General features: G+C 70.0%; 51 protein-coding genes (2 of these 51 only partly in view). 35 read left to right on the top strand and 16 right to left on the bottom strand.

The genetic code is table 11. The features are described 5' to 3' along the window. Both ACM26Y_RS02975 and ACM26Y_RS02980 read right to left on the bottom strand, forming a co-directional pair. On the bottom strand, positions 1 to 1,995 hold the 5' portion of the coding sequence (locus tag ACM26Y_RS02975) for an ATP-binding protein (RefSeq protein ID WP_416062599.1). 852 nt of this gene lie to the left of the window's left edge; the window shows 1,995 of its 2,847 coding nt (coding positions 1-1,995); the start codon lies at positions 1,993 to 1,995; its stop codon lies off the left edge, out of view. 47 nt (positions 1,996 to 2,042) lie between these two features. Continuing rightward, positions 2,043 to 2,660, bottom strand: coding sequence for a YrhK family protein (locus tag ACM26Y_RS02980; protein WP_054371506.1), 618 nt, complete (start codon positions 2,658 to 2,660; stop codon positions 2,043 to 2,045). A 179-nt stretch (positions 2,661 to 2,839) separates the two neighbouring features. Between ACM26Y_RS02980 and ACM26Y_RS02985 the strand changes: the two genes are divergently transcribed. Then, a complete protein-coding gene (locus tag ACM26Y_RS02985) occupies positions 2,840 to 3,280 on the top strand; it encodes an OsmC family protein (RefSeq protein ID WP_003935986.1) in 441 nt (146 codons plus the stop codon). A gap of 63 nt (positions 3,281 to 3,343) precedes the next feature. Here the strand turns inward: ACM26Y_RS02985 and ACM26Y_RS02990 are convergent, their stop codons facing one another. Then, positions 3,344 to 3,847, bottom strand: coding sequence for a DUF1990 family protein (locus ACM26Y_RS02990; protein ID WP_416062600.1), 504 nt, complete (start codon positions 3,845 to 3,847; stop codon positions 3,344 to 3,346). A 10-nt stretch (positions 3,848 to 3,857) separates the two neighbouring features. Further along, positions 3,858 to 4,184 carry an antibiotic biosynthesis monooxygenase family protein gene (locus ACM26Y_RS02995; protein ID WP_003935984.1) on the bottom strand — a complete coding sequence of 109 codons (327 nt, stop codon included), beginning with the start codon at positions 4,182 to 4,184 and terminating at the stop codon, positions 3,858 to 3,860. Positions 4,185 to 4,216: 32 nt separating this feature from the next. Between ACM26Y_RS02995 and ACM26Y_RS03000 the strand changes: the two genes are divergently transcribed. Further along, a complete protein-coding gene (locus ACM26Y_RS03000; RefSeq protein ID WP_371384121.1) occupies positions 4,217 to 4,960 on the top strand; it encodes an alpha/beta fold hydrolase in 744 nt (247 codons plus the stop codon). A gap of 7 nt (positions 4,961 to 4,967) precedes the next feature. Here ACM26Y_RS03000 and ACM26Y_RS03005 read toward each other — a convergent pair whose 3' ends face one another. Further along, a complete protein-coding gene (locus ACM26Y_RS03005) occupies positions 4,968 to 5,843 on the bottom strand; it encodes an A/G-specific adenine glycosylase (RefSeq protein ID WP_003935982.1) in 876 nt (291 codons plus the stop codon). 95 nt (positions 5,844 to 5,938) lie between these two features. On the opposite strand from ACM26Y_RS03005, the gene ACM26Y_RS03010 reads away from it, so the two are divergent. Then, on the top strand, positions 5,939 to 6,565 hold the full coding sequence (locus tag ACM26Y_RS03010; protein ID WP_003935981.1) for a carbonic anhydrase: 627 nt from the start codon (positions 5,939 to 5,941) through the stop codon (positions 6,563 to 6,565). Positions 6,566 to 6,623: 58 nt separating this feature from the next. Then, positions 6,624 to 7,397: a hypothetical protein gene (locus ACM26Y_RS03015; protein ID WP_040781906.1), complete on the top strand. Its 774-nt coding sequence runs from the start codon at positions 6,624 to 6,626 to the stop codon at positions 7,395 to 7,397. Between the two features lie 39 nt (positions 7,398 to 7,436). On the opposite strand, the gene disA is transcribed toward ACM26Y_RS03015, so the two are convergent. Beyond that, positions 7,437 to 8,522 (bottom strand): DNA integrity scanning diadenylate cyclase DisA, encoded by a 1,086-nt coding sequence (disA, locus tag ACM26Y_RS03020; RefSeq protein WP_003935979.1) that lies wholly within the window; start codon positions 8,520 to 8,522, stop codon positions 7,437 to 7,439. A 97-nt stretch (positions 8,523 to 8,619) separates the two neighbouring features. Between disA and ACM26Y_RS03025 the strand changes: the two genes are divergently transcribed. Then, positions 8,620 to 9,180: a PaaI family thioesterase gene (locus ACM26Y_RS03025; protein ID WP_416062601.1), complete on the top strand. Its 561-nt coding sequence runs from the start codon at positions 8,620 to 8,622 to the stop codon at positions 9,178 to 9,180. 8 nt (positions 9,181 to 9,188) lie between these two features. Here ACM26Y_RS03025 and dinB read toward each other — a convergent pair whose 3' ends face one another. The 3 genes from dinB to ACM26Y_RS03040 all read right to left on the bottom strand — a co-directional run bounded on the left by dinB (position 9,189) and on the right by ACM26Y_RS03040 (position 12,620). Beyond that, complete coding sequence (gene dinB / locus ACM26Y_RS03030; RefSeq protein ID WP_416062602.1) at positions 9,189 to 10,436, bottom strand: DNA polymerase IV; 1,248 nt, start codon at positions 10,434 to 10,436, stop codon at positions 9,189 to 9,191. A 25-nt stretch (positions 10,437 to 10,461) separates the two neighbouring features. After that, positions 10,462 to 11,874, bottom strand: a complete 1,413-nt coding sequence (gene radA, locus ACM26Y_RS03035) for a DNA repair protein RadA (RefSeq protein ID WP_040781902.1) — start codon at positions 11,872 to 11,874, stop codon at positions 10,462 to 10,464. A gap of 107 nt (positions 11,875 to 11,981) precedes the next feature. Beyond that, complete coding sequence (locus ACM26Y_RS03040; protein WP_003935975.1) at positions 11,982 to 12,620, bottom strand: lipoprotein; 639 nt, start codon at positions 12,618 to 12,620, stop codon at positions 11,982 to 11,984. A gap of 286 nt (positions 12,621 to 12,906) precedes the next feature. Between ACM26Y_RS03040 and carD the strand changes: the two genes are divergently transcribed. From carD to ACM26Y_RS03070, 6 genes are all read left to right on the top strand, one after another. Further along, a complete protein-coding gene (gene carD / locus ACM26Y_RS03045) occupies positions 12,907 to 13,395 on the top strand; it encodes an RNA polymerase-binding transcription factor CarD (protein WP_003935974.1) in 489 nt (162 codons plus the stop codon). Between the two features lie 27 nt (positions 13,396 to 13,422). Beyond that, positions 13,423 to 14,115: a 2-C-methyl-D-erythritol 4-phosphate cytidylyltransferase gene (gene ispD / locus ACM26Y_RS03050; RefSeq protein ID WP_003935973.1), complete on the top strand. Its 693-nt coding sequence runs from the start codon at positions 13,423 to 13,425 to the stop codon at positions 14,113 to 14,115. Beyond that, entirely contained in the window at positions 14,116 to 14,592 is a 477-nt protein-coding gene (ispF, locus tag ACM26Y_RS03055; RefSeq protein ID WP_003935972.1) for a 2-C-methyl-D-erythritol 2,4-cyclodiphosphate synthase, read from the top strand. 11 nt (positions 14,593 to 14,603) lie between these two features. Then, a complete protein-coding gene (cysS, locus tag ACM26Y_RS03060; protein WP_416062603.1) occupies positions 14,604 to 15,998 on the top strand; it encodes a cysteine--tRNA ligase in 1,395 nt (464 codons plus the stop codon). Then, entirely contained in the window at positions 15,998 to 16,960 is a 963-nt protein-coding gene (gene rlmB / locus ACM26Y_RS03065) for a 23S rRNA (guanosine(2251)-2'-O)-methyltransferase RlmB (RefSeq protein WP_416062604.1), read from the top strand. The genes cysS and rlmB overlap by 1 nt, the downstream gene beginning before the upstream one ends. A 118-nt stretch (positions 16,961 to 17,078) precedes the next feature. Next, positions 17,079 to 17,549, top strand: coding sequence for a hypothetical protein (locus ACM26Y_RS03070; protein WP_416062605.1), 471 nt, complete (start codon positions 17,079 to 17,081; stop codon positions 17,547 to 17,549). Between the two features lie 12 nt (positions 17,550 to 17,561). On the opposite strand, the gene ACM26Y_RS03075 is transcribed toward ACM26Y_RS03070, so the two are convergent. Then, positions 17,562 to 18,431: a biotin-dependent carboxyltransferase family protein gene (locus ACM26Y_RS03075; protein ID WP_371384114.1), complete on the bottom strand. Its 870-nt coding sequence runs from the start codon at positions 18,429 to 18,431 to the stop codon at positions 17,562 to 17,564. A 173-nt stretch (positions 18,432 to 18,604) separates the two neighbouring features. Here ACM26Y_RS03075 and ACM26Y_RS03080 point away from each other — a divergent pair, with 173 nt between their 5' ends. The 20 genes from ACM26Y_RS03080 to ACM26Y_RS03175 all read left to right on the top strand — a co-directional run bounded on the left by ACM26Y_RS03080 (position 18,605) and on the right by ACM26Y_RS03175 (position 42,442). Then, complete coding sequence (locus tag ACM26Y_RS03080; RefSeq protein ID WP_003935967.1) at positions 18,605 to 19,285, top strand: SGNH/GDSL hydrolase family protein; 681 nt, start codon at positions 18,605 to 18,607, stop codon at positions 19,283 to 19,285. A 59-nt stretch (positions 19,286 to 19,344) separates the two neighbouring features. Beyond that, positions 19,345 to 19,995 (top strand): TetR/AcrR family transcriptional regulator, encoded by a 651-nt coding sequence (locus ACM26Y_RS03085; RefSeq protein ID WP_371384113.1) that lies wholly within the window; start codon positions 19,345 to 19,347, stop codon positions 19,993 to 19,995. A gap of 409 nt (positions 19,996 to 20,404) precedes the next feature. Further along, a complete protein-coding gene (locus ACM26Y_RS03090; RefSeq protein WP_416062606.1) occupies positions 20,405 to 22,651 on the top strand; it encodes an MMPL family transporter in 2,247 nt (748 codons plus the stop codon). Positions 22,652 to 22,719: 68 nt separating this feature from the next. Further along, positions 22,720 to 23,142 (top strand): hypothetical protein, encoded by a 423-nt coding sequence (locus ACM26Y_RS03095; RefSeq protein WP_238586228.1) that lies wholly within the window; start codon positions 22,720 to 22,722, stop codon positions 23,140 to 23,142. Beyond that, the gene (locus tag ACM26Y_RS03100; protein ID WP_003935963.1) at positions 23,123 to 24,253 is read left to right on the top strand and encodes an acyl-CoA dehydrogenase family protein; all 1,131 of its coding nucleotides are present in this window, start codon (positions 23,123 to 23,125) and stop codon (positions 24,251 to 24,253) included. The genes ACM26Y_RS03095 and ACM26Y_RS03100 overlap by 20 nt, the downstream gene beginning before the upstream one ends. A gap of 10 nt (positions 24,254 to 24,263) precedes the next feature. Then, complete coding sequence (locus ACM26Y_RS03105; RefSeq protein WP_416062607.1) at positions 24,264 to 25,304, top strand: SDR family oxidoreductase; 1,041 nt, start codon at positions 24,264 to 24,266, stop codon at positions 25,302 to 25,304. Next, positions 25,301 to 26,542: an aspartate aminotransferase family protein gene (locus tag ACM26Y_RS03110; RefSeq protein ID WP_416062608.1), complete on the top strand. Its 1,242-nt coding sequence runs from the start codon at positions 25,301 to 25,303 to the stop codon at positions 26,540 to 26,542. The genes ACM26Y_RS03105 and ACM26Y_RS03110 overlap by 4 nt, the downstream gene beginning before the upstream one ends. 23 nt (positions 26,543 to 26,565) lie before the next feature. Then, complete coding sequence (locus ACM26Y_RS03115; protein WP_003935960.1) at positions 26,566 to 27,024, top strand: type II toxin-antitoxin system RatA family toxin; 459 nt, start codon at positions 26,566 to 26,568, stop codon at positions 27,022 to 27,024. After that, on the top strand, positions 27,021 to 28,046 hold the full coding sequence (locus tag ACM26Y_RS03120; RefSeq protein WP_003935959.1) for a bifunctional lysylphosphatidylglycerol flippase/synthetase MprF: 1,026 nt from the start codon (positions 27,021 to 27,023) through the stop codon (positions 28,044 to 28,046). The genes ACM26Y_RS03115 and ACM26Y_RS03120 overlap by 4 nt, the downstream gene beginning before the upstream one ends. Positions 28,047 to 28,057: 11 nt before the next feature. Continuing rightward, the gene (locus ACM26Y_RS03125) at positions 28,058 to 29,458 is read left to right on the top strand and encodes an NAD(P)/FAD-dependent oxidoreductase (RefSeq protein ID WP_416062609.1); all 1,401 of its coding nucleotides are present in this window, start codon (positions 28,058 to 28,060) and stop codon (positions 29,456 to 29,458) included. Further along, positions 29,455 to 30,870 carry an NAD(P)/FAD-dependent oxidoreductase gene (locus ACM26Y_RS03130; protein ID WP_416062610.1) on the top strand — a complete coding sequence of 472 codons (1,416 nt, stop codon included), beginning with the start codon at positions 29,455 to 29,457 and terminating at the stop codon, positions 30,868 to 30,870. The genes ACM26Y_RS03125 and ACM26Y_RS03130 overlap by 4 nt, the downstream gene beginning before the upstream one ends. 1 nt (position 30,871) lies before the next feature. Beyond that, positions 30,872 to 31,777 (top strand): alpha/beta fold hydrolase, encoded by a 906-nt coding sequence (locus tag ACM26Y_RS03135; protein ID WP_054371521.1) that lies wholly within the window; start codon positions 30,872 to 30,874, stop codon positions 31,775 to 31,777. Beyond that, on the top strand, positions 31,767 to 32,687 hold the full coding sequence (locus ACM26Y_RS03140) for an alpha/beta fold hydrolase (RefSeq protein ID WP_416062611.1): 921 nt from the start codon (positions 31,767 to 31,769) through the stop codon (positions 32,685 to 32,687). Before ACM26Y_RS03135 ends, ACM26Y_RS03140 begins: the two co-directional genes overlap by 11 nt. Before the next feature lie 4 nt (positions 32,688 to 32,691). Next, complete coding sequence (locus tag ACM26Y_RS03145) at positions 32,692 to 34,482, top strand: NAD(P)/FAD-dependent oxidoreductase (RefSeq protein ID WP_200863132.1); 1,791 nt, start codon at positions 32,692 to 32,694, stop codon at positions 34,480 to 34,482. A gap of 9 nt (positions 34,483 to 34,491) precedes the next feature. Then, positions 34,492 to 35,835 (top strand): cation:proton antiporter, encoded by a 1,344-nt coding sequence (locus ACM26Y_RS03150; protein ID WP_416062612.1) that lies wholly within the window; start codon positions 34,492 to 34,494, stop codon positions 35,833 to 35,835. Then, on the top strand, positions 35,832 to 37,184 hold the full coding sequence (locus tag ACM26Y_RS03155; RefSeq protein ID WP_416062613.1) for a cytochrome P450: 1,353 nt from the start codon (positions 35,832 to 35,834) through the stop codon (positions 37,182 to 37,184). The genes ACM26Y_RS03150 and ACM26Y_RS03155 overlap by 4 nt, the downstream gene beginning before the upstream one ends. Continuing rightward, positions 37,181 to 38,026 (top strand): SDR family NAD(P)-dependent oxidoreductase, encoded by an 846-nt coding sequence (locus ACM26Y_RS03160; RefSeq protein WP_416062614.1) that lies wholly within the window; start codon positions 37,181 to 37,183, stop codon positions 38,024 to 38,026. The genes ACM26Y_RS03155 and ACM26Y_RS03160 overlap by 4 nt, the downstream gene beginning before the upstream one ends. Beyond that, entirely contained in the window at positions 38,023 to 39,549 is a 1,527-nt protein-coding gene (locus ACM26Y_RS03165) for a flavin-containing monooxygenase (protein ID WP_416062615.1), read from the top strand. Before ACM26Y_RS03160 ends, ACM26Y_RS03165 begins: the two co-directional genes overlap by 4 nt. A 49-nt stretch (positions 39,550 to 39,598) precedes the next feature. Next, positions 39,599 to 41,011: a DHA2 family efflux MFS transporter permease subunit gene (locus ACM26Y_RS03170; RefSeq protein WP_003935949.1), complete on the top strand. Its 1,413-nt coding sequence runs from the start codon at positions 39,599 to 39,601 to the stop codon at positions 41,009 to 41,011. Between the two features lie 165 nt (positions 41,012 to 41,176). Continuing rightward, a complete protein-coding gene (locus tag ACM26Y_RS03175) occupies positions 41,177 to 42,442 on the top strand; it encodes an MFS transporter (RefSeq protein ID WP_289377133.1) in 1,266 nt (421 codons plus the stop codon). On the opposite strand, the gene ACM26Y_RS03180 is transcribed toward ACM26Y_RS03175, so the two are convergent. From ACM26Y_RS03180 to ACM26Y_RS03195, 4 genes are all read right to left on the bottom strand, one after another. Beyond that, the gene (locus ACM26Y_RS03180) at positions 42,430 to 46,065 is read right to left on the bottom strand and encodes a hydantoinase B/oxoprolinase family protein (RefSeq protein WP_416062616.1); all 3,636 of its coding nucleotides are present in this window, start codon (positions 46,063 to 46,065) and stop codon (positions 42,430 to 42,432) included. The two genes, ACM26Y_RS03175 and ACM26Y_RS03180, sit on opposite strands and share 13 nt — an antisense overlap. A gap of 47 nt (positions 46,066 to 46,112) precedes the next feature. Beyond that, on the bottom strand, positions 46,113 to 47,027 hold the full coding sequence (locus ACM26Y_RS03185; protein ID WP_416062617.1) for a metal ABC transporter permease: 915 nt from the start codon (positions 47,025 to 47,027) through the stop codon (positions 46,113 to 46,115). After that, a complete protein-coding gene (locus ACM26Y_RS03190) occupies positions 47,024 to 47,836 on the bottom strand; it encodes a metal ABC transporter ATP-binding protein (RefSeq protein ID WP_052033949.1) in 813 nt (270 codons plus the stop codon). The genes ACM26Y_RS03185 and ACM26Y_RS03190 overlap by 4 nt, the downstream gene beginning before the upstream one ends. A 135-nt stretch (positions 47,837 to 47,971) precedes the next feature. Then, entirely contained in the window at positions 47,972 to 49,024 is a 1,053-nt protein-coding gene (locus tag ACM26Y_RS03195; RefSeq protein ID WP_416062618.1) for a metal ABC transporter solute-binding protein, Zn/Mn family, read from the bottom strand. Between the two features lie 154 nt (positions 49,025 to 49,178). Here ACM26Y_RS03195 and ACM26Y_RS03200 point away from each other — a divergent pair, with 154 nt between their 5' ends. Beyond that, on the top strand, positions 49,179 to 50,288 hold the full coding sequence (locus tag ACM26Y_RS03200) for a LacI family DNA-binding transcriptional regulator (protein WP_289377136.1): 1,110 nt from the start codon (positions 49,179 to 49,181) through the stop codon (positions 50,286 to 50,288). Here the strand turns inward: ACM26Y_RS03200 and otsB are convergent. Together otsB and kstR are read right to left on the bottom strand one after the other, a co-directional pair. Then, a complete protein-coding gene (otsB, locus tag ACM26Y_RS03205; RefSeq protein ID WP_054371532.1) occupies positions 50,276 to 52,870 on the bottom strand; it encodes a trehalose-phosphatase in 2,595 nt (864 codons plus the stop codon). The two genes, ACM26Y_RS03200 and otsB, sit on opposite strands and share 13 nt — an antisense overlap. Before the next feature lie 93 nt (positions 52,871 to 52,963). After that, positions 52,964 to 53,626: a cholesterol catabolism transcriptional regulator KstR gene (gene kstR, locus ACM26Y_RS03210; RefSeq protein WP_003935941.1), complete on the bottom strand. Its 663-nt coding sequence runs from the start codon at positions 53,624 to 53,626 to the stop codon at positions 52,964 to 52,966. Between the two features lie 92 nt (positions 53,627 to 53,718). Here kstR and ACM26Y_RS03215 point away from each other — a divergent pair, with 92 nt between their 5' ends. From ACM26Y_RS03215 to ACM26Y_RS03225, 3 genes are all read left to right on the top strand, one after another. Further along, complete coding sequence (locus tag ACM26Y_RS03215; protein ID WP_416062619.1) at positions 53,719 to 55,863, top strand: acyl-CoA dehydrogenase; 2,145 nt, start codon at positions 53,719 to 53,721, stop codon at positions 55,861 to 55,863. A 65-nt stretch (positions 55,864 to 55,928) separates the two neighbouring features. Beyond that, positions 55,929 to 56,987, top strand: a complete 1,059-nt coding sequence (locus ACM26Y_RS03220) for an acyl-CoA dehydrogenase family protein (protein WP_416062620.1) — start codon at positions 55,929 to 55,931, stop codon at positions 56,985 to 56,987. Further along, on the top strand, positions 56,972 to 57,671 hold the 5' portion of the coding sequence (locus tag ACM26Y_RS03225) for an acyl-CoA dehydrogenase family protein (RefSeq protein ID WP_003935938.1). The gene runs 452 nt beyond the window's last position; only the first 700 of its 1,152 coding nucleotides appear in the window; it begins with the start codon at positions 56,972 to 56,974; its stop codon lies beyond the right edge, outside the window. Before ACM26Y_RS03220 ends, ACM26Y_RS03225 begins: the two co-directional genes overlap by 16 nt.

Consider the following 57,671-nt stretch of genomic DNA (forward strand, 5'->3'; position numbering starts at 1 on the left):
CTCCGGGTCGGCCGCGATCACCATCCGGGCCCAGTTCAGTACATCCGGTCGCAACCGGAAGATCCCGTAGTCCAGCAGGGCATTGACGAGGCGGCCCGCAAGGGCGATCTCGTCGTGGTCGAGCAACCAGCCGAGCGCACTGCGCAACTCCGGTACGGCAGCGTCGATCTGCGACAGGACCGGCTCACCCGGCTGCAGCAGTCGGGAATCCGCGTGGTCGACCCACTCGACCAGGTGCCGGGCGTGCCGCTCCGCGATCGTGTCGGCCCGGCCCGTGCGGACGAGCTGTTCGGTGCCGAACGCCCGCAGCGTCTCGAGAAGCATGTACCGGCGACCGGGTATCCGCATCACCAGCGAACGCTCCACGAGGTGCGTCAACGCCGCGACGGTCGTCCCGGGATCCGTGCCGCAGACCGCCGCGGCGTCGGCCGCGTCGAACGAGCCGGCGAACACCGACAGGTCCGCGAAGGTCCGTCGCAGATCCTCCGGGAGCAGCCCGAACGACCACGACACGGCCGCGGCCAGCGACCCGTGCCGCGGTGTCGTGCGGTACCCCGACGCCAGCAGCTCGAAGCGGTGGTCCAGGCCCGCCGCGACCTCCGCGACCTCGTGGGTGTGCAGGCACGCCGCCGCCAGCTCGATTGCCAACGGCAACCCGTCCAGGCGACGCACGATCTCGGCGATGCAGGCGCGTTCCCGCCCGTCCGGCTCGAATCCGGGGACGACGGCCCGCGCCCGCTCCTCGAACAGCCGCACGGCCGGGGCGTCCTCCCCGTCGTACGCCAGCGTCGGCACCCTGCGGACGTACTCGCCCACCACGCGCAGCCGCTCCCGGCTCGTCGCCACGACCCGCACGTTCGCACATGTGCCGAGCAGGCGTTCGACGAAGGCGGCGATCGGCTCGAGCACGTGCTCGCAGTTGTCGAGCAGCAACACGATCTCGGTCTCGCCCAGCACGTCGGCCACCCGCTCGGCGAGTGCGGTGCCGGGACGGGCGTCGATCCGCAGGGCGGCGGCGACCACATCGACCGCCGAGCCCGGTTCGGCAGTGGCCAGCTCGCACAGCACCACCGGACGGTCGGGCCGGACGGCGCGGAGCCGGTGCCCGGCCTCGAGGAGCAACCGGGTCTTGCCGACTCCACCCGGACCGACCAGGGTCACCAGTCGCCCCGACTTCGTCAGCCCGGTCACCTCCGCCGCGAGAGCGTCCCGGCCTACGAGTGACGTCGCCGGAACCGGCAGCCGGCCCACCGGAGCCCACACCCGATCGGGGGCGCCGGCCAGCAGTTCCGCGTGCTGGGCCGCCAGTGCCGGCGACGGCTCGATGCCCAGCTCGTCGCCGATCAGCCGCCGGAAATCGTCGTACACGCGGAGCGCTTCCGCCCGGCGTCCGGTTGCCGCGAGCGCCGTCATCAGCAGCGCACGCGGTCGTTCCCTCGACGGCTGCGCGTCGGCCAGTGCGGTCAGTTCGGCGACGAGACCGTCGGTGTCGCCCCGCGCGAGCCGGGTCTCGGCCCGCACCTCCCGGGCCCGGAAACGCAGTTCCTCCAGCCGCGTCGCCTCCATGCGGGCCTCGTCCACGTCGTCGAGTTCCGGGTAGGCAGGACCCTGCCAGCGCGAGAGCACGGCGTCGATCTCGGCGGTATCGGTTCCTCCCGCCGTCGAGACCGCGACGAGGCGGTCGGCGTCGACATCCACGCGGGCCGGATCGAGCCGGTAGCCCTCGCCGACGGACTCGATCAGGCCGTGGGGCAGGCCACGACGCAGCCGGAACATGTGGTTCTGCAGGGCGGCGGCCGGATCCGCCGGCAGCCTGGACGGCCACAGGGCCTCGACGGCGGAGTGCGCCGGCACCACCCGGCCCCGCCGAAGCACCAGCAGGGCCAGCAGGCGCCGTTGCAGCAGCCCGTCGGGAGTGATGTCCTGACGATCCCCGTCCAGCACCCGGATCGGGCCGAGCACCTCGACCCGCACCCGGTCGCCACCCGTGGCCACGCCTCCATTGGACCACCCGGGCCGGTCTCCTGCCGAGACTCGGGACGTCAGGTTCGATGCGGGTCCGGCGGGTCGGCCGGCCGCATCGACAACGCCGCGACGAGGAAACACAGCGCCCCGACGAAGGTGCCGAGGTCGGCGAGCCGTGGTGCGAACGTTGCGCCCGCCGGGTCGACGTGGGCGCCGACGGCCGAGGCGCCGAAGGCGAGCGAACCGAGCATGTTCAGCCAGGTGCTGCGCCAGTTGCGGGCGTGCGGGTCCCACAGCGCATCGGTGTCGGTGGTGGCCACTACCGCCAGGGCGCTGCTGACGAGGAAGCACACCGAGCCGACAGCGTCGGGGCGCCACACCAGATTTCGCTCCTCGGTCGCCGTCAGACCGGCGACGAGCGCGAATCCCGTGCTCACGTTGAATGCGAGCGTGCCGGCCCACTGCACCGCGGCCGACCACCAGTCGTACCGGTCCACGCGGGTCGCCACCGGCGGGCGGTGCGTCAGCAGCAACTGCACAGTCGCCGCCGCGGTGAAGAACCACGAGCCCACGAAGTAGAGCAGATTGGAGGTGGCGGCGGGGAGGACGAGCACGCCGCCGGCACCGGCCCCGAACAGGGCGGAACCGATGACGAACAGTCGCGATTCGCGGCGCAGCGTCGGCCGGGTGAACACACCCGCGAACCTAGCGGGCGCGGCTCGCCGCCGTGTGCCGGGGCGGCTCGCCGCCGTGTGCCGGGGCGGCTCGCCGCCGTGTGCCGGGGCGGCTCGCCGCCGTGCGGAAGCAGCGCCGCGCCGCGCGACGTGGCGTAGGTTCGGCTGAGAGAACACGCCACGACGAAAGGGACCGATCGATGCCCACACGTACCGCTCGCACAGCCTGGAACGGTGGCCTGCAGGACGGCGCAGGACAGGTCGAGCTCACGAGCTCCGGCCGCGCCACGTTCGACGTCTCGTTCCCCAAGCGGGCCGCGGACGACGCCGATGGCACCACCAGCCCGGAGGAACTCATCGCCGCGGCACACTCGTCGTGCTACGCGATGCAACTCTCGGCGCTGATCGCCGAGGCCGGCGGCACGCCGCAGAGCCTCGACGTCACGGCCGACGTCTCGCTCGGCCCGGACCCGAACGGCGGATTCCGGCTCACCGGCATCAAGCTGACGGTCCGCGGCGAGGTCGACGGTCTCGACGCCGACGGGTTCGCGAAGGCGGCGCAGGGAGCCAAGGAGGGCTGCCCGGTCAGCAAGGCCCTGACCGGAGTGGACATCACGCTCGACGCAGCGCTCGAATCCTGAGCGAACCGGCGAGTGCGCACGTCCCGCGGCGACGACCGCCGGGAGGTGCGCACTCGCGCCGTGTCAGCCGCCGGCGAGCGCGTCGAGGTAACGGCCCATCATCCACCGCTGAGCGAGCGGCAGCACCGGTGCGCCGAGGCGGGTGAACCAGCGACCGGGCCGGGAGACGGCAGTGATGTGCCCGAACACCGCGCCGTCGGGCCGGCGCTCGACCACGAACGACTCCTCCCCGCTGAGGGGGTGTCCCTCCAGCGTGCCGTAGGCGAAGCCACGACGGTCCGGCTCGTCCACGACGTAGACGACCCGGCACCATGACCCCCAGCGCGCCGGACCGATGGGGGGATCCAGCCGTACCTCCAGCCCCGCCCGCGGCGCGGGTGTATGCGAATCGACGCGAAAACCCGCATGCCGCTGCATATTCCAGTTCTCGAGTACCCGGACGGCGGTGCGGAATGCGACGTCGCCCGAGCCGAGGCGGGAGGTCAGGTGTGCGTGCCGGAACCCCGCCGGTGTCCCACCACGGGTCGCGCCGACGTGCGGGTAGTTGAACGGGCGCTGCGCGTTCACGTCGGCACGCTCAGCCGCGAGCGGTGTCCTCGCCGGCGGCTTTGACGTCGAGCACGACCTCGAATTCGAGCAGCGACGCGCCCGATGCGACCGGCCGCTTCGCCTCACCCGCGTGCGCCTGCCGGGCCGGGCCGTCCCGCCAGGCCGCGAACGCCTCCTCCGACTCCCACTGGGTCACCACGAAGTAGCGCGATTCGCCCTGCACGGGACGCAGGAGCTGGAATCCGAGGAAACCGGGGGAGTTCTCCACGGTGTGCGCCCGATGCGCGAAGCGTGTCTCCAGTTCCGGGCCGGCGCCCTCGGGGACCTCGATTGCGTTGATCTTCACCACTGCCATGGCGGCGAGCGTACTCCGCTACCTTGGCGGTTGTGTTGCACGACGAAGGTGGTTCCGGGCGGCCCATCCTGCTGCTGCACGGCCTGATGGGCAGCTCCCGCACGTGGCGACGGCACGTGCCGTGGCTGCGCAGCCACGGCCGCGTCCACACCTTCGATGCCGCCGGCCACGGGCGTCCCGCCCCGGACCGGCTCACCACCGAGGCGTTCGTCGCAGACCTCGCCGCGCACGTCGACGGCATCGGTGAACCCCTGGTGGTGATCGGGCACTCGATGGGCGCCCTGCACGGGTGGTGCTTCGCCGCCGCGTACCCCGACCGGGTGGCCGCCCTCGTCGTCGAGGACATGGCCCCCGACTTCCGTGGCCGGACCGCGGCGGACTGGGCCGCGATGATCGCGCAGTGGCCGCAACCGTTTCCGGACGAGGACGCGGTCGTCGGGTACTTCGGCGACGTCGCCGGACGGTACTTCCTCGATTCCTTCGAGCATCGCGCCGACGGCTGGTACCTGCACGGGGAGGTGGGCACCTTTCGGGACATCTCCGAGGAGTGGGGCGCCCGGCACTTCTGGGACCAGTGGCGGTCGATCTCGGTGCCGGCCCTGCTCGTCGAGGGCGAGTTCACCATCACGCCCGATGGGCAGATGCGGCGGATGGCCGCCGAGCACCCCCGGTCCCGGTACGTCCGGATCCCGGGCGCGGGGCACCTGGTGCACGACGAGCGCCCCGGCGAATACCGCGCCGAAGTCGAACGATTCCTCGACACGCTCGACGAGTGAGCGCGGCTCAGCCCTCGCCGGCGAGCGCGAAACGCCCGTCGTCGGTCTGCTCGACCAGGCCGTCCACGAGCAGCGAGTGCAGCGCCCGGTCCCGTTGCCCCGGATCCGCGAGCCACACCTGATCCAGCACCGGCCGCTCCACCGGGACGTCGCTCTCGCGCAACACCGCCATGAGCCTGCCTCGCACCTGCCGGTCGGTGCCCGTGAACTTCTGCACCCGGCGGGGCGGTCCGGCATGGGCGGGCCGCCCCGCCGACACCCACTCGCACCGCGGAAGCGGACACCGGGCGCAGTCGGGGGAGCGGGCCGTGCAGATCGTCGCGCCGAGTTCCATCAGGGCTGCGGAGAACGTCGCCGCCCGCTCGCGGGTGCGTGGCAACAGTGCCTCGACGTCGGCCAGGTCCCGCGTCGTCGAGGGATTGCCGGGCTCGGCCGCGCCGTGCACCGCGCGTGCGACGACCCGGCGGACGTTCGTGTCCACCACCGGGACACGCCGGCCGTACGCGAAACAGGCGACGGCACGCGCCGTGTAGGCGCCGATGCCGGGAAGGGTCAGCAGCACGTCCACGTCCGCCGGCACCTCGTCGCCGTGCTCGGCGGCCAGGACGCCGGCGCACTCGTGCAGCCGCAGGGCCCGTCGCGGATACCCGAGCTTGCCCCACGCGCGCAGCACGTCGGCCCGGCTCGACGCGGCCATCGCCGACGGCACCGGCCAGCGTTGCACCCACTCCAGCCAGATCGGGGCCACCCGAACCACCGGGGTCTGCTGCAGCATGACCTCGCTCATGAGGATCTGCCAGCCGGTGACGCCGTCCTCACGCCACGGCAGATCCCTCGCCTCGGCGGCGTACCAGCGCAGCAGGGCGGTCGCATCGACCGGCATCTCTCACGTCCTCCCGTCGGAATGTCGGGCCGATGTGACCTCGCGGTAACCCGGCCGTGCGAAGCGCGTCACAGGCGAGGGTGGATAATGTCCGCATGCCGAACTCCAACCCCATCTCTGCCTGGAAGGCCCTGACCGAGGGTAACCAGCGGTTCGTCAGTGGTACCCCGCTGCATCCCAGCCAGGGCATCGACCGTCGCGCCGAACTGGTCAACGGACAGCACCCCATCGCGGTGCTGTTCGGCTGCGGCGACTCCCGCGTGGCCGCCGAGATCATCTTCGACCAGGGCCTCGGTGACATGTTCGTCGTGCGCACCGCCGGTCACGTGATCGACGGCTCGGTCCTCGGCTCCATCGAGTACGCCGTGGGAATCCTGGACGTGCCGCTGATCATCGTGCTCGGTCACGACAGCTGCGGCGCGGTCAAGGCCACCCTGGACGCGCTCGACAAGGGGCAGATCCCGCCGGGATTCATCCGTGACATCGTCGAGCGTGTCGCACCGTCGATCCTCATGGGCCGCAACGACGGGCTGTCCACCGTCGACGAGCTCGAGGGCCGGCACGTGGTGGAAACCGCGAAGCTGCTCAGCCAGCGGTCGCAGATCATCGCCGAGCGCGTCGCCGACGGCCGCTGCGCCATCGCCGGCGTCACCTACAAGCTCTCCGACGGCCGTGTCCAGCTGCAGGGGCACGTCGGCGACATCGGTGTGACGGTCGACTGACGCGACACGCCGACTTCGGTGCGGCGGCCCTTCGCCGGTGGCACATACCGTGTGAGACGTGCTTGAACCGAACGGGCCGCTGCCCCCCGAGATCTACTGGCGTCGACGCGCGCTCGCCGTGGGTGTCGGCGTGGTCGTGCTTGCGCTCGTCGTGTGGCTCGTCCTGTCCCTGACCGGAGGGGGCGACGACCCGGAACCGGACCCGGCGGCCGCCGGCGTCCTGACGTCCGAGACCAGCACCACCCGCACCCCGACCAGCAGCACTGGGGACGAGGCGGACGACGACACGGCCGACGGTGTCGCCGCCGCCGGTCCCGGCGGGTCCTCCGGCGGCACCGAGTCGGGATCGTCCCAGCCGGGGTCGTCCCCGTCAAGCACGACGTCGGGGTCCGCCGCGTCATCGAGTTCCGCGGCGGCGAGCGCATCCGCCGTCGCCGCCGGCCAGTGCCCGGACCAGGCGCTCGCCGTGCGGGTGACCGCGGACCGGCCCAACTACCAGGTGGGCGAGGAACCCGAATTCACGATCGTCATCACCAACATCGGCACGACCGCGTGCGAGCGTGACCTCGGCGCGGGTCTGCAGCAGGTGCTGGTGTACTCACTCGACGGCAGCCGGCGGTTGTGGTCGAACACCGACTGCTTCCCCGAGTCGACCGCCGACGTGCGCAAACTGCCGCCGGGCGGTCAGGCCGCGTTCGCGGTGAAGTGGTCCGGAACGACTTCCGAACCCGGATGCCAGGCGCCGCGGGAGCGGGTTCCGGCCGGCGCCTACACAGTGGTCGGCCAGCTCGGCGGCCTGCGCAGCACGCCCGAGCCGTTCAACATCGCCTGATCCGTCGCCCTGTGCCCGATCGGCACCGGGGCCTGCGGATCAGTCGTACGGGCCGTTGATCGACGACTCCGCCAGCCGTGACAGGCCTTCGCGGATGGAGCGTGCCCACAGCCCGCCGATCCCCTCCACGGACTGCAGGTCCGCCGCCGTTGCCGCCAGCAGGCCCTGCAAGCTCCCGAACGAGCCCACCAGCCGGTGGATCTGCGAGGACTGCAGCCGCGGCACGCGGTGCAGCACGCGATAACCACGCGGACTCGTCGCGGTGTCCAGGGCCTCGATCGTGCCCGGATACCCGAACACGCGCGCCAGCGTCGTCAGATCCAGCAGGTCGACGTCGGTGAGCCGATCCAGCGCGGCGAGGGTCTGCTCGACTGCGACGAGCTGCGGGGCCTCCGAACCGGCCAGATAGTCCCGCACGATCAGCTGGCGGGCCAGGTCGTTGTCGCCCACCAGCTCCTCGAGCTGCAACGCCAGCTGGCGGCCGTCGGTGCCCAGTTGGAGCACCTCCTGTTCGATCTCCACCGAGACGCGCCGCACCATCTCGAGCCGCTGCGCGACGGTGAGCGCATCGCGCAGCGTCACGAAGTCCTCGATCTCCACCACCGAGAGCTGCCGGGTGACCTCGTCCAGCCGCGACTTGTAGCGTTCGAGCGTCGCGACGGCCTGGTTGGCGCGCGAGAGAATGGTGGCCGAATCGTTGATCACGTGCCGCTGACCGTCGACGTAGACGGTCACGATGCTCATCGACTGGCTCACCGACACCACCGGGTAGCCCGTCTGGATCGCGGTGCGCTCCGCGGCACGGTGCCGCGTGCCCGATTCGACGGTGGGGATCCGGTGATCGGGTACCAGCTGCACGTTGGCCCGCACGATCCGGCTGCCGTCGGTGGACACCACGACCGCGCCGTCCATCTTCGACAGCTCCCGCAGCCGGGTGGGGGCGAACTCCACGTCCAGCTCGAAGCCGCCGTCGCACAGCGCCGCCACCTCGTCGTCGAACCCGAGAACGATGAGGCCTCCGGTGCGGCCGCGCAGGATGCGCTCGAGACCGTCGCGCAGGGCGGTGCCGGGTGCAAGCCGGGCGATGGTCTCGCGCAGCGTCACGGACGGTGCCACATCGGTCATCGATGGTTCCTTTCCGTGTCCGGCCGGTGCGGCGAACGTCACTTCGTGTCGGTCCGACCGGGGGAGCCGACCGAACCGCCGACTAGATTACTTCCCCATGAGCGGTACCTGGACCCTGCCCGACGACCTCGCCCTTCCCGAGCTCCCCGACGACCATCCCGGGGCGGGTGCACCGATTCCTGCTCATTGGAGCAGGTGCTTCGGCTGCGGTGACGACCAGCCCGCGGGAATGGCGATGCAGTTCACCTTCGGGGAGGGCCTCGAGGTCACCGGCATGCTCGACGTCGCGAACCGCTACCAGGGCGGTCCGGGCTTCATCCACGGCGGGATTCTGACCACCGCGTTCGACGAGGCGCAGGGCATGGCGTGCATGGTCCTGCGCCGGCCCGTCGTCACCGGCCACCTGCAGATCGACTTCGCCGCGCCCATCCCACTCGGATCGGTGCTGGAACTGCGCGCGCGGATCGACGGCACGGTACGCCGCAAGGTCTACACCAGCGCGGAGGCCCGCATCGTCGAGGGCCCGTTCGCCGATCCGGACGTCGTCGTCGCGACGTCGCGCGGGCTGTTCCTCACCGTCGGTGCGGAGCACTTCGACCGGGCCAAGGACTTCGTCGACGGCGTGCCCGTGTCGCCGCACGGCACCTCGTCCGTCTGACACCGGGGTCACTCCGGGAGGAGGGGCACGGCCGGGTGCGGCCGCCGGCCGAGCAACGAGGCCGAGGTGAGCGCGCGCGTACCGAACCGGCCGTGCACATCGTCGAGCACGGCGTCCAGTGCGCGACGGTCGACAGCCGGGTGACCGGCTGCCGCGCCTTCGCGGGGTGGTTCGTCGAACGGCAGCTCGAGCTGTTCGGTATCCGCGGAGTCGAGATTCGACACGGCCACCCCGATCAGGGTCAGCCCCCGGTCGGAGACCAGTGGCTGCGCGAGTCCGAGCAGTTCCCGCGCGGCACCGAGGACGACGTCGGTGCGGGCCGTGGGTGCGCGCAGCGTGTGCGATCGCGTCGCCCGGGAGTAGTCGGCGAAGCGCAGGCGCAGCACGACGGTGCGGCCGGGACGCCCGGCCGCACGCATGCGGCCGGTGACCCGTTCCACCAGCATTCGCAGGGTCGCGTCGATCATCTCGGGATCGTGTCCGCCGGCGCTGCGAGGCCGGCCGAGGGCGTGCTGGGCCCCCATGGTCCGGCGCCGACGGTGGGGCCGGACGGGTCGCGGATCGTATCCCTGCGCCAGCGCATGCAGGTGACGTCCCACCGACCTGCCGAGCAGCGCGACGAGCTCGACCTCGCTCTCCCGTGCGAGGTCGGCCACGCGATGGAGGCCGTGCGCGTGCAGCGTCGCGGCGGTCACTTTGCCGACACCCCACAACCGTTCGACCGGTAACGGACGCAGGAACTCGAGTTCCCGGTCGGGCGGCACCACCAGCAGCCCGTCGGGCTTGGCGACCCCGCTCGCGACCTTGGCGAGGAACTTGGTCCGGGCCACCCCCACCGTGATCGGCAACCCCACCTGTTCGGCGACGTCGCGCCGCAGCCGGGCGGCGATGTCCGCCGGGGTGCCGTCGATCCGCCACAGGCCGGCGACGTCGAGGAAGGCCTCGTCGACGGAGACCGCCTCGACGAGTGGCGTGGTCTGCTCGAACACCGCGAACACGGCGCGGCTGGCCTGCGTGTACGCGTGCATGCGGGGAGGAACGACGATCGCCGCGGGGCACAGGGCGCGGGCGGCACGTCCGGACATGGCCGTCGCGACGCCGAAGGCCTTCGCCTCGTAACTGGCGGCGAGAACGACGCCGCCCCCACCCACGATCACGGGACGGCCGCGCAGGCGTGGGTCGTCGCGTTGTTCGACCGAGGCGTAGAACGAGTCGAGGTCGGCGTGCAGGATGGTCGCGTGACCGGACACGAACATATGTTCGCATCCGGCTCCGACAGGGTTACAGTCCCAGCGCGGCCAGGGCCTGACCGACGTTGCCGACCTCGATCGGACCGCCGTCGGAGCCCGGGGGCCGCGACGTCCGCCGTCCCGCCTGCGCGAGTTCGTGCGGCACGATCGCGCGGCCGAAGCCGAGCCGGCTCGCCTCCGCGATGCGTCGGCCGGCTCCGGTGACGCGGCGGACCTCGCCGGCCAGGCCGACCTCGCCGAGCAGTACCGTGCCCGGCGGCAGGGGGCGTTCCCGCGCGGCCGACGCGACCGCCAGGGCCAGCGCCAGGTCCGCCGCCGGATCGGTGATGCGCATGCCGCCGACGGTCGAGGCGTAGACGTCGCACTTGCCGAGCGGCAGCCGGCATCGCCGCTCGAGCACGGCCAGCACCATCGCGACCCGCGCCGCATCCAGGCCGCTGACGGCACGCCGGGGTGCAGGGTTCTGCGTCGGCACGACCAGGGCCTGCAGTTCGCCGAGCAGGGGCCGTTTCCCGTCCATGGTGACGGTCACGGCGGTCCCGGCCACCTCCTCGGTCCGGTGGTGCAGGAACAGTCCCGACGGATCGCTGACGCCGACGATGCCGCCCTCGGTCAGTTCGAAGCAGCCCACCTCGTCGGCGGCGCCGAAGCGGTTCTTCACACCCCGCACCATGCGCAGGGTGGAGTGCTTGTCGCCCTCGAAGTGCAGAACCACGTCGACCAGGTGCTCGAGCGAGCGCGGCCCCGCCACCGCACCGTCCTTGGTGACGTGCCCGATCAGCAGCACCGGGACACCGCTGGCTTTGGCGAGCGAGGTCAGCGCGCTGGTCACCGCCCGGACCTGGGTGACGCCGCCGGACACGCCCTCGACGTCGGCGGCGAGCATCGTCTGCACGGAGTCGACGACGAGCAGGGTCGGTTTCACCTGCTCGATGTGGCCGAGGACGGTCGCCAGATCCGACTCGGCGGCGAGAAAGACACGTTCGTGCACGGACCCGGTGCGGTCGGCGCGCAGGCGCACCTGGCCCGCAGATTCCTCCCCGGTGACGTAGAGGGCCCGGTCGTCGCTGCCGCGCTGCGCCCAGCGATGGACCACCTCGAGCAGCAGTGTGGACTTGCCGACGCCGGGCTCCCCGGCGAGCAGTACCACCGAGCCGGGTACGACGCCGCCGCCGAGCACGCGGTCGAGTTCCTCGATGCCGGTGGGCTTCGCGTGGGTGGTCCTGCTGTCGACGAGGGTCAGCGGTGTGGCGGGGGTGGTCGGGAGCAGTGCAGCGGCCCCGGCGCGGGCGAGCGAGGTGCCGGGCCGCGCCGCCACCGCGGTGGGCAACGCCGGCGCCTCGTCCATCGAACCCCACGTCCCGCAGTCCGGGCAGCGGCCCACCCATTTCGCGACGGTGTGCCCGCAGTCGGTGCACCGGTAGGTCGACTTCGTCTTTGCCACCGCGCCAGCCTAGGGCCGGGGGCCGACACGACAGGGTGCCGACATGAGAACGGGGCCCGGACCGAGTGGAGTGCTCGGCCCGGGCCCCGGGAGTGTCGGGGTGCCGGTCAGTGACCCTCGCCCTCGACCGGCGACTTCTCGGAGACGTTGCGCTCGACCTCGGTGCCTGCGTCGACCGGGACCTGCACGGTGACGTCGCCGGCTTCGGCGAAGGTGAACGTGACCGGAATGGTCAGGCCCGGGCGCACGCCCTCCTTCAGGCCGGTGAGCTCGACCTGGGCGACGGACGGGGTGTCGGAGGACTCCGCGGCCTCGGCGGGACGCGGGGACTCGTCGGTTGCGGCCTCGGCGGTCGCGTCCTCGGCGAGGGTCTCACCGGTCAGGCCGGCCGAGATCGACGCCTGCGGCTCGATGCGCAGGCCGGACACGCCGGTGGTCGACGACGCGAAGTCGGTGGTGATGCGGGTCAGCTCGTCGGGGGTGGTCTCGCTCAGGTTGACCACGGTGAAGCCGAGTGCGGCCTTGCCTCCGGGTTCGAGGCTGTACTCCTCGGAGTCCGGGTAGATCACGTGCACGTTGCGCAGCGCGATGTCCCCGACTTCGGCGCTGTTGCCGTTGACCGCGGCCACCTGGGTGGCGGTCTGGCTGATCTGGCCGGCGCCGCAGGCGGACAGCGTGAGCGCCGCCCCCGCGGCCAGGGCGAGAGCGGTCGCGACTCGGCGAGTCGGCGCTTTGAGAGCAGTCACGGGTTGTCCTCCACTCGAGTAAGGCTCGCAATCCACTAGGCAGAGTAGTAGTAGAAGAGCGCCGAGTCTGCGCCGGGGGCGGAAGTCGTGGCTTTCGTCCTGCCCGGGCGCCTCGGTGAGGCCGTCGAGGGTCGCTTCGGGTGACGTGTCGAACATCACGGGATACACGGAACCGATTGGCTGTCAAGTCCTACGCGCACGCCTCTGTGCCCCTGACCTGCGCCGTTGATGGGAGCCGGATGTAAGCACGTGTTAAACTCGAAGAATCGAAAGGGGCACGGGACACATGATTTTCAAGGTCGGAGATACCGTCGTATACCCCCATCACGGTGCGGCGCTGATCGAAGCTATCGAAACTCGCACCATCAAGGGTGAGCAGAAGGAATATCTGGTTCTGAAAGTCGCTCAGGGCGACCTGACGGTTCGGGTACCTGCGGATAATGCGGAATACGTCGGGGTTCGCGACGTGGTCGGGCAAGAGGGCCTCGACAAGGTTTTCCAGGTGCTGCGCGCGCCGCACACCGAAGAGCCGACCAACTGGTCGCGGCGGTACAAGGCCAATCTGGAGAAGTTGGCCTCCGGAGACGTGAACAAGGTCGCCGAGGTCGTGCGCGACCTGTGGCGGCGGGAGCAGGACCGCGGCTTGTCCGCAGGTGAGAAGCGGATGCTGGCCAAGGCCCGGCAGATTCTCGTGGGCGAACTCGCCCTCGCGGAAGGCACGGACGACGTCAAGGCCGACAGCCTGCTCGACGAGGTGCTCGCCGCCGCTTCCTGAGCGGCCACGCGCACCGCAGAACTGCAGATGAACGATCGCAACGGGCCGGTCGTCGGAATCGTTCCGGCGGCCGGCCGTGGCGTACGCCTGGGTGAATCGCTGCCCAAGGCGTTCGTCGAACTCGACGGGCGCACGATGCTGGACCGGTCCGTCGCGGCCATGCTGACCTCGGCGGCGGTCGACCGGGTCGTCGTGGTGGTGCCGCCGGAACTGGTGGCGTCCGTCGCGGCCACGGCGCCGCCGCAGGTGCGAGTGGTGGCGGGCGGCGCAGAACGCACCGATTCGGTGCGCGCCGGACTGGCGGCCGCGGACGACGCCGCCTACGTCCTGGTGCACGACGCCGCACGGGCCCTGACTCCACCGGTGCTGTTCGCCCGGATCGTGGCGGAACTGCGCGGCGGTCGTCGCGCAGTGATCCCGGTGCTGCCGGTCGCGGACACCGTCAAGAGCGTCGACGGCGCGGGCCGGGTCACCGGCACCCCCGACCGGTCCGCTCTCCGCGCGGTGCAGACGCCGCAGGGATTCGCCGCCGACCTGTTGCGCCGAGCCAACGCCGGCGCCGGCGATGCCACGGACGATGCGGGCCTCGTCGAGCGTCTCGGCGAGAGTGTGTACACCGTTCCGGGCGAACCGCTCGCCTTCAAGATCACCACACCGCTCGATCTGGTCCTGGCCCGCGCCGTGCTCGCGGCCGGGACCCCCGTCCGACAGGAGAGATGAGTGCGCGTCGGAATCGGTACCGATGTCCATCCGGTCGAACCCGGACGGCCGTGCCGGCTGGCGGGGTTGCTGTTCGAGGATGCCGACGGATGCGCAGGCCATTCGGACGGTGACGTCGCGGCGCACGCGCTGTGCGACGCACTGCTCTCCGCGGCCGGTCTCGGTGACCTCGGTTCGGTCTTCGGTACCGGCCGACCGGAGATGCACGGCGCGAGTGGGGTGTCGATGCTCGCCGAGGTGCGGCACCTGCTCGACCTGCAGGGCTTCACGATCGGGAACGCGGCCGTCCAGGTGATCGGGAACAGGCCGAAGATCGGTCCCCGCCGCGACGAGGCGCAGCAGGTGCTGTCCGAGGTCCTCGGGGCGCCGGTGTCGGTATCCGCGACGACGACGGACGGGCTCGGGCTGACCGGGCGCGGCGAGGGTATCGCCGCCGTCGCGACGGCACTCGTATTTCCGCGCGACGACGACCGGTAGGATTGCCGGTCGTGACCTTGCGCTTGTTCGACACCGAATCGCGGGCCGTGCGGGATTTCGTTCCGCTGGTCCCCGGCCGGGCTTCGGTGTACCTCTGTGGCGCGACGGTCCAGGGCGAGCCCCACATCGGTCACGTGCGCAGCGGCGTCGCGTTCGACGTCCTGCGGCGTTGGCTCATGGCCAAGGGCCTCGATGTCGCTTTTGTGAGAAACGTCACAGACATCGACGACAAGATTCTGCGTAAGGCCGCCGAGGCAGGTCGCCCCTGGTGGGAGTGGAAGACGACGTACGAGCGGGCCTTTGCGCGCGCCTACGACCGGCTTGGAGTGCTGCCGCCGTCCGTGGAGCCGCGCGCGACGGGTCACGTCACCCAGATGGTCGAGCTGATGCAGCGCCTGATCGACGCCGGCCACGCGTACGCGGCCGACGGCAATGTGTATTTCGACGTGCTCAGCTACCCCGAGTACGGCCGGTTGTCGGGGCACCGGATCGACGACGTCCATCAGGGGGAGAGCGCGGGGAGCGGTAAGCGGGACCCGCGTGACTTCACCCTGTGGAAGGCGGCGAAGCCGGACGAGCCGTCGTGGCCGACGCCCTGGGGCCGCGGCCGCCCGGGCTGGCACCTCGAGTGCTCCGCGATGGCGGAGTACTACCTCGGGGAGTCCTTCGACATCCACTGTGGCGGCATGGACCTGGTCTTCCCGCACCACGAGAACGAGATCGCCCAGGCCAAGGCCGCCGGTGACGGGTTCGCGCGGTACTGGCTGCACAACGGCTGGGTGACGATGGGCGGCGAGAAGATGTCGAAGTCTCTCGGCAACGTGCTGTCCATCCCGAACGTCCTCGCCCGAGTGCGTCCTCAGGAGCTGCGCTACTACCTGGGCAGTGCCCACTACCGGTCCATGCTCGAATACTCCGACGCGGCTCTGCACGAGGCGGCGGCGGGGTACCGCGGACTGGAGTCGTTCGTCCTCAAGACCCGGGACCGGGCCGGTGAGATCCCGGTGGGAACGTGGACCGAGGAGTTCGCCGCCGCCCTCGACGACGATCTCGGCGTGCCGAAGGCGCTCGCCGAGATCCACGGCCGGCGCAGCGAGGGCAACAAGGCGCTCGACGCCGGCGACCTGGACACTGCGGTGCACATCGCCGGACAGGTGCGTGCCATGCTCGGGATCCTCGGGGTGGACCCGCTCGACCCGCACTGGGCCGAGGTGGCCGGCAGCGACTCGGCGGCCCTCGAAGCCCTCGAGGTGCTGGTGGCCGCAGAGCTCGAGCGCCGGCAGGCAGCGCGGGCTGCGAAGAACTGGGCGCTCGCCGACGAGGTGCGCGATCGATTGACGGCGGCGGGCATCGAGGTGACCGATACGCCCAACGGACCCGAGTGGTCCCTGAAAGCAGGGCAGTGATGGCTGGTAATTCTCAGCGACGAGGTGCGATCCGCAAGGGTGGTACCAAGAAGGGACAGGTCGTCGGCTCCGGCGGGCAGCGCCGCCGCGGGCTCGAGGGCCGTGGGGCCACCCCCAAGGCCGAGGACCGTCCGTACCATCCCGCCGCGCGGCGCGCCCGTGCTGCGGCGAAGACCGCCGACAAGCGTGGTCGCAGCACGGCCGGTCGCAAAGGCGAGGACGGCCCGGAGATGGTGCTGGGCCGCAACCCGGTGGTGGAGTGCCTCCGCGCGGACGTTCCCGCGACGGCCCTGTACGTCGCCGTGGGCGCCGAGGCGGACGAGCGACTCAAGGAGGCCGTGCAGCGGGCCGGAGACGCCGGCATCTCGATCCTGGAGGTCCCGCGCGGCGAGCTCGACCGGCTCACCGCCAACGGCATGCACCAGGGCATCGGACTGCAGGTCCCGCCGTATCGCTACGCCCACCCGGACGACCTGCTGGCCGTCGCCCACGACAACCACGAGCGGCCGCTGCTGGTGGCTCTCGACAACATCACCGACCCGCGGAACCTCGGCGCGGTGATCCGCTCGGTCGCGGCGTTCGGCGGCCACGGCGTGCTGATCCCGCAGCGTCGCAGCGCGGCCGTCTCGGCGGTGGCATGGCGAACCAGCGCGGGCGCCGCGGCCCGCCTCCCGGTCGCCCGGGCGACCAACCTGACGCGCACCCTCAAGGACTGGCAGTCCCGTGGGGTCCGGGTCGTCGGTCTGGATGCGGGGGGCGACACCACCCTCGACGATTTCGACGGCACGGACCCGGTGGTGATCGTCGTCGGCTCCGAGGGTAAGGGACTGTCCCGCCTGGTCCGGGAGACGTGCGACTCTATCCTGTCGATCCCGATGGCCGGCGACGTCGAGTCGCTCAATGCGTCCGTCGCCGCCGGTGTCGTGCTCGCGGACACCGCGCGTCAACGCCGCATGCTGTAGCTCCCTCGGCCGTGCGGGCGGTGAAGTCTTATCGGCCGCGCGACCGGTGTTCGGGGAACCGTTCCGGTTCCGACCGCGTCGAATCGGGTAGACCTGATCGACCGCGGACGGGGGACACATGGCACAACGAACCGAATTCACGGGACGGATCGCTATCGATCCGCCGCTGAACCGACACGAGATCGACTTTCTCGTCGCGTTCGCCGGACCGGCGAGCGGCCCCCACCGGTCACCGGCCGACGGGTTGCCCAGCCGGGGGCGCCCGCTGTCGTGGTGCCAGTGGGTACCCACCGCCGACGGCACCGCGCTGGTGTGGAACGGCAGCGAGTGCTTCTACTTCTACACGGAGTGGCTGGCCTACCTGATCGACACCTTCCTTTCGCGCCGGGCGCGGCTGCAGCGTGCCTCGCGTGCGACGGTTCCGTCCGGGAACTTCACGTTCGACCACGTTCTCGCCGGTACGGTCGACGTTCGCACACCGGCGGGCACGCTGCTGCGAATCACTGTGCGGGACAACCACGTCCAGGAGTGTGTCGTCGTGGAGCCGAGCCCTGCGGTCCGGCCGCCGAGAGATGTCGCGGTGTTCTGAGCTGTTCCGCAGTCACCGGACGAGGGTGGCGACGAACCGCACCCGATGCCCCGGTCCGAGCTGTGCGGCGCCGGGAAGATCGGCGGGCAGGACGACGGCGATCACCGGGTGCTCGCCGACGACCGGATGGTCGGCAAGGAACAGGATGGGGTTGCCGTCCGGGGGGACCTGCACCGAGCCCGCGACGGTCGGTTCCGGGCGATCGGTCCCGCCACGCGCGAGATGCAGTCTGCCGGGACCCTGCAAGCGGATGCCGATGCGGTCCAGCTGCGGGGTGACGGTCCATGTCTCGTGCAGCAGCGCATGCACCGAACCGGCGCTGAACTCTCCGGAGTGCCGGCCCAGATGCACGCGGAGCATCGCGGGATCCTCGATCGGGGCCGGCGGCGGGATCTGTTCCGCACCGGGCAGCTCGCCCGCCAGGGTGCCGACCGGTAGCCGGTCGCCGTCCCTGATCCGGTCGGGCCCGGTCCCGGTCAGGGTGTCGGTGGATCGGCTGCCGTGGGTCTCGGGCACGTCGATTCCACCGCGTACCGCCAGATACGAGCGCAACCCGCTCGTCGGATTGCCCAGGGCCAGCGCGGCGCCGTCGTCCAGCCTGAGCGCCGAGTAGTCGGCCTCGGGACGACCGTCGACGGTGACCGGAACGCGGGCGCCCGTCACCGCGACGACGTTCGCGCCGATGCTGCGCACCGTCAGCCCGCCGCCGGTGATCTCGAGCGTCGCCGCAGACGGGTCGTTGCCCACCAGGCGGTTCGCGGCGTCGTGCGCCGTTCGGTCGACAGCGCCCGACACGCCCAGCCCCTGGTCCTCGCGTCCCGGCCGGCCGCGGTCCTGGACGGTGGTGAACATTCCGCTGTGGACGACCTCGAGCCCCTGCATGGGGAAATTGTCCTCGCCCCACGCCTGCACCGGGCGAGTCCGGGCGATCTCGCTTCCCCCGAACGCATCCGCCCTCGGAGAGCGGTCGGCGTCGAGCCACACGCAGCCGCTTCGAGCACGACCGGAGCGCCACGTCTTGCTGATGTAATACGGTCGATCGTATGCTCAGTTGCATGACGACAGCATCGAAGCCACTCACCGAGGACACCGACCCGCACGTCCTGCCTCCGGCCCAGGCCGCCGCGCTGCTCGAGGGTGCACCGTGGAAGCGGTATGCCGTGTTCGGCGACAGCCTGTCGGTGGGTGCGGGGGATCCCACGCCCGGTTACGACAACCTCGGCTGGCCTGCTCGGGTCGAACGGGTACTTCGGATGGTCGAACCCGACCTCCGCTACCTCAACACGGCGCGCATCGGCGCCACGACGGCGCAGGCGCTGGAGGAGCAGGCCGAGCGGATCGTCGCCTTCGAACCCGATCTATTGCATGTCAACAGCGGTGCGAACGATCTCCTCCGTCGCAATCCCGACTGGGAGCAGATCGAAGACGGTCTGCGCACGATGTACACCTGGGCGGCGGGGACGGGCGCCCAGCTCAGTGTCCTGACGTTGGGCCGCGCGTTCGTCATCCCGGCCTTCCCGGACTGGACCGAGCGTGTCGCCCGCCTCAACGACATCACCCGGAAACTCGCCCGCGAGTTCGACGCCGTCCTCGCCGATTCGTGGGACCACCCCCTCAACGACCGTGAGAACCTGCTGAGTGAGGACAAGATTCACTTTGCCACCACCGGGCAGGCCGTCCTCGCGACGTTGGTCCTCGAGCAGCTTGCGGCTCGGGTGGGCACACCCCGGTCCTAGGGGCAGGGCCGGATCCGGCACGAAATCGCTGGAGAATCGGGTGACGTAACATTCCCAGCATGTCGAGCGCGACCCCCCCGTCGTCGGGAACGGGAAGTCCGCTTGTCGGTGACATCACCGACAAGCGGCTTCTCCGGGGCGCCCGAACTCGTCGCGCGGTCCTGGATCAAGCTGTCGACATCGCGTCGCTGGACGGACTCGAGGGGCTGAGCTTCGGACGCCTCGCCACCGACACCGGTCTCAGCAAGGCCGGTATCCAGAGCCTGTTCCGTACCAAGGAGGCGCTGCAGCTCGCCACCGTCGACCATGCCCGGTCGATGTTCGTCGATTTCGTCGTTCGTCCTGCCCTGTCGGCGCCCCGAGGTGTGGAGCGGATCCGGGAGCTGATCGGACGCTGGATCGTCTACGCGGAACGGCCACTGTTCGCCGGCGGCTGTTTCCAGGCAGCCAACCTGACGGAGTTCGACAGCCGACCCGGTCCGATTCGGGACAAGCTCGCGTGCAACCAGCAGGAGTGGATCGACGCACTTTCCAGCGAGCTCACGTTCGCCGTCGAGAACGGCGAAATTACCGCTCTCGATGCGGATCTCGCGGCGTTCCAGATCGACGCAGTGCTGAGATCCGCGAACACCGCCATGCGCCTCGGAGACGGAGCGGCGGGGAACAAGGTCCGGCGTGTCGTGGAAGGACTGCTGCGTCCGCCGGGGTGAACCTCCCGACAGGGCGCGAACTCGCGCGTGTGAGCCGGTGCGATCCGATGGCGGGCCTCGTGATTCGGATATCTCCGACTTCGTTGTGGGGCAACCATATGCACAGGAACGCCCAACTCGTCGGGATCCGGGTGGCCGGTCCGGACGTCGTCGAGGTTGTTCGCTGACAGGTTGACGCCGGGGGTGCCCTCGGGCATGATCATCGGCAACGGCGCCGCCGTCGGTCCGACCGGCCGAGGGGGGCGCCGGCGCATGGCTGTCGAGACAGCGGCCACACCGGGTAGGGGACCTCGGTGGCAGGTTATTGGGGGGATTCACCGTTACGGCAACACATCTGGATGTCGGTGCACAACGAGGTCGCCGACGTCCAGGTCGCCGTGCCGGTGATTGATCAGAATGGGCACAGCGCATGATCCTTGGCAGACTCGCCGAATTGGCATGGCGTCTACCTCGCACCGTGGTCGGGGTGGCGATGTTGTTCCTCGTCGTCGCAGGTGTCTGTGCAGCGCCGGCCGCAACCCGGCTGCCGTCCGGTGGATACGATGTTCCGTCATCGGAATCAGCTCGGGCAGAACAGATCCTGCACGATACGTTCCGAGCGGGTGGACTGCCGCTGGTGTTCACGGTCACCGACCCTGCAGGGGCCGGCAGTGTGCGAGCGCGCGACGAATCCTCCAGGATTGTTGCGGCACTGGAAGAGTCACCACACGCGGGCGAGATCAAGTCGTACTGGACCACCCCGTCCCCTCTCGAGCAGGCCCTGCTGAGTGCGGACCGGAACACCGGGCTGGTCGTCGCACGAATCGCCGGCGACGATCGGGACGCACCGATCCGGGCGCACGAGATCGCCGCGTCCCTCGTCGGAACCCGCGACGGGGTGACCGTCACAGCCGGTGGTCAGGCCATCACGTACTACGAAGGCACACAACAGTCCCGAAGCGATCTGATCCGGCTCGAGATCATTGCGGTACCGCTGACCTTCATCGCGCTGGTGTGGGTGTTCGGCAGTCTCGTGGCGGCGCTGCTCCCGCTGCTCGTCGCGGCCGTCGCCGTCGTCGGCACCGGTGCCTGTCTCTGGGCGCTGTACGCCGTCACCGACGTCTCGGTGTTCGCGGTGAACCTGGCGACGGGCCTGTGTCTGGCTCTCGCGGTCGACTACACGCTGTTCATCGTCAACCGATTCCGTGAGGAACGGGATGCGGGGACCGACGCACACGCGGCGCTGGTGCGCACCATGCTCACGGCCGGTCGAACCGTGTTCTATTCGGCACTGACCATGGCGGTGACCCTGGCGACGTTGCTGATCTTCGAACCGTATCTGCTTCGCTCCCTGGCATATGCCGGTCTTGCGAGTGTCGGATTCGCGATGGCAGGTGCGCTGTGCGTCGCGCCGGCGCTGATCGTTCTCGCAGGAGATCGGATCGACGCGCTCGATGTGCGAAAGCCGCTGCGCCGCTGGATTCGTCGCGAAGCCGTGCCGATCCGTGCCGTCGAGGATTCGTTCTGGTACCGCACGTCGGCGGCGGTGATGCGACGACCGGTCGTCGTCCTGGCGACGCTCACGATCGTGCTGCTGACCCTCGCGTGGCCGTTCCAGGGTGTGCAGTTGGCGTATCCCGACGACCGGGCGCTGCCGGAGTCGACGACTTCGCGCCAGACGGGCGACATTCTGCGCGCCGATTTCGCCCAGGACTTCGCCGGCTCGACGTCGATCGTTCTGACCGGTGCAGTAACGACCGTGCAGCAGGTCGCGGACTACGCGAGGGAACTGTCGACGATCGACGGTGTCCTGTCGGTCAGCAGTCCCGGCGGGGTGTATGCGAAGGGCATGCAGATCAGCCCACTCCGAGTCGATTCGGCAATCTCCGGTGACAGCGCGTACGTCACGGTCTCGACCGCGATGGACCCGTACTCGCAGGAGGGCAAAGAGCAGCTCGAACAGTTGCGCGATGTCCGGTCGCCGGCACCCACGCTCTTCGGCGGCCTCGCGCAGCGTGACCTCGACAACGTGCACGGCATCACAGACCGGGCGCCCATCGCAGTCGCGTTGATCGCACTCGCGACGTTCGTGCTCATGTTCCTGATGACCGGCAGCGTGGTGCTTCCAGTGAAAGCGCTGGTCACCAACGCCCTCTCGCTCACAGCCGGATTCGGTGCCATGGTGTGGATCTTCCAGGACGGCAACCTCGGGGGTCTGGGTACCACCGCGACCGGACATGTCACGGCGTTCGTTCCACCTCTGCTCGCTGCCATCGCTTATGCGCTCTCGATGGACTACGAGGTCTTCGTGTTGTCGCGCATCCGCGAGGAATGGCTGGCGACCGGGGACAACCAGCGGTCGGTGTGTGTCGGCCTGGCGCGGACAGGTCGCATCGTCACGGCCGCCGCGGCCGTCATGACGGTGGTCTTCCTCGCGATCACCGCCGGGGAGGTTTCGTTCATGCGCGGACTCGGCCTCGGATTGACCATCTGCGTACTGGTGGACGCGTTCGTGGTGCGCACGTTCCTCGTCCCGGCCGTCATGGCACTGACGGGCCGGTACAACTGGTGGGCTCCCGCGCCGCTGGCCCGATGGCACGCCGGACGCGGACTCCGCGAAGGTGATGCGGTCCCGATCCCAGAACTACGAAAAGAGCAGTCGCTGTGGACAACCTGAACAGATTCGAAACCGAGGCCACGCACGCGGTCGCGCGGGCCGAGTGGTTTCTCGCACTGGTGGTCGTCGTGGTGCTGGCCGTCGCCCATCTCGACGAGATCGACTGGGTGGCGTTCGTCGCGCTCTTTCTGATCATCGACATCATCGGCTACATTCCAGGCGCGATCGCGTACCGGCGCAGCGCGGATCACGCGGTTGCGAAGGGCTACTATGTCGCCTACAACGTGATGCACAGCTTCCTCACGGCAGCCGCAATTGCGGCGGTATGGTCGCTGATCTTCGGTCCGGAATGGGCGCTTCTCGCACTGCCGATCCATCTGTGCGGGGACCGAGCTCTGTTCGGAAACACCATGAAGCCGTTCGGAATCTCGTTCGAACCGGTGAAGCATCCGGAGTTCGATGCCTTCGACCGTGCCTACCACCGCGTCGGTGTCCGCTCCGACGATTCCACGAACCACAGGGGGTTTCGACGTGCGCTTCCTCGCGCGTGAACGTGCCGTACTCGAGCAGTTCCTGCCGGGACTCGACGACGCGCTGGCCGGTGTCCCGCTCGCGGACCTCGAGGGCAGTTCGGCCCTCGGTATCCCGCTGCTGCGTGATGCCGGCGGAGCCGGACTCGTGATTCCGGTCGAATACAAGGGCAAGGGCGCGAATGCTCTCGATGCCGTCAGGATCCAGCGGGCACTGGGCTCACGGTCGCCGTCCCTCGCCGTGGCGAGCACCATGCACCACTTCTCCGTGTCCAGCCTCGTGCTGCTCGCCGAGGCCGGGGGGAAGGAGTGGCTCGTCCTCGAAGCGATCTCCGCGAAGAACATGCTGGTCGCGTCCGGATTCGCGGAGGGCCGCCCCGACGGCCACATCCTCGCCCCGACCATGGACGCCACGGTGACGGCCGACGGGGTCCGGGTCAGCGGCACGAAACGACCGTGCAGCCTGGCGCGGTCCATGGACCTGCTCACCGCCAGTCTCCGGCTGCCCTCCCCGGACGGTCGCGGGGACCGGCTGGCCGTTGCACTCATTCCCGCCGACGACCCGGGTGTGACGGTCGCGCCGTTCTGGTCCAGCTTCGCTCTCGCCGGCGCCGAGAGCGACCAGGTGACGATCGACGACGTCCTGGTGCCTGCGGATCTGGTGGTACTCACGGAGGTGACCGAGGACGGGCGGCTCGACGCCGTCCAGACCGCGGGTTTCGTGTGGTTCGAGCTGCTCATGGCCGCCTCGTACCTGGGTGCGGCCAGTGCGCTGGTCGAGCGTGTGCTGTCGGTGGAACGATGCGCCGACGGCGAGCGGATGCAGCTCGTCTCGCGCACCGAGAGCGCGCACGCGGCGATCGAGAACATCGCCCGGCAGGTCCCGCACGCGCAGACGGACGCGGGGCTCCTGGCCGACACCCTGTTGGTGCGGTACGCGGTACAGGACACGATCGCGTCGGTGGTACCCAGAGCGGTCGAACTGCTCGGTGGCATGAATTTCATGACGTCGGACGACGTCGGATACCTCGCTGGGGCCGTCAACGGCCTCGGCTTCCACCCGCCGTCGCGCACGCGAATGGCGGGACCGCTGACGCGCTATTTCGCGGGCAGCCCCCTCGAGATCGCATGAGGAGCGAACAATGACGTGGCGTAGAAAGACACTGTTGTTGACCGGCGGCTCGGGCGTCGTCGGACGGGCACTGATCGACGAGCTTTCGCACGACTTCGACGTGGTCTGCATGCGCAATCGCAACCCGGTCGACGACGTCCGGGTCAGCGAGTTCGCCGGGTCCTTCGCCGAACCGCGGCTCGGCCTGTCCGCCGGCGACTATGCCGTCCTGTCCCGCCGGGTGGATGTGATCGTGCACGCGGCGGCGGAAACCAGTTGGCGGGAGGACCCGCGACGGATTCGTGAGGTCAATCTCGGCGGCCCGACGGCATTGCTGGAGCTGGCGACGCAGGCATCGGCGCCGCTGTACTTCTTCAGTACCGCCTTCGTTGCGGATCCGCCTTCCGCACAGGGGCATTCGCCGGGAGCCGCGGCCTATGTGCAGTCCAAGATCGAAGCCGAAGCGCTCGTCCGATCTCACCCCGTGCCGAGTGTGATCGTGCGGCCGTCGATCGTCATCGGTGATTCGGCGGACGGGCGGATGGCGGCGTTCCAGGGCCTGCATGCGGTGCTGGGAGCGATCGTGCGGGGCGCCGCACCGATGATCCCGATGCCGGCGAGCGCTCTCATCGACTTCGTACCGCAGGACCTGGTTGCGTCCGTCATCGGCCGGCTCGTACGCCAGGAGGTCACCTCCGGCGAGTACTGGCTCACAGCCGGCGACCAAGCCTTGTGCGCACGGCAGATCATGGACCTGTGCATGGGCCTGGCGGGTGACCTGGGTCTGTCGACGCGGGAACCGCGTCTCATCCCTACCGAAGCCGTGGACCGCCTGATCCTTCCGCTGCTGGAGGATTCGCTTCCGGCCCCGCTCCAGGCGAAGTTCCGCGATCTGCTCGAGTTCGCCTGGCTCTTCCAGAGCACCGACCCGCTGCCGAACTCGCTGCCGGAACTGGGCTTCGCCGCGCAGATCACCACGGAGGAGCTCAGGAAGACGGCCTACCTGTCGATGCGCTACTGGGCGCAGGTGAAGGGGCTCGCGGCCGGTGACGACGACGGGCGGGCAGCGTGACCGCCTCGGGTGTCCGGACCGGGATCGAGGATCTCTGCCGTGCTCACCAGGGCAGTGGCCGGGCCGCTCTCGGCCGTCTGCTCGGTGGCATGGAGGAGATCGCGTCGGAGGGCGCCTGGGTCGTCGTCGCGGACGGTCGGCGCTTCCTGAACTTCGGCGGCCACGGGGTGTATCTGCTCGGGCACCGGCATCCGGAGGTGACGGCAGCGGTGCACCGGCAGATCGACACGCATCCGATGTCGACGCGTGTCTTCTTCGAACCCACGGGCGTGCACGCGGCGGCTGCCCTGTCCTCCGTCACGCCTGCGGGACTGGACCTCGTGCACTTCGTCAACTCGGGCGCCGAGGCCACCGAGGCGGCGTTGAAGCTGGCCCGGGCGCATGGCAAGACCGAGATCGTCACGACCGTCAACGGCTTCCACGGCAAGACCCTGGGGGCACTGAGCGTCACCGCCCGCCCGGTCTTCCAGAGGCCGTTCGAACCGCTGCTGCCGGGGGTGACCGCCGTGCGGTACGGGGACGCCGCCGAACTCGATGCCGCGCTCGCCCGGGTCGCCGGCCGGGGCGTCCTCATCGTCGAGCCGGTACAGGGCGAGGGTGGTGTGATCGTCCCTCCTTCCGGCTATCTCGCGGCCGCGGCCGATCTGTGCCGACAGCACGACGCGCTGTTGATCGTCGACGAGATCCAGACCGGTCTGGGTCGCTTGGGCACGTGGTGGGGTATCGACGACGCTCGGATCGTTCCGGACATCATGCTCGTCGGCAAGGGACTGTCGGGCGGTGTCGTCCCGATCTCCGCGATGGTCGCCACAGCAGAGACATACCAACCGTTCGCCAAGGACCCGTACCTGCATTCCTCGACCTTCGCGGCCTCGCCGATCGCGTGTGCGGCAGCCTCGGCGGCGATCCGTGTCATGCGCGACGACGACATCGTCGGCAAGGCGGCGGATCTGGGCCGGCGCCTGGTCCACGCGGTCGGGAACGTCGTGGCGGCTCACTCCTCGGCGCACCGCATCGAGGTCCGCGGCCGGGGACTGCTGATCGGCATCGAGTTCGACGATCCTCGATCGGTCGGGGACCTGTACCTGAACCTCGTCGATCGCGGCGTTCTGGTCAACCACTCCCTGAATTCGCCGACCGTGCTACGTCTCACCCCACCGGCCGTCCTTTCCGACGGTGAACTGGACTTCTTCCTGACCGCGTTCACCGACGCGCTGTCCGCTGCCTTTCTCGCCTGAGCCCTACAGCAAGGAGAACCCCCATGCGCAGTGTCACCATGTCGTTCGTCCTACCCGGAATCGACCCGGGCGCCGCCTTCGACCGGATCGGCGACTTCGAGAGCTACCCCCGGCTGACCGAAGCGGTGGTCGCGGTCGAGGTGGCCCCGGGGGACGTCGGCGAAGTCCGGTCCAGCTGGACCGTCAAGTTCCGCAAGGGGCTGCTGCGCTGGACCGAGCACGATGTGCTCGACCGGGAGGCCGGAACAATCGAGTTCACGCAACTCGAAGGGGACTTCGAGGTGTTCGACGGAACCTGGCGCATCGGCCGGACGGAAGACGGCGCGTCGGTGGTCTTCGACGCACGGTTCGACCTGGGCATTCCGTCACTGGCCGACATTCTGGACCCGGTCGCCGAGGGAGCGCTACGCGAGAACATCGCCCTCATCCTGTCCGGGTTGTTCGGCGAGATACGACAGCCGGCGCTGGCGGTCGACGCGTGACCACCACCCAGGACGCTGCGCAGCACCTCGCGCGGCGAGATGCGCTCGCCGTGCTGCGGGACTGCGCCCGCAGCTCGTCCGCGTTCCTCGCACTCAACGAGGGCAACCGGTACTTCACGGTGCCGGGTCGCACCGGGTTCGTCGCCTACCGGCCGATCGGCCGACGATACTGGATCCAGTTCACCGGTGCCGTCACCCCCGAGCACGATCGATCCGCCGTCGACGGTGCCTTCGCCGAAGCGGCGAAGCGCGCCGGGAAACGGGTCGTGGCCGTACAACTGGAGCGGTCCGATGCCGAGCGCGCAGCCGCGAACGGATGGGTGGTCAATCAGTTCGGATCCTCGTACAGCATCGACCTCTCCGCATTCAGCCTGCGCGGCCGGAAGTTCGTCAAGACCCGCAACATGATCACCCGTTCGCGCCGTGAGGGGGTGACCGTGCGCGAGGCGACGCCGGAGCAGCTGACCGACCCCGCATTCACCACCCAACTGGACCGGCTCGATGCCGCGTGGTTGCGGAACAAGGGGCGTCATGTCAAGGGACTCAGGCTGATGGTCGGGGAGCGCGGCGGCGAGGTCCAGGATCAACGCCGGCTCTTCGTCGCCGAAGCCGCCGGCCGGATCGTCGCGTACATCTCCTACTCGCCTGTGTTCGGTGAGAAGGCCGGCTGGCTCTACGACCTGACGCGGCGATCCCCGGACGCGCCACCCGGCGTTGTCGAGCACACCTTCGCCGAGGCGGCACAGGTGCTGCGCGAGGACAATGCGCCCTGGCTGCACCTGGGGCTCACACCGTTCGTCGGCATCGACCCGGACGCTGCTCTTCCGGGTGCGTCCCGCATGCTGACCACCGCAACAGGACTGATCGCGAAGCACGGTTCGGCCGTCTATCCGGCCGCGAGTCAGCTGGCCTTCAAGCTCAAATGGCGTCCCACCCTGGTGACGCCGGAGTACATCGCATGTCCCGGTCGTGTTCGCCTGCGAGATCTCTGGAGTCTCGCCCGGGCGACGAATTCGCTCTGAAAGGAGGAACAATGGTCGATGCGACCCGGTGCCTGGACACGGCACCGATCTGGAAGCAACTGGCGGATTACGTCCCCGATGCACCACGACTTCGCGGGTCGGCCGGGGCCGACCTCGTGGTCGTCGGCGCCGGACTCGCCGGACTCACCGCGGCCTACTACGCGGCCAGGGAACGGCCCGAACTGAAGATCACCGTCCTGGAGGCCGGCCGGATCGGATCGGGGGCGACGGGCGCCAGCACCGGCATCGTCGGTCCCGGTCTGAAGATCCCGCTCGCGTCGCTGAGGAGGAGGTACGGCGATACCACGGCGCGCGCCGCCTTCGGCGCCTCGCAGCACGGGGTGAACCTGCTGCGCGAGCTCATCCGGACCGAGCAGATCGACTGTGATGCGCGAGAGGAACCGCACACGCTCGCGGCGCTCACGCCGCGTCAGCGCGAGCGGATGGCGGCCCACCTGATGCACCTCGAACAACTCGGCTTCGGCGTCGAGTGGCTCGGTCCGCAGGACCTCGTCGAGCGGGCGGGACCGGGATACGTGGCCGGATTCTCGTACGAGAACGTGCTGCTCGTGGATCCGTACCGCCTGCTGCTCGGCCTGGCCGACGCACTACGCCGCCGCGGTGTCGAGATCCACGAGCACAGTCGTGTCGTCGACATGCAGCCGGCACGAGGGGGCGCAACCAAGCTCTACACTGCGTCGGCCGACATCACCGCGGACCGTGTCCTGTTGGCCGTGGACGGGTACGCGCAGAAGCTCAATCCCTTCCCGAACTCGGTGGTGACGATCCGAGCTCATGTACTGGCCACCGAGCCGCTGAACTCCGAACAGCGCGCTGCGCTCGGCTGGAACGGTCGTGGCGGAATCATCGACCAGCGAAACTATTTCAACTACTACCGAATGACCGCCGACCACCGGCTGGTATTCGGCGGGGGACCGGTCGTCGTACCGACCGGCGATCCCGTCCCCGACGCCCGCACCGCGGATGCGGTACAGCAGAGACTCCGTCGCGAGATCGGTGAGAGATTCCCGATTCTGAAGGATGTTCCGGTGGTGGCGAGATGGACTGCGTTGGCCGGGAGTACCGAGGACCGGCTGCCGGTCGTCGCTCCGGTGCCCGGACGGCCCGGTGTCCTCTATGCGGGCGCCTGGTGTGGTCACGGTCTGTCCCTCGCCGTGGATTCCGCCTGGCGTTTCGGGCGGATGGTGGGCGGCAGTGCGGCCGACAGCACACTGCCGTGGACCCGCCTGCGGGGCCTGGCGCTGCCGAAGCCCGCCCTCGAGGCCGGCACGAGGGCATACCTGAGGATGCTCGACCTCGCCGATCGGCACGACCTGCGGACCGGATCGCCGAAGTCCCGGGAGGACGTGTCCGGGCGCGTCGCTCCGGCCGAGGAAGGAGTCTTCTCATGAGTGCGAAGATCGATTCGACCGTCCTGGCGCCGCCGACGGACGACATCCCGCCCGGTGCCGCGACGCAGGATCCCGGGCCGCCGAGCGGTGCGGGCGCCCGCGAGAGCGCGAGTATCTCGAGCCCGACCGGTGAACCGTGCGTCGAGACCGCCGACATCGTGATCGTCGGCGCCCGGATCGCAGGGTGTGCACTCGCCGTCCGCTTCGCGGAGGCGGGAAAGCGCGTGGCGCTGCTCGATCGTGGTGAACGGGAAACGGATGTGCTCTCCACTCACTACCTGCAGGACCTGCGGCTGTGGGACGAGCTGGGCGTGCTGCGTGAGTTACACGAGTTCGGTTCGCCGCCACTGCATTCCACTCGAACGGTCATGGACGGAGTGGATATGTCCGTGCATCACCCGCAGTGGCCGCGGATGTGTGTGCGACGTTCGGGTCTCGACGAGCTCCTGCGCCGCAGAGTCGAAGCCGTCGGGGTGCCGGTGCGCACCGGCGTGACGGTGCGACGGCTGCTGAAGGAGCACAACGGACGGGTGCGGGGGGTGCTGGCGACGAGAGCGGACGGCAGCGAGATCCGGATCCTGGCACCACTGGTCGTGGGTGCGGACGGCAGGAACTCGACGGTTGCGAAGCTCGCGGGTTCCGCCAAGTACGCGGTCACCACCAACGATCGCGATGCCGTCTGGCGGTACTACCGGAATCTGCCGGTGCCGCCCGAGTTCCAGCTGGTTCGCGACGGCCGCGATATCTATTTCATGGTCCCGTGCGACGACGGCCTGACCCTGGTCGTCGCCCAACCGCCTCGCGACGATCCCCGCGACTACCGGAACAGGGAGGTGTTCGAGGAGAACGCGCAGCGCATCATCCCCACGTTGCGCGGTCTCATGGCCGCCGCGGAACAGGTCGGTGACGTCCGCCAGGTACGTCGGATGGACGGCTACTTCCGGGAGGCGGCGGGTCCGGGCTGGGTGCTGATCGGCGACTCCGGGCACTTCAAGGACGTCATCACCGGCCAGGGGATCTCCGACGCCCTGCGGCAGGTACGGATGTTCACCCGCACGGTGCTGCCGGAATGGGGGAGCCCGCGCACCATCGACCGCGCTACCCGACGGTGGTGGAAGGAACGCGACGCCGAGGCGCGTCCGATGTACTACTTCTCCCGGTCGATCGGACTGGGTCTTCCGACCAACTCGGTGGACATCGAACTGTTCCGCTACATCAGTGCGTCCCGCCGGCGCCGGGACAACCTCACGCTCATGCTGAGGCACGAGTACAACCCACGCAGGCTGATGGGTCTGCCCGCGGCGGTGTCCATGGTCCGTGCCGCGAGTCGGCCGCACAATTCGGTGGTCTCCGTCGTCGACGATGCAAGGGCATCGCTGTACCGGCAGTTCGGCCGGAAGCAGGCGAGGTGACATGATGGTGCGCAATCGATTCCAGTCCGGCTGGCGGCATCCTGATCTCGGCGAACGCGGCGACGTGCGCATCGGGTCGGGTGCGGTGCGCTACTTCGAACGCGGAGACGGCGAACCGATCGTCCTCGTCCACGGCGCGATGGTCAACGCGAACCTGTGGCGTCGGGTCGTACCCCCGCTGTCGAAGCAGTTCCGGTGCGTGACGCTCGACCTGCCCTTCGGATCGCACGATACCGGCATGCCCCACGTCGACCTGTCACTGCCCGGGCTGGCACGACTGGTCGTCGACTCGATCGAGACGCTGGGACTGAGTGGCGCAACCCTGCTGGCGAACGACACGGGCGGCGCGGTCGCGCAGCTCGTCGTCGCACAACGTCCCGATCTCGTCGGACGCCTGGTCCTCACCTCCAGTGATGCGTACGGCGACTGTCCGCCCGCGGCATTCGGCTTCTTCAAGCTCGCGGCATCGGTGCCCGGAGGCCTGCTCCCGATTCTCGCGCCGATGACGGTGCGGTCCTTGCGGCGGCTGCCGATCGCCCAGGGCTGGCTCACCCGACGGGCACTTCCGTCACACATCTCGGATTCGTATGTGCTGCCGGCGATCCGGGATCGCGGAGTGCGCCGGGACCTGGCACGAGTGGTGACCGGTCTGCAGTCGCGGCACACACTGGAAGCAGCGCGGCACTTCGACAGGTTCGACGGTCCCGTCCTCGTCGCGTGGTCCCGGGAGGACCGATTCTGCCCGCCGGCCAATGCGCACCGGCTCACGAGGGACTTTCCGGATGCACGGCTGGAATGGATCCAGGACGCCTACACCCTCGCACCCGAGGACCGACCCGAGCGGGTGGCCGCACTCGTCTCGCACTTCATCACCACGACCGAAACGAGAGTCCCTCATGACCGATGATCGTCGCGCATGGTGGCGCCATCGCAGTCTCGGCACACGGCGCGAGCTCACACTGTCCACCGGCCGGCTCGCCTACTTCGAGGCCGGTGCCGGTGAACCGATCGTTCTCCTCCACGGTCCACTCACGAATGCGAACGTCTGGCGCAAGGTGGTTGCCGCTCTGTCCGGGCGCTTCCGCTGCATCGCGCTGGACCTTCCCTTCGGCGCCCATTCCGTCCCGATGCCCGAGGCGGATCTGTCCTTCGCCGGATTGGCGGCGATCGTGATTGAGGCGCTCGAAGAACTCGATCTGCGCGAGGTGACGCTGGTCGGCAACGACGGCGGCACCCCCGTCGCTCAACTGGTTGCCACGACGCGGCCGGACCTCGTCCGACGGTTGGCCCTGACGGCCGGCGGCGCGTACGACAACTGCCCACCGCGGCGGTACCGGGCGATCATGAAGGCCATCGCCTACGCGCCGGCGGCGCGTGAACTGATTCTCGGCCCGTTGCGCATCCGGGCCCTGCGACGGCTGCCGATGTCCTACGGCTGGCTCACGCGTCGACCGGTCGAACCGGCCACCTCCGACTCGTGGGTCCTCCCGGCTCTCGAGAGCGACGCCGTCTACGCAGACCTCCGCCGTATGCTCCGCAGCCTGGAACCGAGCGCTGTCCTCGCGGCCGCAGAGTCGTTCGGTGACTTCCCGGGGCCGGTACTCGTCGTGTGGTCCCGGGAGGATCGCGTGTTCCCACCCGAACACGCCGAGCGTCTGGCCGGGGATTTCGCGGATGCCGGACTCGAGTGGATCGCCGACTCGTGTTCGCTGCTTCCCGAGGACAAACCGTTCGAAGTGGCACAGCTGCTCGCAGACTTCGTGCAGCGCACCAGCTCGGTGCCGGCTGCCGCAATCTCGACGAACCAGGAGAGCTGAGACGATGCTGGAAATCAGTAGACCCGATGTGGCCGACGACACCCGCACCTTCGACGTCGCCATCATCGGTGGCGGAATCGGCGGAACCGCGCTCGCGGCGATCCTCGCCCGCAACGGCGTCCGGGTCGTGATGATCGAAGCCGGCGGACATCCACGCTTCGCGATCGGGGAGTCGACGGTGCCGGAGACGATCGTCGGGCTGCGGGTGCTGGCGCGTCGCTACGACGTCCCGGAGCTGGGATACCTGGCCGGGCACAACACACTTCGGCGGAAGGTCAGTGCCGCATCCGGGGTGAAACGCAATTTCGGATTCGCGTACCACCGCGAAGGAGAGCCGTTCGCGGCCGAGGAATGCACACAGCATCCGACGTGGAGCCCGCCCATCGGCCCGGATTCGCACTTCTTCCGGCAGGACGTCGACGCCTACATGTTCCAGGTCGCGCTGTCGTACGGTGCGACGGGTCTGACCTACACGCCGGTCACCGCGGTCGACTTCGACTCCGACGGGGCAACCATCCGGACCGCGTCGAGCGGTGACTTCCGGGCCGGCTTCGTGGTGGACGCGGGAGGCATGCGCAGTCTGCTCGGCGAGCAGCTCGATCTGCGCATCGACCCGCCGTACCGGACCCGGTCCCGCACGATCTTCAACCACTTCGTGGGTGTCGAACCGTTCGACCGCGTGGCCCCGCCGCGCAAGCAGCACCTGATGCCGAGCCCGTTCTCCCAGGGAACGCTGCACCACCTGTTCGAGGGCGGCTGGGCGTGGGTGATTCCCTTCGACAACCACGTGGGCACCACCAGTCAACTGTGCAGTGTCGGGATCAATCTCGACATCGACGTGTACCCGAAGCGAGACGACGAGACGCCGGAGGAGGAGTTCTGGGCGCACGTCAATCGCTTTCCCACGATCCAGCGGCAGATGCGGGCGGCCCGGGCGGTGCGGCCGTACACGTCCTCGAACCGGAGCCAGTTCGCCTCGAAGCAGATCGTCGGCGATCGCTGGGTCCTGCTCCCGCACGCGTCCGACTTCATCGATCCGCTGTTCTCCAGCGGTCTCGCGGTCACCATGATGATCCTGAACGCACTCGGTCACCGGCTGATCTCCGCGGTCCGGGAGGGCGACTTCTCGGTGGAGCGGTTCGAGTACGTCCAGACCTGGACGAAGCGGTCGTTCCGGTACTACGACGATCTCGTCAGCTTCTCGTACACCTCCTGGGACCATTTCGACCTGTGGAATGCGTGGCACCGGGTGTGGTGCCTGGCCACCATGTACGGCGCCAACGCGCAGATGCAGACCGTCATGGAGTACGAGAAGACCAGGGACAAGGCGGTGTTCGATCGGTTGGAGCAACCGCCCTACCGCGGGTTGCAGGCCGTCGACAATCCGCGGTTCGCTGCGATGTTCGATGCGGCGTGCGCGGCGATGCAGGCATACCGCGACAAGGAGATCGACGCGACCGAGGCCGGCCACCGCATCCACGTCGCGCTGAAGGAGAGCGAGCTGGTTCCGTCCGCGCGGTGGACCGGTTGGCGAGCGCTGGACCCGGACAATCGTCTGCCCACGGGTGAGTTCACGCTGTGGGATATGACCCGGCTTCTGCTGTGGGGCAAGTACGCCAGTCCGCCCCACATCCGCGGAACCTACTTCACCAACGGATTCGCCGGAGTGGCTGAGGAAGCGGGCAAGTTGTATCTGTCGGAGCTGCGCCACGGCAGCGGGCTGAGCATGCAGGTGGCCCGCGACATGGTGTCGTATCGGAACCGGGACTGGCGTCGGGTCGGCGGACTCGACTAGGCGAATCCGATGACATCGGCACTCGACCTCAACGCGCCGCTGCCGGCGCACTGGTTGCTGGTTTTCCTGGTGCAGGTCACCGTGCTGTTGCTGTGTGCGCGGGTCCTCGGCGGTCTGGCGGTCAGGCTCGGCCTGCCCGCGCTTGCCGGAGAGTTGCTGGCCGGAGTGCTGCTCGGGCCGTCCGTCCTGGCGCACGTGGCTCCCGGCGTGTGGGGGTGGCTGTTCCCTGCGGAGGGCGGGCAGGTCCACCTTCTCGACGCCGTCGGCCAGTTCGGCGTACTGCTGCTCGTCGGTCTGGCGGGAATGCACGTGGACGTCGGGCGTCTGCGACGGCTGGCCGGCCCGGCAGCCAAGATCAGCCTTGCCGGCCTGCTGATTCCCCTCGCACTCGGTGTCGGCATCGGTGCGATCGCGCCGCCCCCCATGCGTCCGGAGGGCACGAGCCCGGCCGTCTTCGCGATGTTCGTCGGGGTGGCGATCTGCGTGACCGCGGTCCCGGTCATCGCCAAGGTGCTCATGGAACTCGGGCTGACCGACGGCAAGATCGGGCAACTCGTCCTGTCCGCAGCGGTGATCGACGACGTCATCGCCTGGTTCCTGCTCTCGCTGGTGTCCGCGTTGGTGACGGCCGGGGGACTGGGGGCATCGGACGTGCTGGAGCCGGTCGGATGTCTTGTCGGTGTCGTGCTTTTCGCCGCGACGGTCGGCAGGGTGCTCGTGCGCCGCGCGGTGCGCCACGCCGAGGCGTCACGCGATTCGACTGCGATGGTGAGCACGGCGGTGATCCTCGTCCTCGGCGGTGCGGCGGCCACGCACGCCATGGGACTGGAGCCGATCCTGGGTGCATTCGTCGCCGGCGTCCTCGTCGGCTCCGGCGGCGTGCGCGCGCCGGTCCTCGCACCCTTGCATGCGGTTGTCATGTCGGTCCTCGCCCCGCTGTTCTTCGCCACCGCGGGGCTCCGGATGGACCTGTCCGGTCTGCTCCGGCCCGGTGTCCTGCTGGCGACGGCCGGGCTCCTCGTCGTGGCCGTCGCCGGGAAGTTCGCCGGTGCGTTCGTCGGCGGCAGACTCAGCGGTCTCGACCGGGCGGAATGTGTCGCTCTGGGAGCCGGGATGAACGCACGCGGTGTGGTGGAGGTGATCATCGCCACCGTCGGCCTGAGCCTGGGGGTGCTCGGCACCGAGGCGTACACGGCCCTGGTCCTGGTCGCCGTCGTCACGTCCGTCATGGCCCCACCCATCCTGCGCCGCGCCGTCGGTCGCTCCGACCGCGCTGCCGAAGAGCAACCCGGCGCGCGACCCGCCGAGTCCCGGTCCGGGGCCGGCACCGTCTCACTCGAGGAACCACGATGACCCTGTCCCGATCCGAAACCGCACATCCTCCGACATCGCTGCCGCCCGGCCCGAGGTTGCCCGCCGTGGTCCAGACCCTGCTGTTCACGCTGGCGCGGCATCGTATCTATCCCGTGCTCACGCGGCGCTACGGTGACACCTTCCTGATCAAGCCCACCGCGCCGTACCGGCCCATGGTGGTGCTCGGACGGCAGGAGGACATCCGGACGGTCTTCGCCGGCAGCCCCGAGATCTACCATGCCGGCGAGGGCAACGCCATCATGCGTCCGGTCATGGGCGAGCACGCCGTGCTGGTCACCGACGAGGACCGGCACAGGCGGGTCCGGCGGCTGCTCACGCCCGCGTTCAGTGCTCGGGCACTGCAGGGCTACCGCGACGACGTGACCACGCTGGTCCGGCACGAGGTCGCGCAATGGCCCGTGGGCCGCCCCTTCGCCACATTGGGGCGGCTGCAGGACCTCATGCTGGAGGTCATCCTCACCGTCGTGCTGGGTGTCACCGCGCCCGACCGCCTCGCCGAGCTGCGACCCTCGATCCGGCACATCACGGAGATCGACCCGATCACGTTGATGGGACTGCACAGCCCGAAGCTTGCGCGGATCCGGCCCTGGAGCACGCATTGGAAGCATCAGCGCAGATTCGACGAGATCGTCTACGCCGAGATCTCCGAACGCCGGGTCGCAGGCGACCTGCACGACCGGACCGACGTGCTCTCCCGGCTGGTGCAGGCCGCGGTGGACGACGCAGACGGTGGGCTCGGCGATGCAGAACTGCGTGATCAGCTCATCTCCATTCTCCTGGCCGGGCACGACACCACGGCCACGGGGCTGGCGTGGGCCTTCCACGAACTGGTCCGCAACCCCGGCGTGCTGGCGGCCGCGCAGAAGGCGGCGGACACGGGGGACGACGAGTATCTCGGCGCGGTCGCCAAGGAGGCACTGCGCATCAAGCCGGTGATCCAGGATGTGGCCCGACAGCTCACCGCACCCGTCGACCTGGGCGGATACCGGCTGCCCGCGGGCATCACCGTGCTCCCCGCGATCGGCATCGTCCACGCCGACCCCGAGCATCACGAATCACCGGGCGAGTTCCGGCCGGAGCGGTTCCTGGGCGTCCAACCCGCGCCGAACACCTGGATTCCGTTCGGCGGCGGTGCACGCCGGTGTCCGGGTGCCGCGTTCGCGGCCATGGAGATGACGGTCGTCCTGCGGGAGGTGCTGCGCGCCTACGATCTCAGCCCGCCCGGCCGGCATCCGGAGAAGCAGAAGGCACGCAACATCACGACCGTTCCGTCGCGGGGAGCTCGCGTAGTGGCCCGGCGACGCACCACGAAGGCGGTGACGCTGTGAGCCCGACCGTGTTCACGGGAAAGACGTGTGTGGTCACCGGTGCCGGGTCCGGAATCGGCCGCGCACTCGCCGAGAACCTGGCCGGTCGGGGTGCGCGACTCGCGCTTTCCGACATCGACGGCAGCAATCTGGCCGAGACTGCGCGCCGATGTGAATCCCTCGGTGCCCACGTGTCGACGGCACTTCTCGACGTGTCCGATCGAGACGCCGTCTCGCGGTACGCCGAGGAGGTGGTTGCGGAGTTCGGCATCGTGCACCAGGTGTACAACAACGCGGGCATCGCCTACTTCGGCAGTGTCCTGGAGTCGGACTTCGCCGACATGGAACGCGTCCTGGCGGTGGACTACTGGGGCGTCGTACACGGGACGAAGGCGTTCCTGCCGCACCTCGTCGCGTCGGGCGACGGTCACGTCGTCAACATCTCGAGCCTGTTCGGCTTGCTCTCGCTGGGCGGGCAGAGCGCGTACAACTCGGCGAAGTTCGCCGTCCGAGGGTTCACCGAGGCGCTGCGCCAGGAGATGATCGCCGAACGGCTTCCGGTCCGGGTCACGTGCGTGCATCCGGGTGGGATCAGGACTGCGGTGGCACGCAACGCGACGACGGCTCGGGGGATCGACGCGGCGGCGGTCGCGGAGATCTTCGATCGGCGGCTGGCGTTCCATTCACCGGAGATGGCGGCCCGGGCCATCGTCACCGGGGTGCGACGCCGCAGGGCGCGCGTGGTGATCGGCTGGGAGGCGAAGGGGCTCGACTTGTTTCAGCGGGTGACCGGAGCGGGGTATCAGCGGATACTGGCCGTGACCAATCCGTTCACCGCCGCAGCGGATCGGAACCGGAAATGACCGAGCACTTCGATGTCGTCATCGTGGGGGCCGGACTGTCCGGTATCGGCGCCGCCTGTCGTCTCGGACGGGAACTTCCGGACAAGACGTTCGCTGTCTTCGAGGCACGCGAGCGCCTCGGTGGCACCTGGAGTCTGTTCACCTATCCGGGTGTCCGATCCGACTCCGACATGTTCACCCTGAGTTACCCGTTCAAGCCGTGGCGCGGCGCGGACGCGATCGCCGGCCGGCAGGCGATTCTGGACTATCTCGAGGAGGCCGCGGTCGAGGGCGGTCTCGACGGCAGGATCCGGTACAACAGCCGTGTCGTCGAGGCGTCGTGGGATTCGGCCCGCTCGCGGTGGAGTCTCACCGTCGAACAGCGGGTCGGCCCGGACGAGGTGGCCCGCCGCACCGTGACGTGTGCGTTCCTCTACGCCTGTGCCGGGTACTACGACTACGAACGCGCATACACCCCCGATTTCGAGGGCATCGAGTCGTTCACCGGAACGGTGGTCCATCCGCAGTTCTGGCCCGAGGAACTGGACTACACGGGCCGACGCGTCGTGATCATCGGGAGCGGAGCCACGGCCATCACCTTGGCGCCGTCGATGGCGGAGCACGCGGAGCACGTCACGATGCTGCAGCGCTCACCCACGTGGGTGTTCCCGATTCCGCGCCGGGACGTCGCTGCGGACTGGGCGCGGGCAGTGCTGCCGCCGCTCGCAGCCCATCGGTTGATGCGTGCGAAGAACATCGCCTTCACCGGCTCGCTGTACTGGTTCTGTCGCCGGTATCCGCGGGCCGCGCGGTCGCTGCTGACCGGTCTGGTCACCCGCTCCCTGCAGGATCGGGACGCCGTCGCCGAGCACTTCACTCCCACCTATGCGCCGTGGGATCAGAGGCTGTGTGCCGTCGTGGACGAGGATCTGTTCACCGCGATCCGGCACGGCACGGTCACGATGGTCACCGACCACGTCGACCGGTTCCTCCCGGCGGGGATCCGGCTGCGGTCGGGGCGTGTCCTCGAAGCCGATATCGTCGTCACCGCAACCGGATTGCAGATGCAGGTGTTCGGCGGCATCGACTTCGTCGTGGACGGCCGGCCGGTGACGATGTCCGACGAGTTCCTCTGGCAGGGCACGATGGTGACCGGGGTGCCGAATTTCGCGGCGGGGATCGGATATGCGAATGCGTCGTGGACGTTGCGCGCGGATCTCAACGCGCGCGTGATGTGCAGGGTGCTGCGCCATATCGACCGCAACGGACAGGTGCCGGTGGTGCCGCGCCGGGAGGAGACGTTGTCGGCGCGTCCCTTCCTGGATCTGTCGTCGGGCTACATCCGCCGGTCGGTCGATCGGTTTCCGCGTCACGGAGATCGGGATCCCTGGCGGGCCAGGAACTATGTGCGCGACGTTCTCACCCTTCGGCGCACATCGCTGCGGGGGTCGCTCGCGCCGTTCGGGTCCACAGGAGCGTCTCGTCGACGCGAAGGCACTCCCGGACAGAATGTTTCGTCCTTCGGCCGAACCAGACTTGTGTAGACCATAGTCAGCCGTTTAGAGTCGGACCATGGTCGAATCAAGTCGGACGATGGTCGGCGAGCAGACGGGCGACGCCCCGGTTCGGGACCGATCCAATCTCATGTTGCTCGTACTGTGTTCGGCGGCGTTCATGGCGATGCTCGACGTGTTCGTCGTCAGTGTCGCCTTCGCCGCGATCGGGGAGGGGTATCCCGGATCGTCCCTGGCGGACCTGAGCTGGGTCCTGAATGCGTACACCATTGTGTATGCGGCCCTTCTTATTCCGGCCGGCCGCCTGGCCGACCGATACGGTCGCAGGGCAGGGTTCGTCGTGGGGCTCGTGGTGTTCACGGTCGCGAGCCTGGCGTGCGCGTTCGGTCCGACACTGTGGTGGCTCGTCGGATTCCGGGTCCTGCAGGCGGTCGGTGCGGCGGCCCTGACCCCCACGAGCCTGGGTCTGCTGCTGACGGCACTGCCGCCCGAGCGGCGCGCCACGGCGGTGAAGATCTGGGCCACGTCGACCTCCCTGGCCGCGGCGGTCGGGCCGGTGATCGGCGGGGCGCTCGTGAAGGTGTCCTGGCAGTGGGTGTTCCTGATCAACGTGCCGGTCGGCATCGCGGCGGTGGTGGGGGCCGTCGCGTTGCTGCCCGAGACGAAGGACGCCACCGTGACGCGGATTCCCGACCTCCTCGGCGCGACGGTGCTCGCGGTGGCCCTCGGCTCGCTCGCCCTCGCGCTGGTGAAGGGGCAGGAGTGGGGCTGGTCGGGAACCGGCACCCTGACCGCCTTCGCGGTCGCCGTCGTCGGGCTCGCCGCAGTGGCCGTCCGGATGCGACGGCACCCGGCGCCGGTCGTGGATCCCGCGCTGCTGCGGGTGCGGTCCTTCTTCTGGTCGAACGTCACCGCCCTGCTGTTCTGTACGGCCTTCGGCGCGGTACTGCTGAGCGTGATCCTCCGATTGCAGACGGGTGCGCACTACAGCGCCCTGGTCACTGGTCTGGCGGTGGCACCGAGTCCGCTGATGGTGCCGATCTTCGCGGCGGTGAGCCAGCGCCTGTCGAATCGTCTCGCGCCGTCCACCCTCGTCGCGATCGGCAACGTGCTCGTCGGCGTCGGTGTGATCGTGCTGGCCGTCAGCGCCACCGAAGAAGTGCACTACGCCACGCAGGTGCTGCCGGGTTGGCTCCTCGTCGGTGTGGGCGTCGGCTTCTCGCTGCCCAACCTCCTGGCCAAGGCCACGGTCGATCTGCCGCCCGCACGAGTGTCCACGGGCAGTGCGGTGGTCAACACCAGCCGTCAGATGGGGTACGTGCTGGGCGTGTCCATGCTGGTCGCCATTCTCGGCGAGTTCGGTTCGGCCGACGCCGAGACGTTGGCGGTGTTCACGTACGCATGGTGGGCGATCGCAGTGGTCGCGCTCGCGAGTGCCGCCACCGCGATGGGGATGAGGTCGCGCCGAGCGTCCGCCGAGGTGCTCCGGTAGCGGCAGCCGGGCGACGGACCCGCCGGTCGCCTCGTGCGCCGCAGCATCGGACCCCGATGCCGCGGCGCACCTCGCGGCCCGTCAGGGACGGCGTCCCCGGCCGAAAATCACTCGTGCCGGGTCCCGTGCGCCTGCTAGCGTCGCGGCACCCCCGCCTCCGAGTGAATGCCGATCGACGTGACCACCCTCGACCTGACCACCCGCCGCTTCGCGCCACTGACCCTGCTCGGCGTTGCCACCCTGCTGTCCGCCACCGGCAACGGCATCGTGGTCGTCGCACTGCCGTGGCTGGTGCTCGAACAGACGGGCCGGGCCACCGACGCGGCGATCGTCGCCGGTGCAGGCACCGTGCCGCTGCTGCTGGCGAGCCTGCTCACCGGGACCGTGGTCGACCGTTTCGGGCGACGGCGCACCGCACTGGTCTCCGATGCGCTCTCGGCACTGTCGGTCGCGGCCGTCCCGGTCCTCGCCGCGACCGTCGGACTCTCGGTGCCCCTGCTGGCCGTGCTCGCGGCCCTCGGCGCCGTCTTCGACCCGGCGGGCATCTCGGCGCGCGAATCGATGCTGCCGGCGGCGACCCGTGCCGCCGGGTGGTCACTGGACCGCGCCAACAGTCTCTACGAGGCGAACTACAACCTTGCGTACCTGATCGGCCCGGGTATCGGCGGCGTCCTCATCGCAGCCGTCGGCCCCGTGAACACCCTGTGGGTGACGTCGGCGTGCTTCGTGCTCTCCCTCGTCACCCTCACCTTCCTCCGGCTCGAGCACGCCGGCCGGCCCGACCGGTCCACCCGGCCGGCGTCGCTGTGGGCCGGCACGCTCGAGGGGATGCAGTTCGTGTGGCGAGACCGGTTGCTGCGCACGCTCGCACTGGTCGACATGGTCATCGTGGCATTGTTCCTCCCGATCGAGTCGGTGCTGCTTCCGACCTACTTCACCGGCATGGACGCACCGGCCCGGCTCGGCTGGGTGATGATGTCGGTGAGTGTCGGTGGGCTGGTGGGAGCCCTGGCCTACGGTGCCTTCGCGTCGCGTCTGCGGCGCCGCACCCTGATGCTCGTCGCGGTCACGGTGCTGGGTGCGGCGACCATCGGCATGGCGTTCCTGCCGTCGCTGTGGGTCCTCGTGCTGCTGGGCATCCTCATCGGCCTGGCGTACGGCCCGGTGGGGCCGATCGTGAACTGGGCCATGCAGACCCGCAGCCCGGAGCACATGCGGGGCCGTGTCGTCGGCGTGATGACCTCGACCGCGTACGCGGCGGGCCCGGCCGGGATCCTGGTCGCCGGGCCCCTGATCGACTCGACGGGGGTGCGCACGACGTTCTTCGCGCTGGCCCTGCCGATGGTCGGTGTCGCGGCGGTGTGCTTCGCGCTGCCCGTCCTGCGGGAACTGGATCCTGACGCGGAGTCCCGTTCGCCCTACCGTCCGTAGCCGCCTCCACCCGGGGTCTCGACCACGAGCACGTCATCGACCTCGACCTCGACGGAGTCGCAGCCGGCCATGCGGGTGACGGTGCCGTCGGCGCGCTCGACGCGGTTGCCGCCCAGGGCTCCCGGCTCGCCGCCGGCCATCCCGTACGGCGGCACGCGCCGGTGCCCGGACAGCGTGCTGACGGTCATCGGCTCGAGGAACCGGAGCCGCCGCACGGCGCCGTCACCGCCGCGCCACCTGCCGTCGCCGCCGCTGCCGTGCCGAATCGTGAACGCTTCCAGCAACACCGGCAGGCGCCACTCCAGTACCTCCGGATCGGTGAGTCGCGAATTGGTCATGTGGGTCTGCACCACCGATGTCCCGTCGAACCCCTCGCCCGCGCCCGACCCGGAGCCGAGCGTCTCGTAGTACTGGTACCGCTCGTTGCCGAAGGTGACGTTGTTCATGGTCCCGGCACCCTCGGCCTGCACCCGCAGCGCCGCGTAGAGCGCGCCGGTGACTGCCTGCGACGTCTCGACGTTGCCCGCGACGACCGCGGCGGGGAATTCGGGGGCGAGCATCGACCCGTCGGGTACGACGATGCGCAGCGGACGCAGACAGCCGTCGTTGAGGGGGATGTCGTCGGCGACCAGCGTGCGGAAGACGTACAGCGTCGCGGCCCGCGCGACCGAGGAGGGCGCATTGAAGTTCGACGCGAGTTGTGGTGACGTACCGGTGAAGTCGATCGTCGCCGAACGTGCCTGCCGGTCGACGGTGATCCGGACCGCGATCACCGCACCGGAGTCCATCTCGTAGCGGTACTCGCCGTCGTGGAGACGGTCGACGACACGGCGCACTTCCTCCTCGGCGTTGTCCTGCACGTGCCGCATGTACGCCTCGACGACGTCGAGACCGAAGTGGTCGATCATCCGGCCCACCTCGACCACGCCGCGAGCATTGGCCGCGACCTGGGCGCGCAGATCCGCGAGGTTGGTGTCGGGGTTCCGGGACGGGTACGGGCCGCCGCTGAGCAGCGCCCGCGTCTCGGTTTCCCGGAAGGCCCCGTTCTCGACGAGCAGCCAGTTGTCGAACAGCACGCCCTCCTCGCGGATGTCGCGGCTGGCGGCGGGCATGGAACCCGGTGTCGTTCCCCCTATTTCGGCGTGGTGCCCGCGGGAGGCGACGAAGAAGAGGATGTGCTCGCCGGACCCGTCGAAAACGGGCGTGATCACCGTGACGTCCGGCAGGTGGGTGCCGCCGTGGTACGGGTCGTTGACCGCGTACACGTCACCGGACTTCATCGACCCGTGCCGGCGGCGCACCACCTCCTGCACGCTCGTCCCCATCGAGCCGAGATGGACGGGGATGTGCGGCGCGTTCGCGATCAGGTTTCCGTCCGGATCGAACAACGCGCACGAGAAGTCCAGGCGTTCCTTGATGTTCACGGACTGCGCGGTGGACTCGAGAGTCGTGCCCATCTGCTCGGCGATCGACATGAACAGGTTGTTGAAGATCTCGAGCATCACCGGATCGGCATGGGTGCCCACCGCCGCGTCGTCGTGGGCGCGCACCCGCGCCAGCACGAGATGGCCCTGTTCCGACATCGCCGCCTCCCAGCCGGCCTCGACGACGGTGGTCGAGTTGTCCTCCGCGACGATGGCCGGGCCGGCCACGGAGTCGCCGGGGGCCAGGTGTTCACGACGGTACAGCGGTGCCTCGCGCCACGACCCGTCGACGAACATCCGGACGGTGTCGCGGGGCGGGCGGGTGGACCCGGGCGCGCCGCTGTCGGTGCGACCGAGCCCGGACAGATCGGGTCGGCGCGTGGCCCCGACGGCCTCGACCGCGACGGCGTCGACGATCAGCGGCCGGTCCATGAGGAACGAGTAGGTGCGCCGGTGCACGGCCTCGAACTCGGCGGTCATCGTCGCCGGGTCGGCGAGCGCGACGGGCACGGAGGTGTCGGTGCCGTCGTAGCGCAGGTGTGCCCGGGCGGTCATGTCGATGCGCTCGGTGGGCACGTCCTCGTCGAGCAGTTCCGTGCGCGCCGCAGCTTCGAGTTCGGCGGCGACGTCGCGCAACCGGGGCATCGCCTCGTCGTTCAGTTCGACGACGACGGACTGCTCGCGCATCGCGGTGGTGTCCGCGAGACCCATGCCCAGCGCGGACAGGACACCGGCCAGGGGCGGCACGAGGACGGTCCGGATGCCGAGCGAGTCGGCGACCGCGCAGGCGTGCTGTCCGCCGGCCCCGCCGAAGGTCGTCAGGGCGTACTCGGTGACGTCGTGGCCCTTCTGCACGGAGATGTGCTTGACGGCGTTGGCCATGTTCGCGACCGCGATCTGCAGGAAGCCCGCGGCGACCTCCTCGGGGCTGCGGTCGTCGCCGGTCGCCTCCCGGATCTCGGCCGCCAGGGCGGTGAACCGCGCCCGTACCGTCTGCTCGTCCAGCGGCTCGTCGCCGCCGGGGCCGAACACGTGCGGAAAGTGGGCGGGCTGCACGCGCCCGAGCATGACGTTGGCATCGGTGACGGTGAGCGGGCCGCCGCCCCGATAGCAGGCCGGACCGGGGTCGGCGCCGGCGGAGTCGGGCCCCACCCGGTACCGGCTGCCGTCGAAGTGCAGAATCGATCCGCCACCGGCGGCGACGGTGTGGATGTCCATCATGGGGGCCCGCAACCGCACCCCGGCGACGACGGTGTGGAAGACGCGCTCGTATTCGCCCGCGAAGTGCGACACGTCCGTCGACGTGCCACCCATGTCGAACCCGATCACCTTGCCGAACCCGGCCAGGGCCGACATCCGGCTCATGCCGACGATGCCTCCGGCCGGACCGGAGAGGATCGCGTCCTTGCCGCGGAAGTGCATCGCCTCGGTGAGCCCGCCGTTGGACTGCATGAACATCAGCCGGACACCCGGCAGTTGGCCGGCCACGCGGTCGACGTAGTGGCGGAGCACGGGGGACAGGTACGCGTCGACGACGGTGGTGTCGCCGCGCGGGACGAGCTTCATCAGCGGGCTCGCCTCCGCGGACAGGGAGATCTGGCCGAAGCCGAGACGGTCGGCGAGGTCGCCGACGGCATGCTCGTGCTGCGGATACAGGTGGCTGTGCATGCACACCACGGCGACGGAGTCGATCCCGTCGTCGCGCACCTGCCTCAGATCGCGCTCGAGCCGGTCCAGATCCGGGGCCCGCAGCACCGTGCCGTCGGCTCCGATCCGTTCGTCGACCTCGATCACCCGCTCGTACAGCAGCTCGGGCAGCACGATGTTGCGGTCGAAGATCCGCGGCCGGTTCTGGTAGCCGATGCGCAACGCGTCTCGAAAACCTGAGGTGATCACCAGGGCGGTCCGGTCGCCCGTGCGCTCGAGCAACGCATTCGTCGCGACGGTGGTGCCCATGCGCACCTGCTCGACGAGGCCGGGGGTGACGGGTTCGCCGGCCGGTACCCCGAGCAGCTCCCGGATCCCGGCCACGGCCGCGTCCCGGTAGCGGGACGGGTTCTCCGACAGCAGCTTGTGGGTCACCAGGGTGCCGTCGGGCCGCCGGGCGACCACGTCGGTGAAGGTGCCGCCGCGGTCCACCCAGAACTCCCAGCGCCCGGGTGCCCGGTCTCGTCCGCTCGTCTGCTCCGCTGTCGCCATGCCAGCAGGTTAGTCACCGCGTACGGGACGGCCCCGGACCCCGGGACTCAGGTGGTGACGGCGGCGGCCGTCGCCGGGGCCGGCGCGACCTCCCCGCGTCCGATGCCGCGCCGGGCCCGTGCCGCGCCGATCCCGCGGCACGCCAGGTAGATGACGAATGCGATGGCGGTGATGAACGCCGAGACCGGCACCCCCGGTGCGAGGGCGAGCAGGATGCCGCCGACCGCGGAGACCTCCGCGAAGAGTACGGCCAGCACCGTCGCAGCCAGCGGGCCGCCCGCCACGCGGGCCGCAGCGGCGGCCGGGGTGATGAGCAGCGCCATCACCAGTAGCGCCCCGACGATCTGCACGCCGAGGGCGGCGGTGATTCCGACCAGAACGGCGAAGACGATGGACAGCGCCCGCACCGGCACTCCGCGTGCCGCGGCGACCTCGGGGTCGGTGCTGGCGAACAGCAGCGGCCGGTAGATGACCAGCATGGTGCCGATGACGCCGACGGCGCAGGCGGCGAGCAACGCGATGCCGGTGCCGCCCGGCGCGACGATCTGGCCGGTGAGGAGGGAGAACGCGGCGCCGGTGCGGCCGTCGTAGGCCCAGAGCAGGAGCACGGCCAGCCCGAGCCCGAACGCCATGACGACGCCGATGACCGAGTCGCGTTCGCGGGCTCGGGTACCGAGAACGCCGAAGAGGACGGCCGCCACCACGGCACCGACCACCGCACCGAGCCCGACGGAGACCCCGACGATCAGGGCCGCGGCGGCACCGGTGAGGGAGAGTTCGGAGGTGCCGTGCACGGAGAACGCCATCTGACGGCTGATCACCAGCGGCCCGATCACGCCCGCGAGCAGGCCGAGGATCGCGCCGGCGAGCAGTGCCTGCTGTACGAAGTCGTACTGGAGCAGGTCGACGGTGGCCTGCACGTCGAACATCCGGCCCATCGCGTCGGTGAACTTGCTGCTCAATGCTGATCCTCGTGATGGTCGTGGTGGACGCCCTCCCCGGGGCGTAGTCCGCCGGCACTGCCGAGTGCGTCGATGGCGTCGCCGGTGCCGACGACGACGAGACGGCCGCGGATCTCGAGGACCTCGACGTCGGTCCGGTACAGCTCGGAGAGCACCTCGGAGGTCATCACCTCGGCCGGGGTGCCGATGCGGAACTGTCCGTCGACGAGATAGAGCACGCGGTCCACCAGCGGCAGGATCGGGTTGATCTCGTGGGTGACGAACAGCACGGCGGTGCCGTGTTCGCGGCGGCGACGGTCGATGAGGGACGACACGAGGTGCTGATTGGCCAGGTCCAGGCTGAGCAGCGGTTCGTCGCAGAGCATGACCCGGGGGTCGCCGACGAGTGCCTGCGCGATGCGCAGCCGTTGCTGCTCGCCGCCGGAGAGGGAGCCGATCGGGGCGTTCGCGTAGGCCTCGGCGCCGACCTGCCGGATCGCGGCGTCGACGGCGCCCCGGCGGGCCTTCCAGTAGCGCAGGCCGGTGCCCCAGCGGTGGCCGTCGACGCCGAGCCCGACGAGGTCGCGTCCGCGCAGCGGCACACCTTCGTCGAGCGACTTCTGTTGCGGCACGTAGCCGACGTGCGAGTTGCCCGTGCGGGCGGGCACGCCGGCGATCGTGGCGGTGCCGCCGCTGAGCGGGAGCTGGCCGAGCAGGACCTTCAGCAGCGTGGACTTGCCCGCGCCGTTGGGGCCGAGCACCGCGACGAACTCGCCGGGCTCGACGGTGAGATCGAGATCCCGCCACAGGACACGGTCGCCGAAGGCCATGCCCGCGTTGCGGAGTTCGACGGCGGCGCTGAGGCCGGGGGCCGTCGCAGGCGCGCCCGGTGCCGTGGCGGTGCCGTCCGGGGTGACGTCGGCCGGTGTGGTCACGGAAGTGATGTCCTTGCCCTGCTCGAAGGGTCAGCGGGCGGCGTCGAGGGCGGCGGAGAGCGCCTCGGCCGTCTGCTTCTGCCACTGAATGTAGTCCACACCCTCGGGCAGGGTCTCGGTGACTTCGACGACGGGGATGCCCGCGGAGTCCGCGGTCGCCCGCATGTCGCGGCTGACCTTGTCCTCGGTCTGGGGGTTGTGGATCAGGACGTCGACCTGCTTGTCGAGCAGCAACTGGCGGGTCGCGGCGATCGCGGCGGGCGACGGGTCGGTGCCGTTCTCGATCGCGTTCGTGAAATCGGCGGGGGTGCGGTCCTCGAGCTTCGCGGACGTGACGAGGTAGTGGCCGATGGATTCGGTCTGCGCGACGGGGGTGTTCGCGTGGGCGGCGGCGATCGCGGCGGTCACGTCGGTGACCTCGTGCAGCTGCGAGTGGAACGCGTCGGCGTTGGCTCGGTAGGTGTCGGCCCCGGCCGGATCCAGCTCGGCGAGCCGTTCGGCGACGGCATGGGCGACGGCGTCGGCGGCGGCCAGGTCGTACCAGACGTGCTCGTTGACGCCGCTGTGGTCGTGCCCGGCGTGCGCGTCGCCTTCCTCGGCCGCATGGGTCTCGCCCTCGTGTTCTTCGGACGCATGGGTTTCGTCCTCGGGTGCGCTCCCCGCCGAGTGGTCGTGGCCGTCGTCGAGATCACTGCCGGTACCGGACTCGAACAGGGCCATGGCGTCGACCGTAGCGGCGCCGGCTCCGGTGGAGTCGAGGATGTCGTCGACGAACTGGTCGTAGCCGCCGCCGTTGTAGACGACGAGCGAGGCGTCGCTGATCGCAGCCGCGTCGGCGGGGCTGGCTTCGTACGAGTGCGGGTCGGCGGACGGTTCGGTGATCAGGGACTGCACCTCGATGCGGTCGCCGGCGACGGCCTGCGCGACCGAACCCCACACGTTGGTGGAGGCGACGACGCGGATCTCGCCGGATCCGGTGGCCCCGTCGCCCGAGTCGCTGCCGCACGCGGCGAGGGTGAGCGCGGCGGCGCAGGTCAGGCCCACGGTCGCGGTGGCGGCGCGCATTCGGCGAGGCAGTCGCACTGTTCCATCTCCTGTGATCACGTTCGGCCGGACGGCCGGGAGGGGCGCGGTTCTCCTTATTGGAAACCGTTACCGTTCCACTTTAGCGGATGTCCGGGTGTGCGCCCATCCGGCCCGATTCGTCGCCGCGGCGCCGACCGGATACCGTCCGTTCATGCCCAGGTCTCGTCAGCCGCGTCCCCAGGCCACCCTGGCGTCGATTGCTGCCGAGCTGAAGATCTCCCGCACCACCGTCTCCAACGCCTACAACCGGCCGGACCAGCTGTCCGCCGAGCTTCGCGAGCAGATCCTCGAGGTCGCCAAGCGCCGGGGCTACGCCGGCCCGGACCCGATGGCCCGGTCGCTGCGTACCCGCCGGGCCGGGGCGGTGGGCGTGCTGCTCACCGAAGCGCTGAGCTACTCGTTCCGGGATCCGGCCGCGATGAGTTTCCTGTCCGGCCTGTCCGAGTCCTGCGAGGCCGCCGGCGAGGGCCTGCTGCTCATTCCCGCCGGACCGGACCGCGACGAGGAGGAGGCGGCGCAGGTCGTGCACGGCGCCGCGGTCGACGGCTTCGTCGTCTATTCGGTGCCGTCCGACGATCCGTATCTCGCCGCGGTCCTCGAACGGAACCTGCCCCTGGTGGTGTGCGACCAGCCCCGCGGCATCGCGAGCGCGCCGCTGGTCGGCATCGACGACCGAGGTGCGATGCGCGGGCTCGCCGAGCACCTCATCGGTCTGGGCCACCACCGGATCGGGGTGCTGTGCATGCGTCTCGGCCGTGACCGCCGCGACGGCGTCGTCGATACCGCCCGGTTCGAGTCCGACCGCTTCCACGTCCAGCACGAGCGGATCCTCGGCGTGCAGGAAGCCCTGCGGACGGCGGGGATCGACCCCGCGAGCCTCACCGTCGTCGAACGCTATGCGCACACCGCGGAGGACGGCGCCTCCGGTGCCGCGCAGGCGCTGGCGGCGGACCCGGCGATCACCGCCCTGATGTGCACGACCGACGTGCTCGCGCTCGGCGCGCTGGCGTGGGCGCGCAGTGCCGGTCTCGAGGTACCCGGACAGTTGTCGATCACCGGCTTCGACGGGATCGGCGAGGCGCTGCGCGAGGGCGTGACCACCGTGCGCCAGCCTCAGGAGGAGAAGGGCAGACGCACCGGCGCCCTGCTCATGGCCGCACCGTCACATTCCGGGGTCGCGACGGTGGAGACGCTCCCGACGGAACTGCTCATCGGCCAGACCACCGGCGTGCACGACGAGACGTCGATCTACGCCGAGTGATCGACGGCCGACAGCGTCCGGTCCGTCGCCGCAGGTGCCGCCAGCAGCTGCGCGCACCGCAACAGCCCGAGGTGGCTGTACGCCTGGGGGTGGTTGCCGAGTGACCGCTCTGCCACGGGGTCGTACTCCTCGCTGAGCAGGCCGGTGGGCCCTGCCGCGTCGACGAGCTGCGCGAACAGCGCCTCCGCCTGCGGACGGGCACCGACGAGGAGATATGCCTCCACCAGCCACGCCGCGCACAGGTGGAAGCCGCCCTCGGTGCCCGGGAGGCCGTCGTCGTGCAGGTAGCGGTACACCGTCGAACCGCTGCGCAGTTCCGCCTCCGTCGCGACGACCGTCGCGTGGAATCGCGGGTCGTCGGGGTCGATGAGTCCGGACAGGCCGATGAACAGTGTCGCCGCGTCGAGATCGGTGCCGTCGTAGGCCGCGGTGTAGGAGCTCACGTCGTCGTTCCAGCCCTTCTCCAGCACCTCCTCCGCGATCTCGGTGCGCAGCCCGGCCCAGCCGGCGCCGGCGGGGCGCCCGAAGTTCTCGGCCAGCGTCAGCGCGCGGTCCACGGTCAGCCAGCCCATGACCTTCGAGTAGACGTGGTGGCGCGGGTTGTCGCGGATCTCCCAGATGCCGTGGTCGGGTTCGAACCAGCGGCACTCCACGGCAGTGACCATGGCGCACACCAGTTCCCAGTCCCGGTCGGTGAGCGCCTGATCGTGCGGGACGCCACGCTCCTCACGGCGGTGCGCCAGCGCCGAGATCAGATCCACGATCGGACCGAACACGTCGAGCTGGACCTGCTGACTCGCGGCGTTGCCGACCCGGACGGGCCGGGAGCCCGCGTAACCGGGCAGCGTGTCGATGACCGCCTCGGGTGGCAGGGCACCGCCCGCCAGCGTGTACAGCGGGTGCAGGCGCTCGGGGCCCGGAACGGTCTCGAGCACTCGGTGCACCCAGTCCAGATAGGCGTCCGCCTCGGCGAGCGATCCGACGCTCACCAGCGCGTGCGCGGTCAGCGCGGCATCGCGCAGCCAGCAGTAGCGGTAGTCCCAGTTACGGACGCCGCCGATCTCCTCGGGCAGCGACGTGGTCGCGGCCGCCATGATGGATCCCGTGGGTGCGTGCACGAGACCGCGCAGGGTCAGTGCCGACCGCTTCATCAGGTCCCGTTTGAGCGGCGGCAGGTCCAGACCCGCCGCCCACTTCCACCAGTACTCCTCCGCGGAGGCGCGCCGCTGCACCTCGGCGACCGGGTGCGGTCCGATATCATCTGTGCCACAACGGAATTCGAGGATGATGTCGCCGTCCGACGGGTCGACGACGGCATGCGCGGTCTGATGGGCGCCGTCGGTGGTGATGTTCCACTCGACGCCGGGGGAGCGCAGCACGTACGGCTCGTTGAAGCCCAGTATCCGCAGGCCGTCCGCCACGGGCTCGAGCCCGACCTGGCCCTGTCCGAACTCGGGGCGCGGGGCGAACGTCACCACCGCCCGGGCCTTGCCGGTGATGACGCGGGTCAGGTCGGTGCGCCCCGGTTCGACGTCGTGCGGCAGGTAGTCGATCACCGCGAGACTCGCCCAGCGGGTCACCACGGTCATGGTGCCGTCGATGTAGCGCTGGCTCAGGGGCAGGGCCTCACGGCTCGGCCCGATGGTGAAGTGCCCGGCGGGTTCGCCGCCGAGCAGGTGCGCGAACACCGCGGCGGAGTCCGGCTCGGGATGGCACAGCCACGTCACCGTGCCGTCCGGGGTCAGCAGGGCCTTCGCGCGCGGGCTCGCCAGCATCGTCAGCCGCTCGATCGGGCAGGCCGCCGCCCCCGAGAGCCAGGTGCGGCGCTGCTCGAGCAGGAACGCGAGCGCGGCCGCGACGTCCTCGACCGTGCCGATCCGGTACTGCGCGGCGGTCTCGCCGTCGCCGACCTTGACCCCCACGTCCGGGCCGTGGAGGGACGCGAAGGCCTTCTCGTCCGTCACGTCGTCGCCGAAGAAGACCGCGGCGCTCGCCGACTCCTGATGGCGGATGATGTCCAGTGCGTGGCCTTTGTCGGTGGGCACGACCGCCAGTTCGATGACGGCCTTGCCCTCGGTGACCTGCACACCCGGGTGCCGGGCGAGATCACCGCGGACCAGCGACAGTGCCTGCTCGGCGTCCCCCGGATCGGCGTTGCGCACGTGCAGCGCGGCACTCGCCGGCTTGGACTCGACGTGCACGCCGTCGTAGCGGGCGGCGATCACCTCGAGCTCGGCGACGATGTCGCGCAGCAGCTGCCTGGCATCGCTGTCGATGGCGTGGACGAAGCCGATGTCGAACTCCGAGCCGTGGCTGCCGACGAGCTGCACCTCGGCGGGCAGGCGGGAGAGGGCGGCGAGATCCTTCAGGGCCCGGCCGGAGATCACGGCTGCAGCCGTGGACGGCAGCCCGGCGAGCGCGCGCAGGGCGCGGACCGACTCGGCGTTCGGGAACGCCTTGTCCGGATCCGAGACGATCGGCGCGACGGTTCCGTCGTAGTCGGAGGCCACGAGGAGTCGCGGGGTCCGCGCCAGCGCGACGAGGGCACGGCGCAGGTCGATCGGGAGGTCTTGGGCGCTCACTCACTCAAAGGTAGGTGATCGGGCCGCCGGCGTCGTCTCCCATGTCCGGTTCGGGACGTGTTTCCTGTTACATTCTGCGTCTCGCGGCGCAGGTCAGCCTTCCTGGACCGGAATCGAGGCGGGACGGTGGGATCCGTCGCCGAGCAGCAGCTCGACGGTCAGCTCCAGCCGCCGCGCGACGTCGGTCGCGGACGAACGCCGCGTCAGCCACGCCACGAGGTTCGACAGCCACACGTCGCTGATGACGCGGGCGATCGCGAGCTCCTCCTCGGTGGGCTCGCCCTCGTTCATCGCGCGGGCGAACAGCCGGTCCATGAGCAGGCCGACCTGATCGACCTCGGCAGCAGCAGAGGCGTCGGCGAACATGAACGCCCGGGTCATGGCCTCGGTGAGCAGCGGGTCGCGCTGCATGGCCTTCGTGATCAGACTCAGGATGAGCTGCATCCGCTCGAGGGGCGTGTGACCGGGCGGGATCTTGCCCTTGCCTTCGATGCGTGCGAACTCGCGACCGAGGGCGGAGACGAGCAGATGCACTTTCGACGGGAAGTACCGGTACAGGGTGCCGACTGCCACGTCGGCCTTCTCGGCGACGGAGCGCATCTGCACGGCCTCGTACCCGCCCTTGGACGCGAGCGCCAGGGTGGCGTCGAGTATCCGCTTGCGGCGTTCCTTCTGGGCGTTGGAACTGAGATCGTCCTCGGTGAGGGCGGTGAGAGTTCCGCTGCCGGTGGAACGCGAGCGCGACGATGTCGTCATCGAGATGTCTTCCTCTGCCTTGACTCTGAACCGGCTGTCATATTAGAACACGTTCTAGGCATTGTGTCATTCCCGAAAGGCGGAAACCCGCTGTGAGCATCGCCACCACCGACGAACAGCTGGCCGCCCAGGCCTCGGTCCGATCCTGGGCGCGCGCCACGCCGCCGATCCAGAACCTACGTGACCACCCGGCCGGAATGTGGCAGCCGGGGTGGGCGTCGCTCGCCGAACTGGGGATCTTCGCCGTCGCCGTGCCCGAGGCGGCGGGCGGCGCCGACGCCACCGTCGTCGACCTGGCGACGATGCTCGAAGAGGCTGCGTACCACCTCGCGACCGGGCCGGTGCTGCCCACCGCCCTGGCCGCCCTCGTCTTCGGCCGGGCCGCCGGCTCCGACGGCGTCAAGTGGGCGGAGCTGCTCGCCGAGGGCGCCCTGCCTTCCGCGGTCGCACTGGACGGTGCGCTCAACGCCACCGCGCGGGAGGGCGGGTACGACCTCGACGGCGATGCGGGACCGGTGATCGGCGGCGAGCCCGGGGTCGCGGTCCTCGCCCGTATCGGCGCCGACGACGGAACCGAACGCTGGGCGCTGCTCGATGCGGACGCCCCCGGGCTGAGCCTCGAACCGCTCGACACCCTCGACAAGTCCCGGGCCCTCGCACGAGTGCGGCTCACCCGCGTCGCCGTCACGTCCGACCGCGTCGTCTCCGTTCCGGCCGGTCTGGTCCGCGACCTCGCCGCCACCCTCGCCGCGGTCGAACTGTCCGGGGTCGCCGGGTGGGCCCTGACCACGGCCGTGGAGTACGCCGGGATCCGCGAACAGTTCGGAAGACCCATCGGCTCCTTCCAGGCGGTCAAGCACCTGTGCGCCGAGATGCTGTGCCGCACCGAGAAGATCCGGGCGACGGCCTGGGACGCCGCCGTGGCGGCCGACGCGGCGCCGCACGAACTGCCACTGGCCGCGGCCGTCGCCGCTGCCGTGGCTCTCGACGCCGCCGTGCAGAACGCCAAGGATGCCATCCAGGTGCTCGGCGGCATCGGCTTCACGTGGGAGCACGACGCCCACCTGTACCTGCGCCGCGCCGTCGCCACCCGTCAGCTGCTCGGCGGCTCCGCCGCCTGGCGGGCCCGGGTCGCCGGTCTCGCCCGCTCGGGGGCGCGTCGGCACCTCACCGTCGATCTGAGTGCCTTCGACGACGAACGCGCGCGTATCCGCGCCGAGATCGCACAGCATCTCGATCGGCCCGGACCGCAACGGCGGGCCGCGCTCGCCGAGGCCGGGCTCCTGGCCCCGCACTGGCCGCCGCCGTACGGACGGGGCGCACACGCCGCGCAGCAGATCCTCATCGAGGAGGAACTCGCGGCCGCCGGGGTGGAGCGGCCCGACCTGGTCATCGGGTGGTGGGCTGTGCCCACCATCCTTGAGCACGGCACCGCCGAGCAGATCGAACGTTTCGCCGCACCGACCCTGCGCGGGGAGATCGTCTGGTGCCAGCTGTTCTCCGAGCCCGGCGCAGGATCCGACCTGGCGTCGCTGCGCACCACCGCGGAACGGGTCGACGGTGGCTGGCGCCTGCAGGGGCAGAAGGTGTGGACGTCGCTCGCGCAGGAGGCGGACTGGGCGATCTGCCTGGCCCGCACCGATCGTGAGGCCCCGAAACACAAGGGCATCACCTACTTCCTCGTCGACATGAAGTCCGCAGGCATCACCGTCTCGCCGCTCCGGGAGATCACCGGCGACGCACTCTTCAACGAGGTGTTCCTCGACGGCGTGTTCGTTCCCGACGAGTGCGTCGTCGGTCCGCTCGGCGGCGGGTGGCGGCTCGCGCGCACCACGCTCGCCAACGAACGGGTCGCGATGAGCGGCGGGTCCTCGCTCGGGAAGGCGGTCGAGCAACTGCTGGACCTGGTGGCGCCCGGCGACCCGGTGGCCGAGGACCGGATCGGCGGGCTCGTCGCCGAGGCCACAGCCGGTTCGCTCCTCGAGCTGCGGACCACCCTTGCGCAGCTCGACGGTCAGGATCCCGGTCCGGCGTCGAGCGTGCGCAAGCTGATCGGCGTGCGGCAGCGTCAGGACACCGCGGAACTCGCGATGGATCTCGCCGGCGAGGCCGGCTGGGTCGAGGGGCCGCTGACGCGCGAGTTCCTCAACACGCGTTGCCTGACGATCGCCGGGGGCACCGAGCAGATCCTGCTCACCCTCGCGGCGGAGCGCCTGCTGGGTCTGCCGCGCGGCTGACCGGTACTTCCACGTGCCGCGCCGAGGTGATACAACTAGAACACGTTCTAATCGAAGGTGGATTCGTGGACTTCGCTCGTGACGACACGCAGGAGGCTGTGGCCGAGGTCGCGGTGGGCCTGCTGGCCCGCGACCTGGGCCCGGACGAACTGTGGCGTGCCCTCGCCGACGCCGACCTGCTCTCCCTCGCCCTGCCCGCGCGGCTCGGCGGTGACGATCTCGGCGTCGCCGAGGTCACCGCTCTGCTCACCGAGATCGGGCGTGGCGCCGCACCCGTGCCGGCCCTGACGACCCTGGGCTTCGGCGTGCTGCCCGTCCGGACCCTCGCCACCGAGGCGCAGCAGGACGAACTGCTCGCGGGCATCGGTGCCGGCGCCGTCCTCACCGCCGCGCTCGCCGAGGCCGGCCGCGCCTTCCCGGCGTCCCCCGCCGCCTCGGCGGTGCCCGACGGTGCCCGCCACACCGTCACCGGGCACTTCGTCGGCGTCCCGTACGCGGCGACGGCGCGACGGATCCTGGTGCCCACCGCCGCCGGCGTGATCGCCGTCGAACCCACGGCGCCGGGCGTCACCCTCACCGAGAGCCCGTCGTCGGCCCGTTCCCCCGAGTTCTCGGTGCGGCTCGACTCCGCGCCGGGCCTGCGCCTCGGCGACGGCGCCGACCCGGCCGCCGACGTCGCCGTCCTGTACCGTCTGGCGCTCGCCGCGGTGGGTACCTACGCGGACGGACTGCTCTCGGGGGCAACGCGACTCACCGCACAGCACGTGAGTACCCGGCATCAGTTCGGCAGGCCGCTCGCGACGTTCCAGGCGGTGGCCCAGCAGATCGCCGACGTCTACGTCACCTCCCGCACCCTGCACGTCGCGGCACTCGCCGCGGCCTGGCGCGTCGCGCAGGACGCCCGCAGCACCGCCGCGGACGACGACCTCGACGTCGCCGCGTACTGGATCGCAACGGAGCTGCCGCCCGCGATGGGCGTGCTGCACCACTTGCACGGCGGTCTCGGTGTGGACGAGACGTACCCGCTGCACCGCTATTCCTCGACCGCAAAGGACTTGGCGCGCCTGCTCGGCGGCGCCTCGTACCGACTAGACCTCGTGGGGGCCCGGTGTTCATCGATCTGACCGACGAGCAGCGCGCGCTGCAGGCGGAACTTCGACGGTACTTCGCCGACCTGATCTCGCCCGAGGAAGCCGCGGTCATGCGCACCGAGCGTCACGGACCCACCTACCGGGAGGTCGTGCGCCGGATGGGCAAGGACGGCTGGCTCGGTGTCGGCTGGCCCGTCGAATTCGGCGGCCGCGGCTTCGGTGAGGTCGAGCAGCAGATCTTCGTCAACGAGGCCGTGCGCGCCGACGTGCCGCTGCCCAGCGTGACCCTGCAGACCGTCGGACCGACCCTGCAGGTCTACGGGACCGAGGAACAGAAGCGGAAGTTCCTGCCCGCCATCCTCGCCGGGGAGGTGCATTTCGCGATCGGCTACTCCGAGCCCGACGCCGGAACCGATCTCGCGGCGCTGCGCACCACGGCCGTGCGCGACGGCGACCACTACGTGGTGAACGGGCAGAAGATCTTCACTACCGGCGGCCACGACGCCGACTACATCTGGCTCGCGGTACGCACCGGCAGCGCCGACTCGCGGCATCGCGGTATCTCGATCCTCATCGTGGACACCAAGGATCCCGGCTTCGGCTGGACGCCCATCATCACCTGCGACGGTGCGCATCACGTCAACGCCACCTACTACAGCGACGTGCGCGTCCCGGCCGAGATGCTCGTCGGCGAGGAGAACAAGGGCTGGCGACTGA

The organism is Rhodococcus indonesiensis (assembly GCF_047782815.1).
Lineage (GTDB): Bacteria > Actinomycetota > Actinomycetes > Mycobacteriales > Mycobacteriaceae > Rhodococcus > Rhodococcus indonesiensis.

Excerpts from the sequence above, each read along its gene's own strand:
- ACM26Y_RS03075 (WP_371384114.1), bottom strand. The coding sequence starts at position 18,431 with ATGCAGGGGCTCGAGGTCGTCCACAGCGGAATGTTCACCACCGTCCAG.
- ACM26Y_RS03145 (WP_200863132.1), top strand. The coding sequence starts at position 32,692 with ATGCTGGAAATCAGTAGACCCGATGTGGCCGACGACACCCGCACCTTC.
- ACM26Y_RS03135 (WP_054371521.1), top strand. The coding sequence starts at position 30,872 with ATGATGGTGCGCAATCGATTCCAGTCCGGCTGGCGGCATCCTGATCTC.
- kstR (WP_003935941.1), bottom strand. The coding sequence starts at position 53,626 with ATGACGACATCGTCGCGCTCGCGTTCCACCGGCAGCGGAACTCTCACC.
- ACM26Y_RS03150 (WP_416062612.1), top strand. The coding sequence starts at position 34,492 with ATGACATCGGCACTCGACCTCAACGCGCCGCTGCCGGCGCACTGGTTG.
- ACM26Y_RS03115 (WP_003935960.1), top strand. The coding sequence starts at position 26,566 with ATGCGCAGTGTCACCATGTCGTTCGTCCTACCCGGAATCGACCCGGGC.
- ACM26Y_RS03155 (WP_416062613.1), top strand. The coding sequence starts at position 35,832 with ATGACCCTGTCCCGATCCGAAACCGCACATCCTCCGACATCGCTGCCG.
- ACM26Y_RS03190 (WP_052033949.1), bottom strand. The coding sequence starts at position 47,836 with ATGGCCTTCGGCGACCGTGTCCTGTGGCGGGATCTCGATCTCACCGTC.
- ACM26Y_RS03170 (WP_003935949.1), top strand. The coding sequence starts at position 39,599 with ATGGTCGGCGAGCAGACGGGCGACGCCCCGGTTCGGGACCGATCCAAT.
- rlmB (WP_416062604.1), top strand. The coding sequence starts at position 15,998 with ATGGCTGGTAATTCTCAGCGACGAGGTGCGATCCGCAAGGGTGGTACC.
- ACM26Y_RS03165 (WP_416062615.1), top strand. The coding sequence starts at position 38,023 with ATGACCGAGCACTTCGATGTCGTCATCGTGGGGGCCGGACTGTCCGGT.
- ACM26Y_RS03175 (WP_289377133.1), top strand. The coding sequence starts at position 41,177 with ATGCCGATCGACGTGACCACCCTCGACCTGACCACCCGCCGCTTCGCG.
- ACM26Y_RS02985 (WP_003935986.1), top strand. The coding sequence starts at position 2,840 with ATGCCCACACGTACCGCTCGCACAGCCTGGAACGGTGGCCTGCAGGAC.
- ACM26Y_RS03070 (WP_416062605.1), top strand. The coding sequence starts at position 17,079 with ATGGCACAACGAACCGAATTCACGGGACGGATCGCTATCGATCCGCCG.
- ispD (WP_003935973.1), top strand. The coding sequence starts at position 13,423 with ATGAACGATCGCAACGGGCCGGTCGTCGGAATCGTTCCGGCGGCCGGC.
- ACM26Y_RS03180 (WP_416062616.1), bottom strand. The coding sequence starts at position 46,065 with ATGGCGACAGCGGAGCAGACGAGCGGACGAGACCGGGCACCCGGGCGC.
- ACM26Y_RS03125 (WP_416062609.1), top strand. The coding sequence starts at position 28,058 with ATGGTCGATGCGACCCGGTGCCTGGACACGGCACCGATCTGGAAGCAA.
- disA (WP_003935979.1), bottom strand. The coding sequence starts at position 8,522 with ATGACCGATGTGGCACCGTCCGTGACGCTGCGCGAGACCATCGCCCGG.
- carD (WP_003935974.1), top strand. The coding sequence starts at position 12,907 with ATGATTTTCAAGGTCGGAGATACCGTCGTATACCCCCATCACGGTGCG.
- ACM26Y_RS03025 (WP_416062601.1), top strand. The coding sequence starts at position 8,620 with ATGAGCGGTACCTGGACCCTGCCCGACGACCTCGCCCTTCCCGAGCTC.
- ACM26Y_RS03085 (WP_371384113.1), top strand. The coding sequence starts at position 19,345 with ATGTCGAGCGCGACCCCCCCGTCGTCGGGAACGGGAAGTCCGCTTGTC.
- dinB (WP_416062602.1), bottom strand. The coding sequence starts at position 10,436 with ATGTTCGTGTCCGGTCACGCGACCATCCTGCACGCCGACCTCGACTCG.
- ACM26Y_RS03105 (WP_416062607.1), top strand. The coding sequence starts at position 24,264 with ATGACGTGGCGTAGAAAGACACTGTTGTTGACCGGCGGCTCGGGCGTC.
- ACM26Y_RS03080 (WP_003935967.1), top strand. The coding sequence starts at position 18,605 with ATGACGACAGCATCGAAGCCACTCACCGAGGACACCGACCCGCACGTC.
- ACM26Y_RS03005 (WP_003935982.1), bottom strand. The coding sequence starts at position 5,843 with ATGCCGGTCGATGCGACCGCCCTGCTGCGCTGGTACGCCGCCGAGGCG.
- ACM26Y_RS03130 (WP_416062610.1), top strand. The coding sequence starts at position 29,455 with ATGAGTGCGAAGATCGATTCGACCGTCCTGGCGCCGCCGACGGACGAC.
- ACM26Y_RS03090 (WP_416062606.1), top strand. The coding sequence starts at position 20,405 with ATGATCCTTGGCAGACTCGCCGAATTGGCATGGCGTCTACCTCGCACC.
- ACM26Y_RS02995 (WP_003935984.1), bottom strand. The coding sequence starts at position 4,184 with ATGGCAGTGGTGAAGATCAACGCAATCGAGGTCCCCGAGGGCGCCGGC.
- ACM26Y_RS03010 (WP_003935981.1), top strand. The coding sequence starts at position 5,939 with ATGCCGAACTCCAACCCCATCTCTGCCTGGAAGGCCCTGACCGAGGGT.
- ACM26Y_RS03140 (WP_416062611.1), top strand. The coding sequence starts at position 31,767 with ATGACCGATGATCGTCGCGCATGGTGGCGCCATCGCAGTCTCGGCACA.
- ACM26Y_RS03200 (WP_289377136.1), top strand. The coding sequence starts at position 49,179 with ATGCCCAGGTCTCGTCAGCCGCGTCCCCAGGCCACCCTGGCGTCGATT.